The following is a 57,671-nucleotide window of genomic DNA, read 5'->3' as shown; positions in this document are numbered from 1 at the left end:
GCGCGATAATTAAAAGTAGCAATATCATCTAAACTAGTATAATCAATACTAGTAATAAATAATGGGTATTTATCACCCTGACCTATAGTTTCAATAGCTGCGCTATGCCAACCAGCTATATCATGATCTGTAGCTATAGCCCTAGATTTACCTTTAACTGCCTGACGCAAAGCCAAGGCAACCCGAGCTGCAGTCTGGGTAATATCTTCTCCTAAAATTAATATAGCATCATAACTTTCTATCTCTCTTAAAGATGGAGAGTAAACTCCAGCTTCTCGCAAAATTTTTTGCATGAGATGTAAACGGCTTAATTCTCCTTCCTCAATACCGCTATAAAAATTTTCTAAACCAACAAGCTTACTTAATGCGTAATTACTTTCAATACTTGCCCGGGGAGAACCAATACCGATAGTTTTTTTTGCCTGATGCAGTAATTCTACCGTATTCTTGACTGCTTGTTCAGCATTAAGGTATACCCAGTCATTACCAAGACGTTGTTGTGGTTGGCGAGGACGATTCTTTAGGTTAACATAACCATATCCAAATCTTCCTAGGTCACATAGAAAATAATGGTTAATGGTACCATTATAGCGATTATCAATGCGACAAATTTTTCCATAACGCTCTCCAGGACTAATGTTACATCCCAGACTACAATGATGACAAATGCTTGGAGCAAACTGCATATCCCATTTACGGTTGTAATATTTAGACTGAGTTTTATCTGTAAACACCCCAGTAGGGCATACTTCTACTAAATTACCGGAAAATACGCTTTCTAATACTCCGTTTTCTATACGGCCAAAATAAATATTATCGTGCGTACCATATACACCAAAATCAGTCCCATCAGCGTAGTTTTTATAGTAACGTATACATCGATAACAAGTAATACAACGGTTCATTTCGTGAGAAATAAAAGGACCTAATTCTTGATTGTTGTAAGTACGCTTAGTAAAGCGATAACGGCGTAAACTGTGACTTACCATAACTGTCATATCTTGTAAATGACAGTTACCACCTTCATCACATACTGGACAATCATGTGGGTGATTGATCATCAACCACTCCACAATATTTTTACGAAATGTTTTTGCTTCAAAATCATCTATGGAAATAAAGGTTCCATCATGTACTGGTGTCATGCATGACATAACTAAACGACCTCGAGTATCTTTCGAGCTTTGATATTGTTTAATTGCGCATTGACGGCAAGATCCGATACTACCTAAAGTAGGATGCCAACAAAAATAAGGAATATCAAATCCTAAAGACAGGCATGCCTGTAAAAGATTATATACTCCGTTAACTTCATACTTGTTGCCGTCTACATAAATTGTAGCCATTAGAATATTTTTTCCAAATTAAGAAAATATTTAAATTACCAACGTGATTTTAATAAGTTAGGTTGAATTCCCTTAATGTTAGTAACGTTGCTGTTATATCTTATATTAATACCTGCCTCGAACTCTGCACGAAAATATTTAATAGCACTTTGTAATGGTTCAACGGCACCTGGTGCATGTGCACAGAAGGTTTTACCTGACCCTAAACTATAGCATAGGTGTTCAAGCATCTCAATATCACCAGTTTGTCCTTGACCGTATTCAAGTGCGCGTAAAATTTTTACACTCCACGGTAATCCTTCGCGGCATGGTGTGCACCAACCACAAGATTCTCGAGAAAAAAATTCTTCTAAGTTACGTACTAGTGGTACCATGCCAATCTCATGATCAACTGCTATTGCTAGGGCTGTACCTAACCTACTACCAGCCTTACTAAGGCTAATAAAATCCATTGGAAGATCAAGATGATCACGGGTAAGAAAATCCGTCCCAGCTCCACCTGGCTGCCAAGCTTTAAGTATTAGTTTACCTCTCATACCGCCAGCATATTCTTCTAAAATTTCACGCGCGGTAGTTCCAAATGGTAACTCCCATAGACCAGGGTTATTTACACGACCTGAAAAACCCATTAGTTTTGTACCAGTATCTTCACTAATACCAGCAGAAAGATTTTTATACCAATCAACACCATGCTCAATTATTGCTGGAAGATTACATAAAGTTTCTACATTATTAACGCAAGTAGGCTTACCCCATAAACCATAATTAGCAGGGAATGGCGGTTTAGAACGAGGGTTAGCTCTACGACCTTCTAATGAATTTATAAGTGCAGTTTCTTCACCACAAATATAACGACCAGCACCAGTATGTATAAATAATTCAAAATTAAAATCTGATCCTAAAATATTTTTACCTAGTAGATTATCCAATTGAGCTTCTTTAATAGCTTTACGAAGATTAATTGCAGCTTCAATATATTCACCTCGTAGAAAAATATAGCCACGGTAAGATTTTAACGCAAATGCCGCTATTACCATACCTTCTACAAGAAGGTGTGGTAACTGCTCCATAAGTAAACGATCTTTATAAGTACCTGGTTCCATTTCATCAGCATTACAAATCAAATAACGTATATCTATAGATTCATCTTTATGCATTAAACTCCATTTAAGACCTGTAGGGAAACCTGCACCCCCCCTTCCTTTAAGACCCGCATCTTTAACCATATTAACTACTTCATCTTGAACCATACTTTTAAGAGCTTTTTTAGCACCTTGATATCCACTTTTACTGTAATATTCATCTAGCCATATTGGTTGTTTATCATTACGTAATCTCCATGTTAATGGATTTTTTTCTGCTGAACGATTTGGTAGTAGAGCTGAGGGTATCATTATTTATACCGTTCTAAAATATTAATAGTGTTTGTAGGTGTCATGTAAGTATAAGTGTTTTCATCTATCATAATAGTAGGTCCTTTATCGCAGTTTCCTAGACAACACGTTGGCAATAACGTAAAACGACCATCACAAGTAGTTTGACCTGGCTTAATATTCAGTTTACATTCTAGTGTAGATTGAATCTCTTCATAACCATTAATATAACAAACAATACTATCACAATAATAAATAACATGACGGCCAACCGGCTGACGAAAAATTTGGCTATAAAAAGTTGCTACACCTTCTACTTCTGTAGCTGGCATATTTAATATATTAGCAATATCATGAATAGCACGATCAGGAACCCAGCCATATTTTTTCTGTACAATTTTTAATGCTTCAATTGATACAGCGCGCGGATCTTCATAGTGTTTTTTTTCATATTCTATAGCTTCACGCATGCTTTTACTAAGCACATAAACCCCTTATTTAAATAAAAAGTAATCTAAAGTAATTAGCGATCTACATCCGACATAACGAAATCAATACTGCCTAAGTATACAATTAAATCAGATAGTAAACTACCGCGAATTACTGCTGGAATCTGTTGTAAATGTGGATAACTTGGGGTACGGATACGCGTACGATAGCTCATACTACTACTATCACTAATTAAATAATAACTATTAATTCCTTTAGTAGCTTCAATCATCTGGAAGGATTCATTAGCAGGTATTATTGGACCCCATGATACTTGTAAAAAATGTGTTATAAGAGTTTCAATATGTTGTAAAGTACGTTCTTTTGGTGGTGGTGTAGTTAGTGGATGATCTGCTTTAAAGGGACCATCAGGCATATTTTTATAACATTGTTCGAGAATGCGTAGACTTTGACGTAATTCCTCTACTTTTAACATAACACGGTCATAGCAGTCTCCATTATGGCCGACTGGAACCTCAAAATCAAAATTCTCATAACCGGAATATGGACGCCATTTACGCACGTCAAAATCTATACCTGTTGCACGAAGACCAGCACCAGTCACCCCCCAGTCTAATGCTTCTTTTGCATTATATGAAGCAATACCTACTGAACGTCCCTTTAAAATTGAATTTTTTAATGCGGATTGAATATAAGAATTTATTCTCTTAGGCATCCAATCAAGAAAATTACGTAATAATCTTTCCCAGCCATGAGGTAAATCATGAGCAACACCACCAATACGAAACCATGCTGGGTGCATACGAAACCCAGTAATTGCTTCTACTACATTGTATATTCTCTGACGATCAGTAAAAGCTAAAAAAACTGGCGTCATTGCACCTACATCCTGAATGAATGTAGAGATATAAAGTAGATGGCTATTTATACGAAATAACTCGGAAAGCATCACGCGAATAACTTTTACACGGTCAGGAACCTCAATGCCTGCTAATTTTTCTACAGCTAATATATAAGGCATTTCATTTACACAACCGCCCAAGTATTCAATACGATCGGTATACGGAATATAACTATGCCATGATTGACGCTCACCCATCTTCTCTGCACCACGATGGTGGTAACCAATATCAGGCACGCAGTCAATAATCTCTTCACCGTTTAGCTGTAATACAATACGAAATGCACCATGTGCAGATGGGTGATTAGGTCCGAGATTTAAAAACATAAAATCTTCGTTTTTAGTGCTACGCTTCATACCCCAAGATTCAGGGTTAAAGGTCAGTAACTCCATTTCTAATTTTTGTTTTTGTTTAGTCAATTCAAAAGGATCAAGTTCTGTTGCACGCGCAGGATAATCTTTACGTAAAGGGTGGCCTTTCCAAGATTGCGGCATTATAATGCGCGTTAAGTGTGGGTGCCCATCAAAAGTAATACCGAACATTTCCCATGTTTCACGCTCATACCAATTAGCATTAAGGAATATATTAGTTACAGTGGGTATATGCATATCTTCTTCAGATAATGCTACCTTGAGCATAATATCTCTATTTCTTTTTATAGATATAATATGATAGAAAACAGAAAAATCTGCTTCCGGTAATCCCCGACGATAAGTACGCAATCTCTCATCAACACCATGCATATCAAATAGCATTATATATGGATTTGATAGTTTTTTTAAAAAAAAAATCACATCTAGTAATTGTTTACGATCTAACCAAATAACTGGCATACCAGTGCGTGTAGGCTGCAAAGTAAAAGCATTAGGCCAAAACCAATTACTTAATTCATTTATTACTGGATCATCACAATGATCACATGTTTGCCCAATAGATTTATATATATCTCGTATCGTAGCATCTACCATAATTTTATCACCACAGTGTTATTTAACTCGTTATTCATTAGTTATAAACTAAGAAGTTAAATGATGCTCTGCTAACTAAAATATTATTCTTTTTTTTATATAAAATATCTATTATTATAGATTCTATATTACATATCAATTATGTGTCAGATTTCATCTGGTGAACGTAGTTCAGTAACTGATATACGCTTTTCGCGCTTAAGTTTTTTTTCTGCAGGCATATTAGCACGGTATACACCCTGATCACCTACGACCCAAGATAATGGACGCCGCTCTTTATTAATAGATTCTTGCAGCAACATTAGTGCCTGTATATAGGCTTCTGGCCGAGGAGGACATCCAGGGATATAAACATCTACTGGAAGAAATTTATCTACGCCCTGCACAACAGAATATATATCATACATACCCCCAGAGTTTGCACAGGATCCCATAGAAATGACCCATTTTGGTTCTAGCATTTGTTCATATAGCCTCTGAATAACTGGAGCCATTTTTATAAAACAAGTTCCAGCAATTACCATAAAATCAGCCTGGCGTGGAGAAGCACGTAAAACTTCTGCCCCAAAACGCGCAACATCATGTACAGCAGTAAATGCTGTTACCATCTCTACATAACAACAAGATAAACCAAAGTTATAAGGCCAAAGAGAGTTTTTACGTCCCCAATTAATTATATTATGCAAAGTATTCTTAAGTTGTCCTACATAAACATTGCGCTGAATATTATCTCTTAAAGGATCCATAACTTTCTCTTTTTTATTTAATGGATGGTAGTCGTTTTTACCTTCAAGATCTATACGAGTTAGCGTGTAATCCATTTTTATGCCTCAATTTTACTACAATGATAATATATAACTAATAAACTTATAACTAACTAAAAGTAATTATCTATTTTATTGCTACGCTTTTGTATTTTACAAGACACTGGGAATTAATAGGTGTCCAATTAAGAGCCCCAATACGCAAAAGATAAAACAAACTAGATAATAGTATGAAAACAAAAATTGTTGCTTCAATAAAACCACACCACCCACTTTCCTGGATCGAAACAGACCAAGCATATAAATATAAAGCTTCGACGTCAAAAACAACGAAAAACATAGCTACTAGGTAAAATTTAGCAGATAGGCGTAGACGAGCTGAACCTACTGAATCAATACCAGATTCATAAGGAATATTTTTAGAATAAGATTTTTCGCCTAATATATATGTTCCTAAAAGGATTATTCCAGGAAAACCTAGTGCAATTACAATAAATACTATAATTTCCCAATAATTTGTAATTATTTCAGTGTGTTTTAACATATTTTCTTATATTAATTGTTATCAATAATGAGATTTAATGAAATGAGCTAAAATATATTCTTTTTTAAGCAAAAAATAGGACCATAACATAAAAATAGTATAATCATTATTATATTAAAAAATAAACTTACTCGGGATTATTGCTGCGTTATATTTTGGATATTTTATAAACTTCTTGTCTGATACTTAAAATAAAATATTATATACTAAGATAGTTAACAGTATATATGAATCTTTTTTAACAATGTTTAATTTTATAGGTATCATAAATTACTTTTAAAATAATTTAATTATATTTTATTTATTAAACTACAAAAGTGTCTAAATATTTAGACTTTGCTATATATATTAATATATATCTGATTATATTCAATGTATCCTATATCTTTAAAAGATATATTGCAAATATATCTAAGATCATTTAAAGTTATTAACTAATTTTATTGATTTTCTTATCTTGCAAGATACCTTATTTAAAATATTTCTCAGTAGTATGTAGAAAAATTTCTTAGGTACATAATAATTTATGCAGCTTTATAACCTTTATTAATATATATATTCTAGATATAAAATAGGTACATTAATAATTATATATGCCAGATATTGTAATATTTAATTACACGACATAATTAGTAGTTTGATTTTTTAAAAAAAAATCTTATATAGACCTGTAAGTTTATTAAATTTATTAAATAAGCGGAGTAATTAACTTATTACTACAAGTCAATATCTAAAAAATAAAAACTATAACTACATAAGCTAAGTTTTATAGATAAAAACTCACATAAATGCTGTCTGACTTACCTGAATTTTTTTATATCTTATATTATTTTTATAAAAAAATCATTATTAAGCAGTAAAAAAACATTAATTTTTATAAATGATAATTTAATGATTTTATATAAATAATTGGTAGATTCATCTAAAATACTTTACCAGAGAAAGTAGTATCTATTAAAAATTTTATATAATACATTATATGGAAAAAGAGTAATAATTTACTAAAGTAGTATTGTATAATTACTTTGATTACTCTCATTAGGAGATTATAATAGTATTATGTATTATGTATTATGTATTATGTATTATGTATTATGTATTATGTATAATGTATTATATTACTTATAGTAGATTATAACAATCATTATTTAATAAGGAATAATTAGTATTATATAAATTTAAAATTATTATTGCAATATAATATAAAATATTATATAATATGGTTGTTATCTGGCCTTACATCATTATAGATAAAATTAAGATATAATAATTACTACATTTGCTGGTATATGGTTATGCTAATAGCAAATGGGTAAGATTTTACTATAGACATCTTGATAGAATAAAAAAATTCTACATAATTAATCATTATTAATACATGTTACTCCCTCTCAAAAAAATTTAATATCTTATAAAGATTAAAATAACTATTTACTAATGATAGTTAAGTGATTTTTTATAATTAAAATATATAAATATTTTAAAAAAAAATTAGATATTAAACGATTGATTAAATACTAATTAATAAAAATTAGTATTTAGAAAATTTCTATTACAGAGTATAAATTGATAATAGGTAACGATTTAAATATTAATTAATATTTATATAAAAATAAAATAATATTCTGAAAGAGCAAGTTTTAAGATAAAATATCTATGATATATAAAATCAAATAAAATAAAAGTATTTTAAAAAAATCTTTTAGTGATAAATAATCCCGCTATATTTTATGTCATATTAAATTTCTAAAAAAAATAAATAAATATCTATTGATATGGAAGTTATTAACTTAATATAATAAAAATTATTTTATAGAAATACATAAAAAACCTTTTACTCAATTAATAAATAATTCATTACAGAATTTAGATATTATAGTAATAAATAATATTTTTAATAAAAATATCTTTTACTCCTCTTAACACTACTTAATAATTTATTAAATAAAATTTAATAAATTATTATAAGAACTTAGAATAATAATAAAATATAATTATTAATTACATAATTTTTAAAAAGATCTAACTGATTATTATCAGTAATATAACTAGATACAATATGATTAAGTATTATCTAAATTAATTTAATAATTATAATATTTCATAATAAGTTACCCTGCTTTAGAAAGAAAACTGTTCAGCATAAGATAATTATAAAAATTATTTTAAATAATACCAAAATAATAAAAATATTTTAATGCTCTAATGATATAAAATTTTCTTAATTTTTATGGTAATTAATATCTAAAAAATATTAATAGTAAAAATATTTAAATGATATTATAAATCATAATATACAACACAAAATTATCATTAAACTTATATTTATTTTCTATAATTATATTTAGATTGGTTATGCATGATAAATAATAGTATTATACTCATAAGATAATTGCGTATCAAATTATATAATTACTAATAAAATTAAAAGTAGTATAGCAAATACATATAATAAAAAGTGTATACTTATAAATACTCATAGCTCTTTGAATTATGTATAATAAATAAATTAAATAAAACATTATCTTAACAGAATTTACGTATTTACCAAGTAAATTTTTTATGTTTTGATATTATATGCTAATCATTGATTATCTAAAAGTATAAAAATTAATTATATGAATTGTTTATTCTAGTTGTTGATACTAATGATCTTTCTAGTTAATACAAAAATATAATATTTAACTCATTACAATATATAGTAAAGATATTTTATTACTAAAAATAATACAATTTAGTATAAAAGACTTATACTTACTATATCTAATAAACTTTTTAATCCTAAAAATGAGGTTTTAGGGAATATTATATTAGATAAGAGTTATTAATTTAAAAGAAACACTCATCAATAATATATCTATTACTATAGATTAATTTTTTAGATAAATAGAAATATTATTTTATTTACTTTAGCAAAGTATATAACAACTAAAGAGTAAATACATTTAAGTTATATTATTAACTTAAAAATACTTACGAAAAACTCATAAATAATCAGATTAACTAATAATATGTTTACATTTAAAATGCTAACCGGCCAAAGCACCGAGCATCTCTCTAATCTATATGGGGATCATCGTTTGCACAATCAAACCATTGCATCTTTTATAGAATTACAATACGTAGCAAAAAAAGCCGGATTTAATTTACAGCCTGTTAGTACATTTAGACATTTTTCTAGACAACAACGTATTTGGAATGATAAATTCACTGGCTCACGCACTGTTCTAGATATAAATGGCCAACCGCTGGATATTACAACCATGAATAATGAAAAGTTATGTAAGGCTATTTTAGTATGGTCTGCAATGCCCGGAGCTAGTCGTCATCATTGGGGGACTGAGATTGATGTCTATGACCCAGATCTTTTGCCAAAAGGACAAAAACTGCGGCTTGAACTATGGGAATATTTGAAAGGTGGTTATCAGTACCCATTACAACAATGGCTTGCATGTAATATGATTCAGTTCGGATTTTACTGTCCTTTTGGTCATCAGCAGCAAGATATTGCTATAGAACCTTGGCATATAAGCTACAAGCCAATTTCATCATTACTAGAAAATCAACTTACAGAAGAAGCACTCAAGCAGTCTTGGCAAGGGCAGTATATTGCTGGATCACAGTGGTTAATTCATAATATAAAAGAAATTTTTTTTCGTTTTATCATAAAAAATTACAATATTTAATATCTCTTAATATTAATTAATTTGCTGTAAAATACACAATATATAATACTAAATTATAAGGTATTTTAAAATATTGCATATTATGTAATACATGCTAAATCCTAAAATTTATTATTATTAATATCAAGAAAAATAAACCTTAGTATTTAAATAACTCTATATTAATAGTACTTAGTAAAAAGTATAAATTAGGATACATATAAATACAAAATAGATATAATCAAAATATAATCCATTAATTAGGAATCATCACTATTATTTTAATATTAAAGAGAGTAAAATATAAAAAATACAGGCATGATATTATTAACTAACAAAACAGTATATGCATTGTTACAAAGTAATTAATTAGAACATATAATGTTCTCATAAAAAATTAATTACATTATTTACTGGATTAAAAATATTTATACCGATAAGAGTATTTTTTATGTTAATACAATAATTTTATGTTAATAGATAAGATTATCTCTTACTTTATTTTAATATATTCAATATAAATATTTCTTTTAATATAAAAATAATATGGATATATATATCAAATAATTATTTGACTAATAAAAAATTGGTAAAAAATATTTTAATATCACTATATTTTATGCGTTCTATAAATGATTTTCTTGAATGATTTTTTTCTTCTTTTTTTCTTTAAAAGAAAGACGAAATTCTATAAAATATAAGACTAGTAACAATACAATTATCTAAATAATGTACAATTAATCAAATTAACTAAATGATATTCAGAAGCTTTTGAATAAAATATATTACCTAACTTCAATAATGTAATAAAGATATTTTATAGAAAAGACTAATAAATGAAATTTATATATGATTAGAGATTATATAATATATAGAATCATTCATATTTTTTCTTTAATAGAATAAAAGTAGATATCAAATAGTAATTTTAAAAATAAATATATTTTCTTAGAAATATTAAATAAAGATATTAGGTTTATTTATATATTCTTACTAATCTATTAGTATATTAATAATAAATTATAGCAACTTTTATGTATTGAGCTAGTAGAATGATGTTATACTTTATTATTTTGACATAGCGACCAATTTAAATAGAGAGTTAGCTTATAGATAAAGCTGTTGGAGGTTAATATGTACAATGTTTTATCTAGCGAAGAAGCTAATGAATTATATACTATTCAAGATATATTGCGTTGGACAGTAAGCTGTTTTAATGCAGCAAATATTTATTATGGTCATGGTACTGATAATCCTTGGGATGAAGCAATTCTATTAATATTACCAATACTACAATTACCATTAGATATTCCTAAAGATATGTACACTGCTCGTTTAACTACTAGGGAACGTAATTACATTATTAAGTGTGTGAACCGCAGAGTACAAGAAAGTATCCCTGTATCTTATATAACAAATAAAGCATGGTTTTGCGGGTATGAATTTTATGTTGATGAACGCGTTATTATACCTCGCTCCCCTATAGGGGAGCTAATAGATAACCGCTTTAGTGGTATTATTAATTATGACCCAAAATATATTCTAGATATGTGTACTGGCAGTGGTTGCATAGCTATTGCCTGTGCTTATGAATTCCCTAATGCTAAAATAGATGCTGTAGATATTTCAGACCAAATATTATGTGTAACAAAAAAAAATATCAAAAAACATTTATTAGAACAGAATATCACTACGATTAAATCTGACTTGTTTAACGAACTACCACCCTTTAAGTACGATCTAATTATTACTAACCCTCCATACGTAAATCAAGAGGATATGTTTAATTTACCAAAGGAATTCCAATTTGAACCCATATTAGGATTAGTGGCAGGAGAAAATGGATTAAAATTAATTCGCAGAATTCTAGCTTGCGCTTCAGATTATATGTCTGACAATGGAGTATTAATTTGCGAGGTAGGTAATAATATGGTCCATTTGATAGATCAATATCCTAATATTCAGTTTATCTGGTTAGAGTTTAGAAAAGGAGGTGATGGTGTATTCTTTTTGACTAAAAAGCAGATCTACCATACAGCATAGTTCATGATATATTTTTAGTAACAATATACTTACCACATATAGTCATGAGATGTATTGTTAATAGAATAACTCATTCTTAATATTATAAGTATTAAAATATATTTATTATAATATTTATCTAAGCGTCATACATTACCAAGGAGTTTTATATGACAGGCAATAGCATTGGACAATTTTTTCGTGTTACTACATTTGGTGAATCACATGGTATCGCACTAGGATGTATTATTGATGGTGTGCCGCCACATATACAATTAACTGAAGCGGATATACAACGGGATTTAGATAGACGCCGTCCTGGCACCTCTCGATATACTACACAGAGACGTGAGCTTGATAAAGTTGAAATTCTTTCAGGAGTTTTTGAAGGAATAACTACCGGCACTAGCATAGGCTTAATTATTACTAATACTGACCACCGCTCAGAAGATTATAGTACTATCAAAGATATATTCCGTCCTGGCCATGCGGATTATACTTACGAACAAAAATACGGCACTCGCGATTATCGTGGTGGTGGTAGATCTTCCGCTCGTGAAACTGTTATGCGTGTTGCTGCTGGATCTATAGCTAAGAAATACTTAAAAAAACAATATGGGATACATATTAGTGGATATTTAGCCCAAATTGGTGATATTTCATGTAAAATGACAGATTGGGATCAAGTAGAACAAAACCCATTCTTTTGTCCCGACCCAACTCAACTAGAAGCTTTAGATAAATTAATGCGTATACTAAAAAAAGAAGGAGACTCTATAGGTGCTAAAATAACTGTTGTAGCTAAGAAAGTACCGGTAGGATTGGGGGAGCCAGTTTTTGACCGTTTGGATGCTGATTTAGCACATGCCTTAATGAGTATTAACGCTGTTAAAGGAGTTGAAATTGGTGATGGTTTTTCTGTAGTCAATAAACGGGGTAGTGATAATAGAGACGAGATAACCACTAATGGTTTTCAAAGCAATCATGCTGGAGGTATTCTAGGTGGTATTAGTAGCGGTCAAGATATTATTGCTCATATAGCATTAAAACCAACTTCTAGCATTATGGTACCGGGAGTAACTATCAATCGACAAGGTGAAGCTGTTGAAATAATAACTCGTGGACGCCATGACCCTTGTGTAGGTATTCGTGCTGTACCAGTAGCAGAAGCTATGATAGCTATTGTTCTAATGGATCATGTATTACGCCATAGAGCACAGTGTAAAGATATAGTCTCAAAAGTACCTCGTTGGTAAAATATGAATTAGTATTTTAAGATAAAGTATCTTTACTTATCAGAAGATATTTATCACTATTAAAATAGTATTTTATATATTATTTTAATAGTGATAATAAAATACTAAAGGGGTTAGTTATCTCAAATATTATGAAAGTAAAAAATTATAATGTAGTACTCGAAACTTAGTACGAATAGCTGTTAGTACTAATATAGTATATATCAAATATAATATTTTATTGTTATAACACTAATAACTAGGATTATGTATTTAATATACAACTTATAGATTAGTATATTTTACTATTATTAAATAATGGTTATTAAATCGTTTAATAACAAAAAATTATTAATGATATATAAGTTTACTGATAAATAAAAATTTAATTATACTAGTGAATAATTTTTTAATTTTAAACAACAATTTTGTATTACTCATATTGATCCAAGTAAATACTTCAATTATAATCACTTCTTAAATACAAGTAATTCATTATCTTATTAATATTAATTTATAAAATTTTATGCATAATGCAACTATCTAAAACATAGACAACTTAATATCCCAAAGTTTATTAAATCCACTGTAATAATAAAGTATGTATTTTAATAGATCTTAATTATTAATTAACAAATGTTCTATTATTGTTTATTTATAGTTATATATATTGTAGTAATATGATTAATATTTTTGTGTTATAGAAACTAGATAAGTAATTTTAAAGTATTATAATAACAATATTAAGTTAAAGACTATGGAATAAAACTTCTATATAACCTAATAAAACTATTAGAAGTTTAATTAAATTATATTTTACTTGAGTTGTATCTTATCATTAATAATGATAATTAATAATTATTAATTATTAATATTATAATATAATATTTTTATTTATTTATACTTTATATTAAAATAATAACATTTATTGCGTATAATATATTATTAATACAGCTTATCATTGATAGATGAGTAGTATTATCTTTTACTTGCTATAAAATTTTTATAAATTTATAGAGAAGACGAAAGATCACTGAAATTAATTGAAATTAACTGAAAACGCTTATTTAGTTGTAATTATCTAACTATTTATAATGCCTTATACTAATTACTTAATATTATCGAAAGAAGTATTGATATTAGATATTAGATATTAGATATTAGATGTAAGATATAAGATCATTATGTAAATAAATAATGTTACTAGAAATCACATTGATTAGAATATTTATTAAAATAATTGTAATATCTCAATAAAATTATATTATTTATATTTAGACATTAAATTAATTAAATTGTTGTAATTAACTTTCTTTTATATAAAAATATTTTTACTAATTTTAATTTGACAAATACCACAATATAATCGATATATACTTACTACGTATTTATTAAAATATTTAATTTATAGTAAAGTTTGTATATAAGATTATTAGTTAGATTATTATTGAGTAATTAAAAAGTCTTACAATAATTTATATTATATTTAATTTAGTGCATAATAAAATAAAGTATTTGTTTGTTATCTTTATTATTAAGAGTATCACTTACTGGTGAGTATTATATTAGATTTGTTTTAAGCAACATATTATAGTTAAAGAAAACATTTTATATAAACTTAATTCAATATTTAAGAGATTTAAATAATATTTAGCAAATTATTTTGGTATATATTATATTAACACACGGTGTTTTATATATTTAATTCCATAATAAAATAAAAAATTAATAAAAATTAAAATACAAAAATATTGTATCGTAAATAAAATTATACTCTTTTATTAGAAAAATTCTAATCTTATCAAGAAAAATAATATTCTTATATCAATAAAACCTTTGCCTGTAGATAAAAAATATTATAAAAAATTTTTTAAACTACAAAAAGTATTTGCACATAAAATATAAAATATAAAATAATAGTACATATTATTTATTGTTTACAAAATAAACACTATAACAAAAATATGATATTAAAAAATAACTTTAATGTTGTATATCTCTAGACTAAAAATACTATTAAATAGCATTACATTATATATTACTATAAATTACTAGATAACTTATAATAATATATATTCTAAAAAAATTCATTATAAGTTCATAACTACTCACTAAAATTTTATAAATATTCTTTATTAGAATTAATATACAAGGGTAATTTTTTGTAAAATTATCAGTTTTTATCTAATTATATTTTTTACCTTAAAACTACATATTATCTCATAATACAACATCATACTTTACTATGAGACGTAGTATTTACTATCACTATAGAAATTATCTTATTAATGCTATTAAAAGTCATATAATAAATTATTATAATTTCCAATTAAATTGGAAATAAAATAGTAAATTTTAGTAAGACTACTTATACCTAAATTAATATTATTAAAATTCTAAAAATTTTTATTAACTAATGAGTATCTTAATATTCAATATTATAAATAACATCTGCTATATTTATTTTTGTACTTATTAATGTACCAAGTGTATTACAGATCTTCTATTGCCATTTAGTTCTATTTATATTTACAATTAATATTGTCTAGATAATATATTTTGTACATTAGATGATAATATATTAGTAATATAAATGAAAACTTTTAAAAAGTAAATTAAACGAACATGTAAAAGTGCATAACCTAAAGAATGACCATAAAGATAAAAATTAAGTTCTTTTATATAATAATATTTATTTACGGTATTAAATGTTTTTACAGATCACATGCTTAAGTAGTAACATAATAACTACCTTTAAGTAGTAGGTGTAATATTATTTAAAAAAGAGATTAAAAATTTTATATACTAATACTGCAATTATATTGCATATGTATTAAATACTATCTCAATAATTTTATCATTTATTCTAGAATATAATACAAAATAGCAACCTACCTGAATAAAGTAGGTTGCTAATATAATATTACTTACTTTAACAGAAATCATACAACTACTAAAAAAATAGTAGCATAATGAATACGCAAGAAATTATTGTCTTAATAATATTAAGAAACTTAGAATAATATATATTCTTTTGATACATTAATAAATGTAATTAATTACATAGATTTTATACAAAAAGAAGTAAAATTAAAAAAGTATAGAACAAATTTATGTACGGTTATCTATCCATATCTTTTATATTTTATAATAATTTTGCATTGATTTATCATCTAAAATAAATAATATAAAAAATAATAGTTTTGTGATTTTTCAAATATTCATAGATAAATCTATATAATTTAATTAGTAACACTAAAATATACGAAGATACTAATCAACAAATTAATTAGGGAAATATTTAAAAAAATAATATTAAAATTTCATAATTTACTACAATCTATTTGTAGTATCATTTTACTGATAAAAATATTTTAATTATTAAATTAAAACACTAACTACTATGACTTACAAAAACACTTTAAAATTGAAATATTAATTATAAGAATATAACACTTGATCAATAAGTGATTATAAATATCGTAGCATTACTCATCTGTAAATATTTTATTTATCTATTTTATTTAGTTTTATAAAAATGATTATATAATCATAAATATATTCTTTATCTTAATCATATAAAAATCTATATAGGAATATTAAATTTTTTAGATTATAAGATAAATTTTCTTATTGTTATATTATATTTATTACATACTGAGTGTACAATAAAATATTAAAATACAGTAATTATTAGATATGAAAATAAAAAATACAATTTAGTTATGTTGTATAACGTTGAACTTAAAATATTTTTCTAAAAGGGTAAACATTTTAAATGATAGTACTAATAAAAAATAAAATATTAAATAAGTTATAGTTCGCAGAAAATATAAAATAGATAGAATATTAAAATAAAAATTCATCTCTTAAAATATACTTATAAATAAAACTTTAAATACAAACTTATATTATAAAACTTTTTATCTCAACAAGTAAATTTAAACTAGGGTTATTTATCTTTCTAAATATACTAATAATAACAAATTACATAATATAGCGTAAAATATTGTATAAATAGACCTTTAAGTAGATAAGAAAAAATGAAGTATATAATTATCTATATAATAGTTTTTATGAAAATTTTTAAAAAATAAATAAATAGTTTAATATATTAATATTACCCTAAGTTTTACTTAATAAAAATAATAAATAACCATATTAGTCAACATAATAAGTAAAAATATGTTGTTATGTAGTTGAGAAAAGTAAATAATAATGAATTTAATAAATGTTAAACCATTTAATAAAAATGTTTATAAACATATTACTATATAAACCTAGATCATTTATAAAAATACAATAAGAGCTTTTCTATATTTTATATATATTATTAATAAATTAAAATATATTTTTATTATATGAAAATTATATTTTATATCTAATTCTATAAATGATTTTAATATTATTATTTTTTGCTAAAAATAATAATAAGGGTATATCGCTAATTAATGAATTAGTATTTAGTAATAGTTATATAAATAAAGTTATAATTAATAATTAATATATAAAATATAATTTACCCATAAAGACTTATAATTAAGTATTATATTAATATTAATATCAGTGATATTAATATAATATAAGTGATAAATATTTCTGTTTTTATTTAAATTATATATCTCTTTCTATTGTATATTTAAATATCTTTATACTAAAATTGTATATGTTTTTGAATAAGACAGTTAAAGATTTTTAAACAAAAAACATTTATAAATATGATGATATATTAGAATAAGAATGATTTAATAATTTATTCATAAAATGAGTATAGTTTTAAAACTAAATAGTAATAAGGATTATATTCTTAGAATAAGCGGTAATAAATGACTTAAACTCCGTATACAAACACTACATTATATGAGTAAAAAGATAATAGCAGTTTACTGTTAAATTAACTAACTCACTTCTCTTCTCTAAATAGAAAGGTTTTAAATATTGTGATAATTAATCATGATTACCTTTATAACGTTTTATAAAAAATAAGATATAAAAAAATACAATACTAAGAATAAAAATAAAATAAATATAATTATTATAAAAAGATAGAGAGGTTTATTTGGTGCACGAAAAGTTAAAAAAATATTGTTACTATAAATTAGTAAGATTTCTAACTAAGATTTCATTAATAATCTTAATATTATCAATAATTTATGGTTTCTATCTTGATCAAAAAATATGTAAACGCATTAACGGTAAAGTATGGAAATTACCTGCTATAGTTTATGGTCGTATTATAGACCTTGAACCTGACATGTTTTATAGCAAAAAAGAAATAATTAATTTATTAAAAGGAATTCAATACCGCCAAGTTAACTATATTACAGGTCCAGGAGAATTTTCTGTAAATACTAATTATATTTATTTATTGCGACGTCCATTTAATTTTCCTAATGGTAAAGAGAATCAAATAAGTGCACGTTTAATATTTAATCATGATCGCTTAATTCAGATACAGAATATGGATAACCAACGTCAATTTGGATGTTTTCGTTTAGATCCTCGCTTAATCACTATTTTAAGCACATCAAATAGAGGACAACGTATCTTCGTACCACGCAGCGGATTCCCAGATTTATTAGTATATGCGCTAATAATAACCGAGGATCGTCATTTTTATGAACACGAAGGTGTAAGTCTTTATTCTATTGGACGTGCTATTATTGCTAATATTCATGCAGGACATACAGTACAGGGTGGAAGTACCTTAACTCAGCAGTTAGTAAAAAATTTATTTTTAACAAATAAAAGATCATTCTGGCGTAAAATAAATGAGGCTTATATGGCATTAATTTTAGATTATCGCTACAGTAAAGATCGAATATTAGAACTGTATTTAAATGAAGTTTACCTTGGCCAATGCAGTAATAATCAGATACACGGTTTTCCATTAGCGAGCTTATATTATTTTGGACGTCCTATTAATGAATTAAGCCTTGATCAACAAGCATTACTAGTAGGTATAGTAAAAGGTGCTTCACTGTATAATCCATGGCATAATCCTCAATTAACATTAGAACGTCGCAATCTAGTGCTTAAGCTGCTAGAAAACCAGCACTTAATTAATAAAGATATATACATGATGCTAAGCACTCGTAATTTAGGTATACAACCAAAGAATGGAGGTATAATTTCCCCACAACCAGCATTCATGCAAATGGTACACCAGGAACTAGAAAAAAAAATAGGGAACAAAATAAATGATTTATCTGGTACTAAAATATTTACTACATTAGATCCTGTATCACAAAATGCCGCCGAAAAAGCTGTTGAAAATGGTATTTTAGATCTTAAAGAAACGTGTCAAATCAATGATCTTGAAGCAGCAATGGTAATAGTTGATCGTTTCAGCGGTGAGGTAAGAGCAATGGTGGGAGGTGCCAATCCTCAATTTGCTGGTTTTAATCGCGCTATGAATGCTCGTCGCTCCATTGGTTCTCTAGCTAAGCCATCAACTTATCTCACTGCACTCAGTAAGCCAGACAGATATAGCCTGAATGCATGGCTAACAGATCGTCCTCTTTCGATTAAACAAGCAAATGGAAGTATTTGGCAGCCTAAAAATTATGATCGTAGGTATCGAGGACAAGTAATGTTAATTGATGCCTTAGTTAATTCTCTTAACGTACCAACAGTAAATCTAGGTATGTTATTAGGGTTAGATCAAGTTATTGCAACCTTACATAACCTTGGTATTCCTAAAAATATAATTAATCCGGTTCCATCTATATTGCTTGGAGCTATAAACCTTACACCAATTGAAGTTGCACAAGAATATCAAACTATCGCAAGTAGTGGTAACTTAGCACCTCTATCATCAGTACGTTCTGTAATTACTGAAGATGGAACCATATTATATCAAAGCTTACCTCAAGCACAACGCGTGGTACCACCACAGGCTGCTTATCTAACACTTTACGGTATGCAACAAGTGGTAACTAGGGGTACTTCACGCTCTCTAGTTACACAGTTCGGTAACTATCATCTAGCTGCAAAAACAGGTACTACCAACGATTTACGTGATAGTTGGTTTGTTGGTGTGGATGGTAAGGAAGTCACTATTACATGGATAGGACGTGATAATAATGGCCCAACTAATTTAACCGGTGCTAATGGTGCTCTCACCTTATATCGTAAATATTTAGAAAACCAGACCCCACTACCCTTAAATCTTATACCTCCAGAAGGAATTACTAATATGAATATTGATAAATCAGGCAACTTTATTTGTAAAAGTGGGAATTTTCTTACCATTCCTGTATGGACAGAAAATCCAGAAAGATTATGCACACCCAGTAATACAGAGGAACTAATTAAAATGCCACAAGTAGTTATAACAGGAGGTTGGATTAGTGATATTGTAAATACACAGGATAATTAATTACTAAAATTATATTTAATTAATAATACAGTTATTAATAATTTGTTACATTATTAATAAATAATAAGTCTAATAAGACAAAAGTATTTTTTCATTATTAATAAATTAATATCTAAAAATAAAAATATCATCACCTATAATTTAAATCATTCATTAAGTATAAATGAGTATAATATGTATAAATTTTAAAGAGAAGTAAAATTCTATATACTTAAGATAGATTTTAAATCTATATAACAAAATTTTTTTAGTTGAATGAAGTTTATAAACACACTTCTATTAATGATCAGTAATATGTGAATATATTTATGCCGAAAAAATCATGTAAAACATTTTAAGTACTACCTAACATATTTATAATAAATAAAATGTGAAGTCAATAAGGTATTTATTTACTAACATAATTATTTAATAAGTAATATTTAATATTATATTAATAATAAATATAATTTTATTATATAATATATTTTGCTCTAAGTAATAAAATTAAGTCTAATGATTACTTTAACAATTAATATAATATATTCTATAAACCTAAATAATGCATAAATTTTTTATCTAAAACAAGATACAAAAATATAGTATAAAATACTAATAATAAAAAACAAAAAGAACTAATTAATATTTAATTATAATAAAATTCATTATATCATTCGATGAATACAATAAAAGTTCAGCATTTAAAGTGTTATTAATACACTTATAGTATGTAGTATAAGATATATATAGTTAATATATAGTAATATAACACTAAGCTATATTTAGCTTGACTTCAATAAAAGGATAAAATACTATTAATATAAGTAATAAAAAATATTTTTTGTCAATCCTAATATTTTATGTTTATTTTTGCTATTTTTTGTTTATTATGATGAATTTAAAAATAAGATCAGATTAATTTTACTTTAAAATATCATTAATAACCTCTGTCATTATGCTGTAATTACTCCATAGAATTTTAATTCTATTCATATTAATAATATTTTATTAATACAATCTTTGTATTAATAAAATATTTATTGCTCTATAATTAACATTATATAGTTAAATTAATTGGTAGATGAAAAAAATTTAAGAGTAATATTTAGTATTATATTTTAAAGGTATGTTTATATTTACTTATAAAATTTTTTTAATAAAAAATAATTACTAATTATAACCTTATACTACCTAATATTATATGAAATATTTTTAATATACTAAATAAGTAAGATATTAAGATCTAATACTTTTATAGTTCGTAAACTATATTAAATTAAAATTTAAATTTTTAAATTCGGTAAAATATATATCTGATAATAAGTATATACATTATTTCGGTTATTTTATCATCAACTCAGTAAAAACTCTCCTTTATACTAAAATAATAATAATTGGTTTCAATATACATGAAAAAGAAGATTATTCACTCTATAATGAAGAAGAGCATTCATGATTTTTATAGCTTTAGAATAGACGGAAATAATCTTAAGACTTTTAGTATATTAGGGTAATAGCAGAAAAACGTGGATATGATGTGAGTTAAACTTAAATATAGGTTATCTATTCTTGAAAGCTCATATAGAAAAGACTACTTGATATTTATTACATAAATAATACTAATCATGGTAAAAAACACCACTTAGTATTCATAATTAATATAATTATGAATTCTCGCATAACTTTATTGAAGCTGTCTCAATTAAAGAGAGAATATAATAATTTTATATTACACTCACATAAAATATATCTTGTAAACTTAAATCTAAAAAAGAAAACCTTAATATTTTAACACTGGACTACTTATATGTTTATAAACTTAAATATAATTGCTTTTATTTAAATATTTTCATTAAAAATAGTATAAAGACATTAGAGAGATAAAAGACATTTAAATAATTTACATTTTATCATAATAAAAATTAAGTATATAATATTTTTAGTATTTTAACATATGTTGATTATAAATTTTTTTTAAATAATAGATATGCTAAACAGATAGAAGCTTTACGTTTACTTTATCTATATACTAAACATAAACTATCAAAAGAAATTATTTAATTTACACAACTAATTATACCCTAGATTGATTGAATCAATATTATAGGAGATCTATACAATAGAGGTGATATTGAAGTGAGTGTACATATAAAATTAGAGTGGTCGTCAAGGTGGTCAAGGACGTTTTATAATTTATAATGGTTACGACCTAAAAATAAAACTAGTAAATTTTATTGGAACAAATAACTATAGAAATAATATAACATATAACTAATGATAGAACATCATTATAGTATATAACTCTACATTAGTATTTTACTTTAATATAAAATATTATTTACTCTATAGTAAAATAATAATTGTTTTTTAATAGATTAGTATTTTAGTTAATTATTAGATATCTATCGGGATAGATTGTAATTAATTGATATTATACCCACCTAATAATATCGATATAAGATATCATCAAATAAAAACTACGCTTATAGTTAAGTAAAATTGCAACTATATTTTCGAAATATTTTAAATTACTAATTCATATTAATACATTTATAAAAAAATAACAAGATGAATACTTATTTATTTAAAATATAAAAATATTACTTTTAAAAGTAAAAGTAGATAATCTAAAAATAAAAGAGTATTACTCTAAATAAATGTGCTTATACTAAGATTTTATTTTCACCTTAATAACAGTGATATATATAAAACATATTTGATGTTAAAGATTACACTGTAAATTATATTTTTTATAAAATAATATCCGTATTCTTATAGAATAAGTATTCTATAATAAATATTATTTAATTATTTCTATACAGAGTATTAATTAATCTTTGTATAGAATACAATGCCATTGATTCTTTCTGACCAATAAACTCATTAATTTAATTATATTACAACCATATACCTACTTATAAGAAGTTATATAGGTAAAGATACCCATGTAGTTTTAATATACAAATACATTATTTATGAAATAAAACTCTTAGTACGTTTTATAATACATGCAGTAATATACTGCCTATAATGTAACTGCTTATAAAGAATAATTAAGCTTAGTTATCTATGCATATCTTGATTTAATAAAAATACAAAACAAATAATATAACATATAAAGTTATACATTTTAAGCGCTTAATTATAAAGTTAATAGAAAAATTAACTTAAAATCTAAAGATATATTATTATATTATTAATATTTTACATAAAGATTACTATTTGAATTATATTAGTCTAATTAATGTTTATTGTATAATCCTGATAATAAAATTTTAGGATATGCTTGAAATAATAGTATAAAATTAACCACTAAGATATCTACATAACCTGATAGTATAGATACAGATATAAGTAGCAAAACATATTTATAAATAACGTAATAAATAAGTAAAATATTTAATTAAATTATTAATAATTAAGTAGACTATTATAACACAGTAAAATATATAAATGTAATTACTTGGCTACAATTTTTTAAAAAATTTCAAGGTTGTATCTGGTTTATATAAAAAATAGATATAAAATAATTTATCATCACTATATTTATTAATATATTAAATATACTAGAATATATAGGACACGATCTTTTAACAATAAAATGGGTTCTCTAATAAAAATTACTTTTAGTTAGATTCAGACTACTACTGTGATACCTTGTATGATGGAGGTAATATAAATTACTTACTTAAACTATCCACTATACTTAATACAAATTAGATCATTAATAACAATCTACATTTTATAAATAGTAAAAAAATCTAAATAAAAGTACTAAAACATGAGTAATAAATAAGATTATAAATAATACCCATTAGTATATGATATATAATATCATAGCATAAATAATATTTTTATATAATAAATTAAAATCAAATAAGTATTTAATATTTATTATTTTCTATATAGTGCACTGAATAAATAATTTTTTAACATATCTAAGGTAGTATCTAGATATTATAATCTAACCCCTAATATAGTATTATAGAGTAATTTTTTAACCGTCTACATTATTTTAATAATAAATTTTATTACTGTATATTAGCATCGCTTATATAGTATATTATTTTTACTAATTATATTAATTATAATAATATAATTAGTCTTATTTTGATGTTAATGGATACTTAATGATAGAGTAAATTGTCACAATAAATTATAACTTATTATTATTCATAAATAAAATTGAAGGGATATCTCTACTTAGAGATTTAGGTTTTTTAAAAATCTCACATGATCCTTAATAATATATTTTATATATCCATTAACTATATTAATATATGATTATTATCATAAATTATATAAAATATATAATTTATTTAGCCAAAAATTATTAAAAAATTAATATTATGTATTACATTTTAATATTAATTATATTTTGTAATATATTTATAATATCTAGATAAAAGATAATGTATTATGATTTTTAAAAAAAATTATAAGAAATATATAATAATACAAAGTCTATGTATCAGTTATTAAGATAGCAGTCAGCAAAAGATTCTAGAGATAGAATATTTATTCAGGTAAAAATAATTATGGATAAATCTCTTGTAATAGTTGAATCCCCAGCAAAAGCAAAAACTATAAGTAAATATTTAGGTAAAAACTATATAGTAAAATCTAGCATAGGTCATATCAGAGATTTACCAACTAGTGGTTTGCTCAATCATAAAAGCACATCAACTGTTAAAGGTAAGGCAAAACTTAAGATTAAAAAGCATGAAAAGGAAACACTTATTAATCGTATAGGTATTGATCCCTATCACGGATGGAAAGCACACTACGAGATTCTTCCAGGTAAGGAAAAGATTGTTGATGAATTAAAAATATTAGCAAAAAAAGTTAACCATATTTATCTTGCAACCGACTTAGACCGGGAAGGTGAAGCGATAGCTTGGCACTTACGTGAAGTAATTGGAGGTGAACATAAACTTTACAGCCGTGTCTTATTTAATGAGATTACACAAAAATCTATCCAGCAAGCATTTAATAATCCTGGAGAAATAAATATTGATCGAGTATATGCACAGCAAGCTCGTCGTTTTATGGATCGTATAGTAGGATATATGATATCTCCGCTATTATGGAAAAAAATTGCTCGTGGTTTATCCGCAGGACGTGTGCAATCCGTGGCAGTTCGTTTAGTGGTAGATCGAGAATTTGCAATAAAAAAATTTGTTCCTGAAGAATATTGGGAATTACGTGCAAATTTACATATTAAAAATACACTCGCTTTACAAATGCAGGTAACTCATGTAAAAAATAAAATATTTAAACCGATAAATAACGAGCAGATCCAGATCTCTTTAAAGGAATTAGAAAAAGAAAGTTATATTGTATCTGATTATGTATATAAAAAAACTAGTAGTAAACCTTATGCGCCATTTATTACTTCTACTTTACAGCAAACAGCGCATACACGTTTAGGATTTAGTGTTAAAAAAACTATGATGTTGGCTCAACGTCTTTATGAAACTGGATATATTACTTATATGCGCACTGATTCAACAAATCTTAGTCAAGATGCTATGAATATGGTTCGAGATTATATAATTACAAATTTCGGTGCGCAATACATACCTAAAGAACCTTATATTTATGCAAGCCAAAATAACGCACAGGAAGCACACGAAGCTATTCGCCCGACTAATATGAATATCCTATCTTTTGAACAATTAAAAAATATAGGACCTGATGCGCAGAAACTTTACTATCTTATTTGGGATCAGTTCATATCTTGTCAAATGACTCCGGCAGAATATGATTCTACCACAATTTTAGTTCAAGCCGGTCATTATATGCTCAAGGCTAAATATCGTACCTTACGTTTTGATGGTTGGACTAAAATACTACCTCAGATCCTTAAAAATAATGAAAAAAATATTATACCGTTTATTAAAATAGGTAGTAATTTACTACTACAAAACTTATTATCACGTCAATGTTTTACTAAACCATTAATACGTTTTAATGAAGCGTCTTTAGTAAAAGAGCTAGAAAAGCGTGGTATTGGGCGTCCATCTACATATTCAACAATTATTTCGACAATTCAAGATCGTGGTTATGTGCGTATTTATCAACGTCGTTTTTATGCAGAAAAAATGGGAGAAATTGTAACTTATAGTTTACTAAATCATTTCCAAGAGCTAATTAATTATGATTTTACCGCCCACATGGAAGATGATTTAGATCAAGTAGCAAATGCTAAAAAAAATTGGCAAAATGTACTAGACAACTTTTTTCATAATTTTAGTAATCAGATGTTAATAGCGGAGAAAGATCCAAAAGATGGAGGTATGCATCTGAATAAAATGGTTATTACAAATATTTCCTGTACTGTTTGTAAGCGTCAGATGGGTATTCGTACTGCAAGTACCGGTGTATTCTTAGGATGCTCCGGTTATACAATAACACCCATCAAAAAAAGATGTAAAAATACAATTAATCTATTACCTGAATCTGAAATACTAGAAGGAGAAGATGTAGAAACAAACGCCCTACGCGCTAAAAAACGCTGCGTAATTTGCGGTACTGCGATGGATAGTTATTTTATGAATAATAGTAGTAAGTTACTTATTTGTGGTAATAATCCAACTTGCAATGGTTATAAAATTCAAGAGGGTAAATTTTTCATAAAAAACTATAATGATCTAATTCTTAAATGTAAAAAATGTCATTCTGAAATGCAAGTAAAGATAGGACGTTTTGGTAAGTATATAGCATGTACCAATACAGAATGTAATAATACTAGTAAAATATTAAGTAATGGTGAATTAGCTCCTCAATTAGAGGATCCCATTCCATTACCAGAATTGCAATGTATAGAATCAGATGCATACTTTGTTTTACGTGACGGATCTGCAGGCATTTTCTTAGCAGCAAATACTTTCCCTAAATCACGAGAAACACGCGCTCCATTAGTGGAAGAGCTAGCTCGTTTCAGGGGAAGATTACCTGCAAGATTTGTATATATGGCTGATGCTCCACAAAAAGATCCTAAAGGTAATAAAACAATAGTACGATTTAATCGTAAAACAAAAAAACAATATATATCTTCAGAGTATAAAGGAAAAGCAACAGGCTGGGCCGCATTTTTTTCTAATGGTAAATGGATAGACACCCTGTCGACTTAATTATATTATTCTCATATAATTATATTAAGAAGTAATATCATTATGTTAAAAAGTAATATAATTATATTTATGTATATGTTTGTCTTACGGCTCCAATAAAAAAATAGTATAAAATTCTTGTTATTTATTAATATATTAATTCGTATAGTAAAAATACTATTAGTATAGTATTAAAGGTGTTTTTTAGCATAAATTCATTAAATATCTTCTTTTCAAGATAATACATATAACCTTTTGATAAAATTATTTCCGCTTATATACAGATAATTTTTTTACTAATACTATGGTTTTAATAATCTTACTATTTCTATATTGTTAAATAAATTAAGGATATAAAATCCTAGTATGATTTGTATCAGATGAAATCTGATACATGTTAGATGTTTATTGTAAATATATAGCTACTTAATAAGACCTATACAGGTCTATCTAACAATTAAAATTAAAAAGATTATTAATATAATTTTAAAAAATTAGCTCTATAATACCTTTATAGTGAATAACATCAATTTTTACTATGTATTTTCAATTAAAAAATAATAAATAAATGTAACTAAAACTACCATTTAATTATAATAATTATTACGAAATTTAATATATTCTATAATTATAAGTAACTTAACTAGTATGTATTAATACTTATATAATATTAAGTATTATGTATTTATATAATTTATTAAGGCATTATTCTAGATATTTAATCTAATACGTAATATTAAATAGTTATTATATATACCATATAAGTTATTCTAGCAATAGATTTATCATAAGACCTGGATTACATAGTATATATTTTATCATAAATAAAATTTATACTATGTAATAAATAATTATATCTATATGTAAAATAGTACTAATTATGAATTATTTTATCAGAAGATTGATTAAAAACTGAAATTATATTAATAATAATATGTTTTTATAGAAAGTAGTATTGTTAACTAAATTTATTTTAAATAGAACCTACTTATAAATATTATTTTATATAAATATCTAATATTTTATGTTTTTTTATGATTAAAAATAAATAATTTCTATTATTAGAATATACTCTTTGTAAAAGAAAATAAAATATTTATATAATTATAGATAAAATAATCAGGATTAATAATATATTAAATAAAATTATTCTATATGTTGTATACATAGTTAAAAGGTTATTTAGTAAAACTAATAAATAAACCAGCTAATTCTAAAAAAATATTAAAATCTATAATTAAAAAATAAAAAAGTAAAACAATAAGATCATTTTTGAGAAAATCAATAGTAAATAACATAACAACGATTAATTAGCTATGTGATATAATAATAGGTGTTAAGAAAATTATTAGCAAATATAATATTAGAAATTAGTAATAACTTAAAAACTAAAATAATATATTTTAGTTTTTAAGTTAGCAAGTTGTTATATAAGGCTGTCAGCCATTGTAATTAATTTTATATATTTATACTGATTAAAAATATACATAATAGTAGCATATACTGAATATATGCTTAGAAATAGTATATTTTATTTATTTTAAAGCATTATGCAATAGTTTAAAAAACTAGTAATATCTAAGTATATTGGAATATAGTTTATTTATTTAAAACTGAATTATTTAGCAGTTAAAAATACTATAGAAACGTGTATTAATAAATAAAATTTGATAAATAATTATCATTATTGGATGAATATATTTTATCTAAAATAATATATTTTTTTATTATTACATCTTTAAAAGATAATAAAATAAAATATTATATTTTTTCTTCAATAAATTAAGTATTTATCTTAAAAATATAGTTATATCGCTAACTAATTACCTATTATGAGATATTTATAACTAATATAACTAAAATATATTCTAAGTTTATAAAATTCATATGGGTTATAAAATTTTTTTATATATAATATATATATTAAACACTACTTATTTATTAATATATAGTTACAAAGGATATATATAAACCGCAGAATAAAATCTATAAAATTAATTGATAATTAATAGTAATAAATAAATTTAATTATTAGTACTTACTTGAAATAATCTATTATAGATATTATAATATCTACCTATTAATATAATATCTCTTATTAAAATATAAATTAATATTATCTCTAGTGATGAGTACCCACTATTAATTTTATATTATTTAAAGTGGGCATAAAATATTTATAGTAATACATTAGTAACTAATAATAACAAAGCAGTTATTAGCATTAAAAGTACCATGAGATATATCATAATACAAAGTATTAAGAAAAAATATTCATATTTTAGATGTAAAAAATATTTTTAAAAATATATAAAACATATAATATAAATTATGATTATTATAATCTTTATATATTATCTAAATTAATTAAACTAACTAAATTATTTTCATTAAAATTGAATTGTAATTTTAAGAAAATTAACATTAGAATATTTTAATTTAATATATCTTAAATTTTAAAATATATTTCATTATCTCTATTTTTATAAAAAGAGATTTAATGAGCTATATTAATATAAAATGTTACATAACAGGTATTTAAAGAGATACTTATATAAACATAATGTAATGTTAATTTTTAATGATTAAAGTTACATACAATTATATTTTAATGTATAACAATAGATTTAAAATACTCAATTAATAAAAGAACATATTGAATACCTTTCGCTTTTATATTTCTAAATATACTAAATTATTGAATAATAAAAAATATATTTATAATTATATAGATATGAATATTAATTATATTATATTTTTATGTAATCTACATTACTAAATATAGTAAATATCAAATAATGTGATATTAAAATGTTAATATTTAGGATGCTATCCTTAAATAAATAGTAATTATTCAATATATAGCATAATTATACCTTATTTTACTATAATAAATAGTTAGTATGTGCTTTTAACAATATAAAAGATAAAATAGTATCATTTATTGAATAATCAAACTATTATAATATCCCAATTAATTTTTTATAAGCTAGGAATTTTACAGTAAAAAAACTAAATATTACTTTAGTGAATTTAATTATATAAAAAAATAGAGACAATATGTGTTTTTGCTTCTTTACTTTAATAAAATTATTTAATTAAACAATATAAATACTTTCTTGCTTATGCTCAACTGTAAAATAAAAGAAAAAGTATACTATATTATAGTAATGTAATTGTAATGACCGGATGCGCAATACCCAATGATAATATATAGTATTATTCTATATCCAATAATATTATATAATATATATCTAATATTAGGAACTAATCTGAACTAAACTATGAAGTTAGACTTGAGTAAATACTATACGATATAATAAGTTAATATAAGAAGTAATAAAAATCGATAATATAAGATTATTTATTTATAATAAAATATGTACTAAGGTCTAATACCACTAAGAAAAACATCCATAGTAATGTATTATGAAAAGAGAAGATATACTTAAATACTATATTGAAGTCAGATCTATTACCTTACTAGAACAAGTTTCTTGACATTCCTCTTAGAATAATTACATAACATGATTAAAAACATCTAAAAGAACTTATATATATCGTAAAAAAGATACTGTACAATACTTTTTGTTATATTATACAAAGACATTAACCAAGTAGTATTACTATAACATAGTAATGATGAATATTTTAAATTACTAAAAAATTCTGTATGCTTCATGTATAAATAATATATTATAGCACATATTTTAACTTAATAAAAATAGAGCTCTATCCATACTAACTATTCTATACCCCTAAATCAATAAAATGTTTTTTGATACAAAAAGTAATACACAAATTAATATATGGCTACATATATTAATATATCAATATGATAAAATAATACAATATATAATAATGATTAATAAGTTACACTACATCTATAATTTGTATAAAGCTTTATTTCCCTTTTAGGTTCTAAAATACTAATAATTTAAGAGACACATAATATGCAAAATAGACAAAATCGTAAACTATCATCCTTAAGTATTCTTTCTATTGCTGGAGTAGAGCCATACAAAGAACAGTTAGAAGAAGAATACATGAATGAAAAACAGATATTTCATTTTAAACGAATTCTTAAAGCATGGTATAATCAGCTTCATCAAGAAGTTGACCGCAATATATCCAATATACAAGACGAATCTTCTAATTTTCCAGATCCAGTTGACCGCGCAGCACAGGAAGAAGAATTCAGTTTAAAACTACGTAATCGTGATCGTGAGTATAAATTAATAAAAAAAATAGAACAAACTCTAAAAAAAATTGAAGCAAAAAATTTTGGCTTCTGTAAATGCTGTGGTATTGAGATTGGCATTCGTCGTTTAGAAGCAAGACCAACAGCTGATCTTTGCATAGATTGCAAAACTTTAGCTGAAATACGTGAAAAACAAATGAATGGTTAATATTATATTAATGACCTTCAATAAATTATATAATTATTGAGGGTCTTGATATTACTGTAGTTTACAAATTAAAAAAAATCAATTATATTATTTTATATAATAAAGATATATGAAATAAATTTTATAAAAAATCTAGATAAAATATAAAGATATTACTTGTTAAGTTTTTTAATCTCTTATAAAAAGTAAACTATAGCCAGTTTGGCTAAAGGTTATTTTTTATAGTTTATTATATAATATTATCTATATTGTAATATAGATAATCTCTGAAAATTATCGAAAATATTTAATAACAGACGTCAGATTTAATAAATTAAAATAAATAAGTAATAAAAATGGATTACAATATACTTCTATTTAGTATAGAACAACTTGTAATACTATTAATAATAACAAACTGCTGTAAAGATTTTATCTTTATGGAACTAACTCTTAGCTAGTTATATCAAGAAGAGCATAAACCCCTACTATTTAGTATTATAAAAAATATTACAAAACTACTATCTTATTAAATTGTTAGGATGATCTTACTATAATTCTATTTAATAATAGTATATTAAAATCTTGTTTTATATAAAGCTCTACGATATATATCCATTAATAATTACTAATACATCAAAATTACCTCATTTTAATATATTATATAAATATACAAATAAATTTTATATGTACACTTAATTTATTAAAACCATTCTAAATAGCCCACTTCATCATAATAATTTAGTTATTTTATACGTATTATATAAAACTATTAAATTAAGAACTATAAAATATGGGAAGATAAATAGTACTTAATAATTGATTGTATCATGGATATAACATAATAATCCATATGCTTATTATAATACTATTATATAAACTTTTATTATAAATTTCTCAACTAAAAAAATAGAAAACGTATAAGGTAGGAATTAAATTAAATGACAATCATCCCGCGCGATGAACATAAAATTTCGCGTCAAAAAATTAGTAAGAACGCCTTAAAAGTTTTATACCGTCTTGATAAATCAGGATATGAAGCGTACCTAGTTGGAGGTGGAGTCCGAGATTTGCTACTCGGTAAACAACCTAAAGATTTTGATATTACTACTAGCGCAACACCAGAACAAATCCTCCAGTTATTCCGTAATTGTCGTTTAGTTGGCCGACGTTTTCGTTTAGCTCATATAATATTTGGCCCAGAGATTATTGAAGTATCTACCTTTCGTGGTCATCACGAACATATCAGCAATAGAGAAAATATCTCTTATCAAACACAACACGGTATGTTATTGCGAGATAATGTTTACGGAAATATAGAAGAAGATGCACAGCGTCGAGATTTCACTATTAATAGTTTATATTATGGAATTGCAGATTTTATGATTCGTGATTATACCGGAGGTATGCGTGATTTACAAGAAAGAAGAATTTGCTTAATAGGAGACCCAGAAACTCGTTACCGGGAAGATCCAGTGCGTATGCTGCGTGCTGTACGATTTGCAGCTAGATTTGACATGAATATTTGTTTACAAACCGCTAAACCTATTCCATATTTAGCTAAACTTCTTTATGAGATTCCATCATCCCGTCTATTTGAAGAGTCTCTTAAATTACTGCAATCTGGTTATGGATTTGCTACTTATAAGCTACTATGTCAATATAAATTATTCCAATTATTATTCCCGATTATTGCACGTCACTTTACTCTTAACAAAGACAGTCCATTAGAACGTATTATCATTAAAGTATTAAAAAATACTGATTATCGTTTACAAAAAGGTATGCGAGTTAATTCTGCGTTTTTATTTGCAGTTATGTTGTGGTATCCTTTAATGCAATTAATAGGGGAAATTAACAACAAAAATAATTTTACTAATTATGAGTCTTCCGTTATAGCTATGCATAATATTTTAAATGAACAATGTCGCACACTTGTAATTCCAAAACGCATTACTACTTTAGTATATGATATTTGGTCAATGCAAAGACACTTCTTTTACTACCGAGGACAACGTGCTTATAAACTTATAAATCAACCTAAATTTCGAGCTGCTTTTGATTTACTAGCTCTTCGAGCTGAAATTGAAAATAATCATGATTTAAAGAGCTTAACTGAATGGTGGGATAGATTTCAAAAAGCATCGTTATTACGTTAATATAACATGGAAAAATAAATTCGTTTATATAGAGAATATAATCTCATTAAGAATGATATAAAATTAATAAGATGTTTTTTATATATTTTATATTTAAGCAAAATAACTATCAATTAAATTTTAGGATTATAATTATTAATTAAAATTATATTTTAGTATCAGAAATATTTTTAAAAGAACATTACTATTAGTTATCATTTTATTATAAGTAATCAAAGCATATACACAATCTTTATATTAATAGGAAAAATATTTTAATATATTGTATTAAATATAGATAATTTCTTCTATATTGAAGTAGAAATATACTTCATACATAGATAATATTTTATATATATTTACTATAACTTTGAATATAAAATATCTCCTTCTCAGAGAGAAAGAAAAATAAAGAGGGGGATATTTTATCTTTTAACATAAATTATATTGAGATTTATTTTAATATAAATAAATTTTTGTTTAAAAAAAAATTAAGATATAAAATCTTATAATTTTTACTTAGAATAACTAAATTAAAGTTATTTAATTGAAATGACTATAAATAATATATTTATATAATGAAAGATAATATTCTAATCCTTAGATTAGTAGATACTGCTTTCTAGAATCTTCTTGAATATATTTAACTATTTCTTAATTATAATTTTAATATATAAATATAGTACTTAGTACTACCAAGTTATTTATTAAAAATATAACTTTTTCTAAGTTTGGTTATTCTTTGAAATGATACAACCACCTAAAATACTTATTGATTTAGAATAATATTCTAATGAGAATACGAGAATATTATAAAAATACTTTTATTATTATTGTTATAAACTAAAATACTTATTAGCTATACATAATTTTATTAACTAAATAATTACAGTATTTATATTAATAAATAACCCTAATTTTATATTATTGCCTTATCAGCCATAAATATTAAATTAGTACATTTTATTTGGGGATAAGATTAATCTTATTAGGATTATACTATCTTTATGATTAAATTAATTTTATATACTAAGTGATTAATTCTTTATAGTAAAATAATCTTTATATTATATCCAGAATATAGATTATAATTTATTTTAAGGATATTATAAATAGCTTAACATTAATATTAATAGGGTATATCCTTACCTTTATTTTATTTATCTAACAAAGCATATTTATAATAATATTATATTTTATAATAATCCTATTAAATAGTATTTCAGGTATAAATATCATTAATCTAATAATTATTATTAGATGATATCTATATTATAAATTTAGGTTTTATATTAATATAAATATTATATTATTTTGTCTTATATATTGTTATTTAAAATAATTACTAATTAAATATTCATATATTATATAATATTTAAATCAATATATCATAATCTTCAAATAAATCACTTCTATAATTTTATAGATTATATTAATAATATATTAAAATAATCTATTTACTCTTATTAAGAGTATCATACAAGTACAATATAGATCTGATAATTATCTTGTATATTATTTTAAAGTAAAATATTTATATAAATTTTATATTTAAATAATATAATACTTTTTATTAATAGATAATATTTATATTTATTGAATAATGTTTATTATCATGAATAAATAAGCGTACAGATAAAATAGTACTCTTATCTAAAATATATTATATAACTCATTATTATTTTTTATATATAATACGTAAAGTTAATTAACATTTAGTATGTTTTTTCCATGTGACTTCATTACGCAAATAAGTAGGCTGAATATTTTCTACCGCAGTAACTTTTCCTAAGGCAAAATCTATTAACGCTAACGGTAACATATCTTCAGCGTGTGGTAAAGAAATTAACCCATCAATTAATTTGATTGATACGATTTTAGCCATATTTGGGTATGTTACCCAACCAGTACCTACTGTAGCCCATCTACCAGTTAGATTCATAATATTCTTTTGTACACCCATAGGTGTTAGTACAGTTTCAGTAGAACTACCTAACCATTGACCGTTTTTCTGAAGCTGGTATTGTCCCCAATACACTTCTCCCATACGAGCATCAATAGCAGCTAAAACTTGAGTTTCACCTGTTAAACGAAAAGCTCCTTGAGCCATAGTAACAAGTGTTGAAATGCCAATCATCGGCAAATTTGCACCCATAGCTAACCCCTGTGCAATACCCATACCAAGACGCACTCCAGTAAAACTACCTGGACCACAACTAAAAGTTAAAGCATTTAATTGATTTAATGAAACTCGTGATTTAGCTAATATTTGTTGTACCATTGGTAATATAAACTGTGTATGACTACGTCGACATATTGTAAAGAGCGTATGCGTCTTACCATCTTTGTATATTGCAACAGAACAAGCTTCTGTTGAAGTATCGATTGCTAAAATTAGTATAGACATACAAACCTTAATTAGTATTATAAATAATATATTGAAGTATTTATATTCCTAATATAATATAAAATGCATGCTTGATAGCTATTGTATGTAATTAAGATATTTTATTTACCATTATATCATAAATATTTTAAAAAAATAATATCTATATATATTAGTGACAATATATTATTAAAAATTTTTTAGTTCTATAAAGTTAGAACAATAAAAATCACTAGATATACCTTTATGATAGAGATATAATGAGCATTATTTTATTTAATTTATATTACTATTTTATATATAATTAATGTATGACATGATTTATTAATAGTGCATAAAAGATATATTTACATTAAAACTATACTATAAGTGATTATATACAAGATATATGATACAAGATCATATTATTGTTATTTAACATATATATGTTAAGTTATTTTCTCAATGATGAATCTTCTCATATAACTTTACTCTAGTTTAAGTATTCATCTTACAATATTATCTACAAAATAAAAGTTATAGGTGACAGGTATTACCATACTTTTATAGGTATGTAGAAATTTTCTGACTATACTATAGATTCTGCATGTAAAGTATTTTTTGGTTTATCTAGAAGTAATATGTTTATTTTTAATAAAATAACCCTGCAAATAGCAATATGGATTGCTCATTTCATCAAATATATAATATCTTGCGACATATTTCAGTTATTTCTTTATATTATGTATTATAAAAATAAATAATATTTTTTACTTCACTTGTCTCTTTAAGCTATTTTATTAAAGTTAGTATATGAAGAAATATATAAAATTATATAATTATTGAAGGTAAATTAGGGGCATATTTAACTAAAGATACGTTTTGTAATCTATTTTTTGTTATTAATACTAAATATTATACATAATAAGGTAGATTTCCTACATTATTTAAACCTAAAATGCCCATGTATTATCTTAGGAAAAACTCAATTAAATATACTTTAAAATATAATACTTAAACATAGCTATATTATTAATATAAATATGGTATAAATATATTGAATTATAGTCATCTAACTCCCTTTATATAAATAAAAGCTGCCTATTCTAATTATAGAATAGTATAAAAATAAAAGTATGAGTATGAGTATGAGTATTACTCATACGACATTATATTTTATTATATAAATAAAATACTTAATCAAGTATGTAAGTCATTTAACTTAAAATATTATCTCTAATATATTCATATTATATTATATTATATTATATATTTTGATATAAATTTATATTACAAAATAAATTTCTTCTTATAATGATAGTATTTTTTTTAAAAGATTACTTTATATTCTATTTTTGAATATAAAATATTTTATAGACTATAAAACTAATTAATAATTCATTTAAAATTATTGAATGTTTTATTCTGTAATAATATATGTAATATTATTACAGAATATTATCAGCTCTTACTTAACCAGTTAAAATATGTATTCCTAATTAAATTTATAGATAAATTGATAAATTTATTATTTTCTCAATAAAAATATAAATTTCATTTTTAACTTAATTGAAATAATAAGTCAAGTATATATAAAAAAGCTAAGGAAATCTATATTAAAAAATAAAAATAAAATTAATAATAATATATAATACAAAATATTATATAAAGAATTTTACTAATTAATAATATTTAATTAGTTAAAGATTAATTGTTAAATAGAAAAAAATTCTATATACAAAAGTTAATCTAACAAAATATTTATAATCATATGTTAGACTAATATTATTTATTATTAATATAGTTATTAATTTATCACTCTTAATACATAAGATAATGATATATTATAATTTTAATATAATTAAAATATAATATATCATAATTATATATAACGATATTAAAATAATTCTTTTAATGTAAACACACAGAGAAATATTAAGTAATTATACTTATTCCATAAAATTATTAATATTATAAATTTTTAAGCTTGTGTGGTAAAATAAGAAATAATAATTATTAATTATTATGATAGTCATAATAAGCTAAAGCTAAACTTACTTAGATAGTATAATAACATATAAATTAATTTGTTTGCTTTTTATTTTTATAAAAATTTTAATAAATAAAGTAGTAATATAATTACATATATAAAGTTCATGTAACTTCTCAATACCTATATAGTACTATGATTTATAATATAAAGTACCTACCCCTCCTGTTTATATATCTTAAAAAATCTACATTAAAAAACAATAAGAATATTATTGCTGTATATTTACTACATACTAATCTTAGTAGCAGTGATTAAATAGTGATATTATTTTTACTTAATTTTTAGTAATTATAGAAATTTCAAATATTATTAAGAATGTAATTCTTAGTAATATTTGAAATATATCAACACTTATAGTAATAACGTAATTAGTTTAAGTTTGATAAAGATCAATACCCCTAGAATTGTCTTAAGTTTATATTTGATTTTATACTAGTAATATCAAATGTCACTATGATTATATGTTCTACTAAAGTAGTAAGGAGACCTTATTAGAATTATGCAATACTTCCTTTATATAAAAATTTTTATAACATAAGATCAATAATAGGATATATATCCTTACTAGATAATAATTAATAATATAAAGTTTATATTTTTATACACTAAATATCATATCTATAAATCTTTATTATAATAATAATTCATTATCTATGTCGGCAAAATATTAGATTTACCCTAAATATATTTAAAATTACATAAACTTAACTACCATACTATAAATAAAAATATAATGTTATAAAACTCCTAATACAGGAATATTAAAAACACAATATTTCCGTAAAATTATAATTAATTTTAATAAGTCCTATATAATTATTTATAATTATATAGACATAATCCTTGTATTTTTTTCTCTAAAAAAAACTCATTATAAATCTTAATAGAAATATAACAAAATGAAAATATATAATAAGAACTGTAACATAGCTTAATAGATAATTCATGATGACTATAAAATATTTTAAAAAATATTTCAAAGAATTATTACATACGATCTACTGTTTGAATACCTAGTATATCTAAACCTGTTTTTAATGTTTTTGCCGTCAGAGATACTAATTTTAAACGACTTATGCGCTGTTTATTATTTTTAGCTGTTAAAATGGGACAAACTTCATAAAATTTAGAAAATATACTAGCTAAATTGTATAAATAATTACACATTATATGTGCTATACCATAGCAAGCTACTTCGATAATAGTTTCTTCAAATTGAATTAAGCGAGTAGCTAAGATTTTTTCACAATTTTCAGTAAGAATTATATCACCTACTAAATATTTTTCATCGATATCTCTACGTTTTAATATTGAAGAAATACGAGCATAAGCGTACTGTATATATGGCGCAGTATTACCTTCAAATGATAACATACTATCCCAGTCAAAAATATAATCAGTTGTACGATTCTTAGATAAATCAGCATATTTTACAGCACCAATACCAATCACTTCAACTACTTTTAGTAACTCTTCACTACTAAAATTTAGGTTCTTCTCCATAAGTAATTGACCTGCACGCTTAATTGCCTCATTTAGCAAATCTGATAGCTTTATATTACTACCGGAACGAGTCTTAAAGGGTTTGCCATTTTTATCTAACATCATACCAAACATATGATGCTCAAGACTTACTGAATCAGGTACATAACCAGCTTTACGTACTATTGCCCAAGCCTGTTGTAAGTGTTGATTCTGACGAGAGTCAATATAATATAGTACTCTATCAGCCCCTAAAGTCTCATAACGATATTTTGCACAGGCAATATCATTGGTAGTATATAGATAACCACCATCCTTTTTTTGGATTATTATGCCCATAGGTTTCCCTGCTTTATTCTTATACTCTTCTAGAAATACCACAATAGCACCTTCACTTTCTACAGCTAACCCTTTAGCTTTTAAATCAGCAACAATATCTGGTAACATATTATTATAAAGGCTTTCACCCATTATGTCTTTTTTTGTTAAAGTAACATTTAAACGTCGATAGTTTTCCTGATTTTGTGACATAGTTATATCAACTAATTTGCGCCAAATTTTTTTATAATATTTAACTCCACTTTGCAGTTTAACTACGTAAGAACGCGCTTGCTCGGCAAAATAAGCATCTTGATCATAACATTGTTTAGCTTTACGGTATAAGTCTTCTAAATCAGAGATTTGCATTGTATCTATTTTTTTATTTTGATGTTTTTTTAGATAGGCAATAATCATACCAAACTGAGTACCCCAATCTCCTATATGGTTAGCTCGAATTACTTTATGACCCAGAAACTGTAATGTACGTACAGAAGCGTCACCTATAATAGTAGAACGCAGATGACCAACATGCATCTCTTTGGCTACGTTGGGTGCAGAGTAATCAACTACTACAGTTTGTGGTTTTACGGCGGTAATACCTAGGTGATCATCTACTAGAGAAATTTCAATTTGTTTTGCTAACCATATAGGATCGAGAAAAATATTAATAAAACCCGGACCTGCTATTTCAACTTTACTAGCAATACCAATTAAATTAAGATGCTGTAAAACTTTTTTAGCAAGTTTTTGTGGTGCAATACCTAATTTCTTTGCAGCCACCATAACACCATTTACCTGATAGTCACCAAATTGTACTTTTGAAGCCTGACAAACAAGAGCTTTACTATCAAATGCAGCTCCTGCATCCCTTAAAGATTGAGTCACTTTAACTGAAAGTAGTTCTTTAATATTCAAATTTTAACCTTAAATTTTTAATTTAAACGTATGTAATAATAATATTTATATGTCAATTAATTTATTAAAATATATCTCTAATAAACAGGAAATCGTTGTATCATAATTAATAATATAGATATAAAATAATATAATACTAATATTAAATATACAAAATACATATAATAAAAAAATACTCCATATATAGAATTAACTAAAATATATAATTATTAAGATATTTAATAAACTCGATAATAAAGTAATATAATATAAAAAATAAACAAATGATCATTTAAAATGAAGAACAGTTATTTTAATAACTGTAGTTAAGTTTATATATTTTAAATTAATAAATATAGCTTAGCTGATATCATCATGATAATCATGCAGGGTATAAAATATACCTTATAGATATCATTTTCATATAGAAATAGTATTATATATTTTGATTGCCTTTAAATGATATTGGTATATAAATAAATTAATAAAAATATACTTTTATAAATATCTAAAAATATAAATTTGAAAATTTTTTTAAAATATATTTTTATAAAAACATATTATCTAACTTTGTTAAGTATTTTAATAAAGTTACTAAATAGATTATTTATTCAATTTTTATTATTACAAATCAAGCGAATACTCTATAATAGCAATTATATAAAATAAAATATTATGTAATTAAATCATTTAGCCTTCACATTAAATTATCTTTATAATCAAGATGATATCCTGGGTATTATTAATACTCTTATAGTTCTCTAATATTGGAGTAGTGATGAATCAGAGCAAACTTTATATCAATAAAGAACTGAGTTGGTTATCATTTAACGAAAGAGTATTACAAGAAGCGGCAGATAAGAATAATCCCCTTATAGAAAGGATACGCTTCTTAGGAATTTACTCTAGAAACTTAGATGAATTCTATAAGGTTAGATTTGCAGATCTAAAACGTCGTATTATTATAAATGAAGAACAAAATTTAAATAATAATTCAAACGAATTGCTTAAAAAAATTCAAAATAAGATTCTTAAAAAGAATAAAGATTTTGACTATTTATATAACGAACTTCTATTAGAAATGGCACGTAATAAAATTTTCCTTATTAACGAACGTCAGCTTTCTAAAAACCAACAAGTATGGTTACGCCAATATTTTAAAAATTATTTACGTCAGTATATTACCCCTATTATGATAAATAATGAAACAAACTTGGTATCTTTTATAAAAGATGACCATACGTACCTTACCGTAGAAATCATCAGTAGTAATCACATAAAATATGCACTGCTTGAAATACCATCTAATAGAGTAAAACACTTTATTAGTATTCCCCCGAAAACACCTTATCAACACAAGCCAATAATTCTAGTTGATAATATTTTACGCTACTGTCTTAATGATATTTTTAAAGGATTTTTTGATTATGATAAGTTAAATGCCTACTCTATGAAAATGACTCGTGACGCAGAATATGATTTAATTATGGAAATGGAATCTAGTTTAATGGAACTTATGTCATCAAGTCTAAAACAGCGACTTACAGCAGAACCAGTACGCTTTGTTTATCAGCGTGATATGCCTGATAAATTAATAGAATTGTTATGTCAAAAATTAGGTATTTCTTCTTACGACTCTATTATTGCCGGTAGTCGTTATCATAATTTTAAAGATTTTATAAAATTTCCAAATGTTGGCAAAGCACATTTAGTCAACAAACCGTTACCACGTCTAAGACATATATGTTTTGATCAATTCCGTAACGGATTTGACGCTATCCGCGACCATGATATATTGCTGTACTATCCATACCATACTTTTGAACACGTCTTAGAACTTTTAAGGCAGGCTTCCTTTGATCCTAGTGTACTAGCTATAAAAATTAATATTTATCGTGTTGCTAAAGATTCTAGAATTATTGAATCTATCATACATGCTGCGCATAATGGTAAAAAAGTAACAGTAGTGGTAGAATTACAAGCGCGTTTTGATGAAGAAGCTAATATCTATTGGGCAAAGCGTTTAACTGAGGCTGGTGTACACGTAATTTTTTCTGCGCCAGGATTAAAAATTCACGCAAAACTATTCCTGGTTTCACGAAGAGAAGAAACGCATATAGTTCATTATGTTCATATAGGTACTGGTAACTTCAATGAAAAAACCGCACGTCTATATACGGATTATTCTCTACTAACCGCTGATACGCGTATTGCTAATGAAGTCCAACGCGTATTTAATTTTATTGAAAATCCATATCGCTCTGTAAGTTTTAAGCACTTAATGGTATCACCACAAAATTCACGCCGTATGCTTTATCAACTGATAGATAAGGAAATTACTAGTGCACAATCCGATATTAAAGCCGGAATTACTCTTAAAATAAATAACTTAGTCGATAAAGGACTTATTAATCGATTATATACTGCTTCTTCTGCTGGAGTAAAAATTCGCTTACTAATCCGTGGTATGTGTTCGCTTGTACCAGATATTTTAGGAATCAGTGAAAATATCCAAGTTATAAGTATTGTTGATCGATTTTTGGAGCACGCACGAGTCTATGTATTTAAAAATAATGGCAATCCGTTAGTATATCTATCTTCTGCTGACTGGATGACACGAAATATAGATTATCGTATTGAAGTAGGAGTTTCACTTTTAGATCCAAAATTACGCCAACGCGTATTAAAACTTCTTGATCTTCAATTTAATGATACTGTAAAAGCACGTTTTCTTGATAAAGATCTAAGTAATCGATATGTGCAACGTGGAAATCGACGTAAATTGCATTCTCAATTAGCTATTTATCATTACCTTAAATCTCTAGAACAACCACATAATTAATAATTAACCTATTTATTTATAAGACAATCTATTATGATTCTTACTCATTATAAGTATAAGCCACAAGAAATTGCTGCTATAGATTTAGGATCTAATAGTTTTCATATGGTTATTGCTCGTATTGTGCATGGAGCAATTCAAATTTTAGCATGCTTAAAAAAACGCATATATCTAGCTGATAGTCTTGATAATAATAATATGCTAAACGAAGAATCTATAGGACGTGGTATTGCCTGTCTTGCGTTATTTGCTGAACGTTTAAAAGGTTTTCCTAAAGAAAACGTTTCTATCATTGGTACTCATTCTCTACGCCAAGCAGCAAATATAAAAGATTTTCTTAAACGTGCAGCTAATGTTATACCTTATCAAATTGAAGTTATTTCAGGGCACGAAGAAGCATGCTTGATTTTTATGGGCGTAGCACATACACAACCAGAACAAGGTAATATATTGGTAGTTGATATCGGAGGAGGTTCAACAGAGATAATTATTGGTAAGGATTTTTCCCCACTACTAATAGAAAGCTGCCAAATGGGATGTATAAACTTTGCTCGTCAATTCTTCCCTGATGGGGAAATCAATAAAAATAATTTAGGACGTGCGCGTTATGCGGCAGCACAAGAATTAAATAACATAGCATGGAAATATAAAATCCAAGGTTGGGATACTGTACTAGGAGCATCTGGTTCTATTAAAGCTATTCAAGAAGTACTAATCGCGTTAGGTGAAAAAGATGGGTTAATTACATCAAAACGTTTAGCATTATTAAGTAATAAAATACTTAAGTATAAACATTTTAGTAAACTAACTTTACCTGGCTTAACAGAAGAACGTCAAATGGTATTTGTGCCAGGTCTTTCTATTCTATATGGAATTTTTGATGCATTAGCTATTAAAAAATTGCGTTTTTCAGGTAGTGCATTACGAGAGGGTGTACTATATGAAAGGAAAGGACGTTTTAGTCATCAAGATATTCGTAGTCGTACAGCAGAGAGCTTAGCAAAACATTATCATATAGACCAAGAGCAAGCAAAACGTGTTTTTTGTACAGTCAAAAAACTATATGCACAATGGATTATACAAAATAATACACTTATACATCCACAGTTAGAATCTATACTAAAATGGGCTGCGATGCTACATGAAGTAGGTCTAGGTATTAACCATGCAGGTATGCATCGTCATTCCGCTTATATTCTTCAAAATACTAGTTTACCTGGATTTCATCAAGAACAGCAGTTAGTGCTTGCAACAATAATACGTTTTCATCGTAAAAGTATAAAACTAGATGAATTACCACATCTTACTATGTTTAAAAAGAAACAATACATTCCACTTATCCAAATTTTGCGAATTGCTGTATTGCTTAATAAGCAACGTCAGTCTAGTAAACTACCTGAATCACTAAAATTATTAACTTATAATTTCCAATGGATCTTGTATTTTCCAAAAGGATATCTAAAACAAAATAATATTTTACAAGTTGACATAGAAAAAGAAAAGTTATACTGGCAGTATACAGAAGGATATCGATTGTTAGTAGAAGAAGAAAATTTCTAAAGAAACATACTGAGATTTAACTTAATAATACATCCTAAATAACTTTTTTTGTTAAAAGAATAGATAATTCATTGATTATTTATCATATTATTAAATAATACCATCTTGCTATTAAATATAGTAAGATTAAAGATATAAAATAGTTAAAGATTGTATGAATGAATTTTATATTATTCTATAAATAGTAATAATTACTTTAATTAACTTAAATTATAGATTATATAATTAAGAAAATACAACCATATAAAATAATAAATATTTAATTATTATAAATCTTTCATATTAAATAATAAGGGTACATACTATAAATTTTAGAATTAATTATTGCTTGAATCTATAATATAGATAAAACATTATTGAATACGTAGCTACTAAATAATAAATTTTTCATCAAAAAAACATAAAAATATTTAATTTAAAGTAATCTTATGCATAAAATAATACTAATTATCTTCCGATAAACATTTCTTATGCAAAAAAACAAGAAATTATTAATAGAAACGAATGTATGTTTTTCTATAAATAAAATAAAATAATATTTTTATGATTCTTTATAATTTGACTAAACTATTTATCATAATCTTGATATGTATAACTTAAGGATTAGTTAAATAAATCTAATTTTAAAAAATTTTTTGCGCTAATTAAGTTCTTTTAAAGTTATTTATTTATAAAATATAAAATATAATAATTTAAAGTTACCCTATCTGCGTTATTTAGTACATTACTATAAGTCAGAAATACTTGGATTTTTAATCACAAAACATTAAAAGTTTATAAATAAAATAAATACCTTGAAAATATTGGTCTTTATTTTTAATATAATAATATATATTTATCCAAATAATATTTTTGATATACAAATAACTAATTATATATAGATTATTAAAAATATGTAGTGTACTTTTGTTAAAATTACAAAACAATGATATTGTAATCTGATAAAACTAATAGTTCAATCATAAATTTACTATACATTAATAATATGTAGTAAGGTGTATGTCAATTAACATTATTAAATAAACTATAGTAGTGATATAATAATTTTATTATAAATAAAATAATCTTTTAAATATTAAATCTTAGATTATGTGATATCATAAAACTTACTGTGTTTACTATGATATAATCATATCAACTAATATTATTGGGTCTTAGAATATTTAAGACATACATGATACATATATATCATAATATTTATTATGTAAAATACGGTATTATAGACATAATATAGACAAATACATAAGTTTCTTATTTTTCACTATACAGATATAATTTTATATATTACTGAAATTTTCACTAATTAAAAAATAAATCAGTATAAATTTGATTAACTGTATATCTACCAAAAATAATAAATATACTTTATGTAAATAGTTTAATAATATAAAAATATTATATACTGGTAAATAGAACACAGCAAAGATAATAACTGACTACTAAATCATAAATATTGCATCAATAGATAAAGATAGTTTTTTCTTTAAAAGAATACACTATGTGTGTACCAAGATATATCATCTTGCCATAAAAATTTTAAAACATATAAATTATGTATAATTTATATCAAATAAATATAATAATAATATAATTATATAGTATAAATTACATAATAACATTTTATTATATAATAAGAAGGTAAAATCTTCAATAATAAATTAGAGATACCCAATCTTTTAATAAAAATATAGGTTATACTATAATGTTAATATCTATATTAAGGATATAAGATCCTTGTAATAACATTATTTAAAATGTTATTACAGTGTTATACTGATATATATAAAATATACATTTTATTATATAATAAATAGTAATATTTAGAATATAAAATTCAATTTTCTTAAATAACTTTAAATAACATTTAACCTAATCATAATATATAATTATATACAATATAATAAAATTATAATATTATATTAAAATATGTATATCATACTTATATATCTATAAAGTATTTTCACCTCATTAATATACTACAATATATAAAGTTTATACTATATTTTAATACATTTAAGCTAAGTATTTCTTCTTTAAATAATATTGTAATATACTTTTAAAGCCTAAATTTATCAAAGTACAACTTAAAACTATTTTAAGAGAAAGATGTACAAAATGTACTAAGATACCACTAATATAATTTATTATTTAGATATAAAACTATTCAATATCAATATATTAACTAAAATTAATTTACTTATATCAAATAAGAATTATACAAACTATATCTACCTAATAGGTTAATTATTAAAATTAAATATTAATAATCTATAATAAATTCTAAAAGAATAAACTTTATTAACTCAAGATACTATATTGTATTTCCTACAAGAAATAGGAAGAGATATTTTCTAAATAATAGAATAATATTCTCATGCCATAGTATTTATAACTTCTACAGGAACTTTACAATTATGATAAACCGCTTGTACATCATCAGAATCTTCTAAAAGATTTATAAGGTTCATTAACTTAAATGCATTATCTGAATCTATTTTTATTTTTATAAAAGGAATCATAGAAATTTCAGATAATTCGGCAATTAAATTGCTGTTCTTATATAATGTATTTTGTATTATATTTAATATTTTCCATGGGGTAATAACATCTATAGCACCACCATCATAGGTAATTACATCATCCGCACCTGCTTCCAACGCAGTATAAATTAAAGTATCTTCATCTAGTACTTTTGAATAAGAAATAACACCTTTCTTAACAAATAAATAAGACACTGAACCACTAGTAACTAGATGACCTCCTGTTTTAGTAAAAGCGTGGCGCACTTCAGCTGCAGTACGATTACGATTGTCACTTAAGCATTTCACTATGATAGCTGAACCACCAGGACCATATCCTTCATAAAGTGTTGTATCCATATTAATATTATTATCACTACTAATCCCGCGGGCTATTGCACGATTTACAGTATCTCGGGACATATTATTAAATAAAGCCTTATCTATAACTGTACGTAGGCGAGGATTAGCATTAATATCACTACCACCTAATTTAGCGGCAGTTACTAATTCGCGAATAATTTTAGTAAAATTTTTACCACGCTTAAAATCTTGAGCAGCTTTACGATGTTTTGTATTTGCCCATTTACTATGACCTGCCATATGTATCTTCACTTAAACTGTAGAGTATTTTAAGAGATAAAATATATATTTTTATTGGTAATTTACAGTAAACAACTGATCTTATAAAGATATTACGATGTAACACAAGATTCTATTAAATTATTCTTACAGAATTTTACCTATGTCCTGATAATTTTTCAAAAAAATAATATAAATAGGTAGAACTGAATACTCTAGTTAACTAATTATATAAAAGAATTATATCTTTATATAAAATCACTAACCATAGTTTTATAAAAAAGTATTATATAATTTTAATATACAGCAATTTAACTATTATTTACTATACTAAATATAGATTCAAATCTATTGATAATTATATGAGATATTAAACATAATTGATCAAGATCATACTAAAAGATCTACTAAAATATTAAAGTACTTTTATTTATCTACTATTATATAATTTCTTAAGAATCTAATAACGATTAGAGTTGGTATATTATTACTTTTTAGTAACCAAGGAAATAGAAAGTTCTTGTAGTACCTTGTGATTTATAATACTTGGAGCATCTGATAAAAGATCAGACGCAGCAGTTGTTTTAGGAAAAGCGATAACATCACGAATGTTACTAGTGCCAGTTAATAACATAACTAAACGATCTAAACCAAATGCAAAACCCGCATGTGGCGGTGTACCATATTTTAAAGCGTCTAAAAGAAAACCAAACTTATCTAGTTGTGCTTGTTTAGAAATATTAAGAATATCAAACACAGCTTCTTGCATTGCACTATTATTAATGCGAACAGAACCACTGCCCACTTCATAACCATTTACAACCATATCATATGCATCAGCAATAGCACATAATGGATACGCTTGCAACTCAGTTATAGACATATTTAGTGGTGCAGTAAAAGGGTGATGCATTGAATCTAAATTACCTTTATCGTTACTTTTAAATACTGGAAAATTTATAATCCATAACGGAGCTAAGCTCTCTTCATTGATTAATTTTAATTCGTAGCCTAATTTTATACGCAGTGCACCAAAAGCATTAGTAATAATTTTTTTAATATCTGCGCCAAAGAAAAGTATATCTTTATTTTGTGAATTAGTACGTTTAAGTATTAACTCTAAAACGTGATTATTTAAAAATTTAGTAAATGAACCTTGAATACCTTTAATACCTGCATCAAGATCATTAATTTTTATCCATGCCAATCCTTTAGCACCATATATACCCACAAAAGCAATATATGAATCAATAGTCTTACGTGTTAAATAAGCTCCACCAGGAATACGCAATGCAATTACATAACTTTTTAAGTTATTTACTAATCCTGATAAAAATGATAAATCAATATTTTTTACTAGATCAGTAATATCTATAAGCTTAAGAGGATTACGTAAATCTGGCTTATCAGATCCATAATGAAGTATAGCGTCAGAAAAAGTCATTACTGGAAAAGTACCTAACTCAATATCTTTTATACCTCTCCATAAAAAACGAATTAACTCTTCCATTATTTGACGTACTTGTTTTGAACTCATAAAAGAAGTTTCTACATCAATTTGTGTAAATTCAGGTTGACGATCAGAACGTAAGTCTTCATCACGGAAGCACTTTACAATCTGATAATAACGATCAAAACCTGATATCATTAATAGCTGTTTAAACACTTGTGGAGACTGAGGTAATGCGTAAAACTTACCTTTATGTACACGACTGGGTATTAAATAATCACGCGCACCTTCAGGTGTAGCTTTGGTCAACATAGGAGTCTCAATATCAAGAAAATTATTTTCATCCATAAAGCGACGCACAAGAGTGGTAATTTGTGCACGCGTTTTAATATATCTAGCCATCTCGGGACGACGTAGATCAAGATAACGATATTTTAAACGTTTCTCTTCACTATTTTTCTGAGTAAAATCAATTGGTAATGGTTTAGAGCTATTTATAATAGTTAATTTACTACATATTGCTTCTATTTCACCTGTAGACATATTATAATTTTTTTGTCTCTCTGGACGTGCATGAATGATGCAATTAACTTGCACACAGAATTCATTACGAAGTTTTGCTGCTTTCTGAAAAATTTCTTGATACTCTGGAGCGAATAACACCTGTATAATACCTTCGCAATCACGTAAATCAATAAAAATTAAACCACCTAGATCACGTCGACTATTTACCCAACCGCAAAGCATTACTTCCTGTCCTTGATGAGATAAATTTAACTGCCCACAATAATGAGTGCGCATAACTATATATCCTTTAGCTTTTATTATTACATCTAACTAATGCCACGAATAAAATTTAAGCTAAGTAAACATGTGCTGTAAAACTTTCATTAAAATTTCTAAATTTCTTAGAAAATATAATATTTTAATTAAGTATGCTAACTTAGCATATCAATGGACTAATATATAGCCTGTTATATAAAATATACATGGAAATGATAATGTATTCTAAAAGACTAAAATATTGATCCTTATAAACAAGATATCTTCTTATTGTATCTTATTTATTCTCATGCTCTTTATAAAAGTATTTCTTAATAGAAATATAATAAAATTAGTTTAAAGTGAAATTATTATGAGTCATTATTTATATAAAATAGAATATTTATTCTATATAAAATTTTTACCCTTAATTTACATTTATTATGTAATATAAAGTTAAATAATACTAGAGAGATTATAAATAAAATATTCTTTAGAATTTCTTATAAAATAGAGTTTTACTATTAATATAGTGATTTAAATGCAGAATATTAGATTCTTATTTATTATTATAGATCTTTTTTCTTTACTATAATGAATATAGATTAAGAACAAAAAATAAAATAATATGCAAATAAAATTTTAATAGTATAGTATTTATGATTTTTATCATAAACACTATATTCAATATACTATTAACATATCTTAATAAGACTTTATAATAATTACTTCAAAAGTACTATCTTAAATTATATTTTTAAGGTAAAAAGTTATTTTTATATAAGAAGCATTAATTTATATCTAATAAATGAATGACTACTAAATGCACTTATTTTGAACTTATTAATTAATAAATTTATAATTTCTTAACAGAATGATACTAATTTGGGTTAAATAAATCATACCTTTATATATGAGATGTTACTAATAACATATCTAAAGATATACTTAAGGATATTATTATTTATACTAGTCAAAAAACCTCTTCTTTCTCTCTTTAATGGTTGGCATAATGATATTTATATCATTATAAGATATAAGTAGTATATATTATTTTAATCAATATAGTTGATAAGGTATTATTAGTTATATAACTTAACTTTTAATTAAGTTATATAACTTAGAGAATTTTTTTATAAAAAAATCAATAATTCTTCTTTAGTATATAAATATTTTTATATTTATGTTTATTTTCTATAATTATTAAATTAAATATCATTTAAATACATTTTTTATTTTTATAATCTAATCAATTCATTAGATATATCACTATAGTATACTAAAATAAATTTAGATGTATGATTACATCATAATAAAATTATAATCTCTCTTATATAATATACTGAATATTAAGAAGTAAAACTTTTATCTTAATATTGTTAATATCTTGTTATAAAGATATTATGTAAATTAGATTAAATTATTAGTAATATTATTAGAGGATATCTAATTTATATTAACATATACTTATATAAAAGAAGTTATTCTTATAATTCTTACTAACATAAATGTTAATTAGAAAGATAAAATTAAAATTTTAAAAATACCTTACACTATATAGCTTTACTTTATATTATTTTATTTTTATAAATATACAATATATTATTATATAACAATAAATATTATATCGTTCATTAATCTTATTATATCTTCTTGTAAATACCTAGTATATGTATTACTAGTATTCTTATTTAGTAATGGAAAATAAAAATATCTTCAATACTTATTATAAGATATTTTATGTTACATATATAATATAATTAAACTCAATTAATTCAGATATAAATAAATCTTATTTTTTTATCAAATAAAGATAATGTTCTTCATATAATTTCACATACTATATAATTTAGTCTAAATATTTATTAACAATGCAAACCTAGAAAGTTTATTCCAAGTAAAATGAATATTATTTTTAATAGACATTATTATCGCGCAGAGTAAGAATATATTATTAACTATTATGATATAGTCCAGGAAGAATTTTAAAGAAGAAATAATTTTAAATAAATATAAAACTTTTACTAAAATTATATTAATATTCTTACAATAACTACATTTATATTTATAAAGTAAATTATTTTTATGCCAGTTACTTAATATGATATCGCTAAGTGTATATTATATATATTTAAAATATTAGTATAATTAATAAAACCTAGTAAGTAATAAACTTATACTATTTATATAAAAATAAATAAAAATACTTTTTATTAACTATTAAATTATACTTAACCTACATATGATTGCTAATACAAAACCTAATCTGATTTTCTTTTATATTCATAAAAACATAGAGAATCTTTAAGAGATATTTAAAATTATTAAAAAAATTTTTATAAATTTAATAAATAAGGTAGTTAAAGATGTAAATAAATTACTTCTACCTTAATAATATATATATCCTAGTATATTTATATATTATTATTTTTAATAAATTAGTATTTAAATATTTATACCTATAAACTCTTTTCCCTTAATAATATCCACAGTATTTAGGTAAAATATTTTTTAAAAAACTTTTGAAAACTATACTTCATAAAGTTAGAGTCAAGGTATCTTGATGTTACATTTACTACTTATGAAAAGTAAGAATCCTGATAATACAATATTAATACTGCATAATATATTTAATAAAAGCAGACAAGTAAACTGGATTTTTATACTTAATAGGATGAAAAACTATGAAATATCCATTAGAATCTACTTATAAAATAAAATATTTATAATATATAAATATTGATTTTATCCTTTTATTTATAACAAAATAAAAGAAAAATTTTCCTATAAGTCTTATGTAACTCATAGAAAGATCTAAAAATAAAAAGTTGTCCATCAATATCTTTGTACCAGTAGTATTATATTATTAGAATGAATTATATAAATACAAAATATATAGAATCAATATCTTAGGAATAGTAAGAGTTGGGTAAAAATATTTAATATTAATAAAAATTAGAATAAATTTTATAATTTTTTCTAAAAAAAGTTCTTCCAGTTAAGTTACATTAATTTTATCTTATATTTTATTATTTTATCTATAGTGTTTTCTTTAAACAAAAAAAACTAAAAACAAAAGTAAATATAATCTAGTTATTCACCAATCTTCAGATTATAAAACCCCATCTACTGGTTTTTTCTTCTAGTTATAATTCTAAATACCTTACTGGTTAAGATTATTATATTAAGCTAAAATTTATATACTTTTATCTAAAAATCTATTAATGAGTGATGAATTGGTATAATTCAATGGAATTGACTAGTAATTTTATACTGACTATTACTTACTACCTCTATTTTTTATTGTTATTATTAGAAGTAATGAATAAAACATTGACTAGATTATTAATCTAATCATCTGTTAGCAAACAGTAATAACATTATTAGATAATACATTATATATAACGCAATTAGATATTTGTTAAATATTATACTATTTAAGGTATTCCCCAAGTAATACTACAATTCCTATACTAGCTAGAATAAAGTATATGATTAACTGAAATCATGATAATTATCTATTATACTTAATATTATATTTAGTATTAAATTTTAATGATAATTAATATTAATAGTATTCCTCAAGTATTTCGTGGATAGTTATTTAACTTAATATATTAATAAGAATTTTTTATACACTAAAATACTAGAAAAATATCATAAATAATTTAGCTAAAACACTATAATTAATGCGGTATATCTTTTAGTATTAATTTTTTTACTAACTCAAACTAATCAAATTAATGTTCCTTAAATACCCTCTATTTCAAGATAGAATATCTTCCTATAATTTATTTCCAGAATATTTTATAAGTATGTTACTTCAGTAACAAGTAATACTACATACTATTTTCCATCTTTATTAAAAAAATTAATACTTTAATAACTAAACTAAAAAGAAATAATCACTACCTTATGATGATCAGTGTTTTCTTCTTTAATTGTATGTTTTAAAAAGATTTAATAAAACAATAATTATAATAGTAGGTTATTAACCTGCTTTATACCTGTGAACATTCATAGAAGATATATTGCAATTAATATAGTTAATAAAATATTATTTTGGTAATATTTAGAGATGAAAATAGATCTATTATGTTAGATTAAAAATCTAAATAAAATATATTAATAATGTAAATTAATACTAATTTTCAAGATAAACTAAGTACGTATACACCAGAAGTAACAAATTTTCTACAAGAAAGTACTATCTATTAATAACTATTATAGTATTATTTATGATACTTAATAAAGTCATAATATTTATTAATATAAAATATCTAAATATTTGTAATATTCTTTATAAAAGAGTATTATATAGATCATTAATAACTAACTTTAAAAATTAATTACATTATTCTTTTAGTGATATTTACCTAGAAAATAATACCCTAAAAAACTAAATAATAACACTTTTAGATAAAGCATCTAACTTTATAAAGTTATGTATATAACTTAGATTAATAAGGAGAAGAATTAAATAACCTTCTAAAAATGAAATAATTGAAGATAAACAATAAGAATGTGATGTATTATACATAAAATAGAATATCAGGAATTAATTAACTCTATATATTAATAATTAATATAATAATTAATAAAAAATTATTTAAAAAATAATTATATATTAATTATTATTACTTAATATATATCTAAAATATTAATATTTAAAAAATATTAATATTTTATTACAATATAATACAATTTTATTATTATTAAGTAATACTTGATAATCCAAGTATATTAAGACTTTATGATCAAGTAATAAAATATACATATATTTAACACAATAACTTAAAAATTTCTTATATTTTAACCATTGCGACCAAGAATAAGTGATTTTAAAAGTGATTTATTTAATCTAATATTTAAAATAGAGAATAATTCTGTAAATATTTTACTAGACACTATTCAAAGTATATTTCATCTATAATATACTAAATGATAATGAATAATGATAAATTAAATAATAATATATAAGTATTATTATACTGTATAAAAGTAATTAATACAAGTACTCTTTAGTAGTAATATAATTATCTTATAGTTGATATATATAAATAAACAAAATAATAATTCGTTTAAGACTAACCTTTATATTAAGTAAATAATTCTGTAGTTAAAATAATTACTTATTCTATTAAATAAGTAAAACTTATATAATTAAGCTAAAATACATGTAATAAATAATATTAATTAAAATAATGAAGAGATATTAAAAATAAATAAAATAAATTATCTAATTTAATTAGATAAAATATATATGTTCAGTAACATTCATGAAGAAGTATTATATATATTACATCAACTATTTTGTTATATAAAATAGTAATAACAAAGAATATATTAAGATATAATAATTTTATAATTTGTTTTTTCTGACACTACTTTATATATTTGTATTTTATTAATACAAATAGTTGAACTATATTTGTATTTAAAAAAAAATTACTTTAATAAAATTAATAGTTTATTTTTTCTAAAAAAATTACTAAAATATATTCACCTAAATAAAGAATTTTTTTCTAAGGATATTTTAACTATTATTTAATATAATAAAGTAAAATGTTTAAGAGGATCTATTTTAAGTATTATACATAAATGTACTATTATGTATGGTAGATAGATTAAGAGTAAATATTTTAATTTATATAACTATGTTATGTTATGGGTTAAAAACCCTTAATTTAATTGGCGTTAATTAAAGTTATACTTCTATATTCCTAATAATTATAAACATATATACTTTATTATTAAGTAAAAAAAATTATTGTAATTATATTTAAACTATATTACTAACTTAAATCATATAATGATTAATATCATATGTATGAAATACATATTTACTATAACTTAAATGTTTTTTATTATTAAAAGTTAAAGATAAGATGAAATCTTATAATATTTTATTAATAAATTTTATTTTTAAGATTAATTCATGATTGTTCAGTATGTAATTGCCTAATTATAATCTTATACCGTAAGAATGTAAGCATTAACTTTAAGTATATAATTATAATTTTATTATCGTTATAGTCATATAAAATATTTTATTATAACTAACATGAGTTGTTAGTATTTGTCTAATAAAATTAGAAAAATATGTTATTTTAAATTAATAATTTTATTTTAACATAATTAGTTTAAGATTACAATGAAATATATTTATATTATAAGAGTTATTCTTTTTCCTCAAGAACCTTAATTATCTTATATAAGATACTATATAAATATTTATAATATAGATGTATTATAAAAATAATAAACCATTATATATTGTAACTCTTATTAAACTTATTAAAGTCTTTAGATAATTTTATATTAAAAATAAATAATATAGATATTCTAGCGCAAAATTATATAATAATACTTAATTAGAAGTACAATAAAGATAATAAATATAAAAAGAAAAACTAAAATATAAAAATAAATTATTAGTTTTTAGTGGATATTCTTTAAAAATGAAAAAATGCTAGTAGCAATATAACTATAGTAATGCTAGTAGATAGAGATATCATCTAACTTAGCGCTAGAAGTAAAATAAATAATTAATTCTTTTTATATATAATAA

At 23.8% G+C, this 57,671-nt stretch carries 18 protein-coding genes and 1 pseudogene (1 of these 19 cut by a window edge); 9 read left to right on the top strand and 10 right to left on the bottom strand.

The window, feature by feature from the left end:
- The 6 genes from nuoG to ndhC form a co-directional block, all read right to left on the bottom strand.
- Window positions 1-1,346: the 5' end (the start) of an NADH-quinone oxidoreductase subunit NuoG gene (nuoG, locus tag K0T98_RS01085; RefSeq protein WP_225639571.1), read on the bottom strand. The gene continues 1,390 nt to the left of window position 1, outside the view; only the first 1,346 of its 2,736 coding nucleotides appear in the window; its start codon is at window positions 1,344-1,346; its stop codon lies off the left edge, out of view.
- A 35-nt stretch (window positions 1,347-1,381) separates the two neighbouring features.
- Window positions 1,382-2,740 carry an NADH-quinone oxidoreductase subunit NuoF gene (nuoF, locus tag K0T98_RS01080; protein ID WP_225639570.1) on the bottom strand — a complete coding sequence of 453 codons (1,359 nt, stop codon included), beginning with the start codon at window positions 2,738-2,740 and terminating at the stop codon, window positions 1,382-1,384.
- Window positions 2,740-3,189: an NADH-quinone oxidoreductase subunit NuoE gene (gene nuoE, locus K0T98_RS01075; protein WP_225639657.1), complete on the bottom strand. Its 450-nt coding sequence runs from the start codon at window positions 3,187-3,189 to the stop codon at window positions 2,740-2,742. The genes nuoF and nuoE overlap by 1 nt, the downstream gene beginning before the upstream one ends.
- A gap of 53 nt (window positions 3,190-3,242) precedes the next feature.
- Window positions 3,243-5,039, bottom strand: a complete 1,797-nt coding sequence (nuoC, locus tag K0T98_RS01070; protein ID WP_225639569.1) for an NADH-quinone oxidoreductase subunit C/D — start codon at window positions 5,037-5,039, stop codon at window positions 3,243-3,245.
- Window positions 5,040-5,185: 146 nt separating this feature from the next.
- A complete protein-coding gene (locus K0T98_RS01065; RefSeq protein WP_225639568.1) occupies window positions 5,186-5,860 on the bottom strand; it encodes a NuoB/complex I 20 kDa subunit family protein in 675 nt (224 codons plus the stop codon).
- Window positions 5,861-5,930: 70 nt separating this feature from the next.
- Entirely contained in the window at window positions 5,931-6,347 is a 417-nt protein-coding gene (ndhC, locus tag K0T98_RS01060; RefSeq protein WP_225639567.1) for an NADH-quinone oxidoreductase subunit A, read from the bottom strand.
- A gap of 3,011 nt (window positions 6,348-9,358) precedes the next feature.
- On the opposite strand from ndhC, the gene K0T98_RS01055 reads away from it, so the two are divergent.
- The 7 genes and pseudogenes from K0T98_RS01055 (at window position 9,359) to pcnB (ending at window position 34,291) form a co-directional block, all read left to right on the top strand.
- Window positions 9,359-10,033: a M15 family metallopeptidase gene (locus K0T98_RS01055; protein WP_225639566.1), complete on the top strand. Its 675-nt coding sequence runs from the start codon at window positions 9,359-9,361 to the stop codon at window positions 10,031-10,033.
- Window positions 10,034-11,146: 1,113 nt separating this feature from the next.
- Window positions 11,147-12,055 carry a 50S ribosomal protein L3 N(5)-glutamine methyltransferase gene (prmB, locus tag K0T98_RS01050; protein ID WP_225639565.1) on the top strand — a complete coding sequence of 303 codons (909 nt, stop codon included), beginning with the start codon at window positions 11,147-11,149 and terminating at the stop codon, window positions 12,053-12,055.
- Between the two features lie 149 nt (window positions 12,056-12,204).
- Window positions 12,205-13,290 (top strand): chorismate synthase, encoded by a 1,086-nt coding sequence (gene aroC, locus K0T98_RS01045; RefSeq protein ID WP_225639564.1) that lies wholly within the window; start codon window positions 12,205-12,207, stop codon window positions 13,288-13,290.
- 5,125 nt (window positions 13,291-18,415) lie between these two features.
- Window positions 18,416-20,650 (top strand): annotated as a pseudogene (gene mrcB / locus K0T98_RS01040) (bifunctional glycosyl transferase/transpeptidase); the annotation flags it as partial.
- Window positions 20,651-25,167: 4,517 nt separating this feature from the next.
- Window positions 25,168-27,765: a type I DNA topoisomerase gene (gene topA / locus K0T98_RS01035; RefSeq protein WP_225639562.1), complete on the top strand. Its 2,598-nt coding sequence runs from the start codon at window positions 25,168-25,170 to the stop codon at window positions 27,763-27,765.
- A 3,932-nt stretch (window positions 27,766-31,697) separates the two neighbouring features.
- Window positions 31,698-32,153 (top strand): RNA polymerase-binding protein DksA, encoded by a 456-nt coding sequence (dksA, locus tag K0T98_RS01030; RefSeq protein WP_225639561.1) that lies wholly within the window; start codon window positions 31,698-31,700, stop codon window positions 32,151-32,153.
- A gap of 920 nt (window positions 32,154-33,073) precedes the next feature.
- A complete protein-coding gene (gene pcnB / locus K0T98_RS01025; protein WP_225639560.1) occupies window positions 33,074-34,291 on the top strand; it encodes a polynucleotide adenylyltransferase PcnB in 1,218 nt (405 codons plus the stop codon).
- A 1,687-nt stretch (window positions 34,292-35,978) separates the two neighbouring features.
- Here the strand turns inward: pcnB and tsaB are convergent.
- Together tsaB and argS are read right to left on the bottom strand one after the other, a co-directional pair.
- The gene (gene tsaB / locus K0T98_RS01020; protein WP_225639559.1) at window positions 35,979-36,677 is read right to left on the bottom strand and encodes a tRNA (adenosine(37)-N6)-threonylcarbamoyltransferase complex dimerization subunit type 1 TsaB; all 699 of its coding nucleotides are present in this window, start codon (window positions 36,675-36,677) and stop codon (window positions 35,979-35,981) included.
- Between the two features lie 2,998 nt (window positions 36,678-39,675).
- On the bottom strand, window positions 39,676-41,406 hold the full coding sequence (argS, locus tag K0T98_RS01015) for an arginine--tRNA ligase (RefSeq protein WP_225639558.1): 1,731 nt from the start codon (window positions 41,404-41,406) through the stop codon (window positions 39,676-39,678).
- Between the two features lie 757 nt (window positions 41,407-42,163).
- Here argS and ppk1 point away from each other — a divergent pair.
- On the top strand, window positions 42,164-44,227 hold the full coding sequence (gene ppk1 / locus K0T98_RS01010; protein ID WP_225639557.1) for a polyphosphate kinase 1: 2,064 nt from the start codon (window positions 42,164-42,166) through the stop codon (window positions 44,225-44,227).
- 33 nt (window positions 44,228-44,260) lie between these two features.
- On the top strand, window positions 44,261-45,787 hold the full coding sequence (ppx, locus tag K0T98_RS01005; RefSeq protein ID WP_225639556.1) for an exopolyphosphatase: 1,527 nt from the start codon (window positions 44,261-44,263) through the stop codon (window positions 45,785-45,787).
- 2,372 nt (window positions 45,788-48,159) lie between these two features.
- Here the strand turns inward: ppx and K0T98_RS01000 are convergent.
- Both K0T98_RS01000 and aspS read right to left on the bottom strand, forming a co-directional pair.
- Complete coding sequence (locus tag K0T98_RS01000; protein WP_225639555.1) at window positions 48,160-48,909, bottom strand: YebC/PmpR family DNA-binding transcriptional regulator; 750 nt, start codon at window positions 48,907-48,909, stop codon at window positions 48,160-48,162.
- 466 nt (window positions 48,910-49,375) lie between these two features.
- Window positions 49,376-51,139, bottom strand: a complete 1,764-nt coding sequence (gene aspS, locus K0T98_RS00995) for an aspartate--tRNA ligase (RefSeq protein WP_225639554.1) — start codon at window positions 51,137-51,139, stop codon at window positions 49,376-49,378.
- Between the last annotated feature and the right edge of the window lie 6,532 nt (window positions 51,140-57,671).

Origin of the sequence: Candidatus Profftia sp. (ex Adelges kitamiensis) (genome assembly GCF_020342455.1) — a bacterium.
In the GTDB taxonomy this organism is placed as follows: Bacteria; Pseudomonadota; Gammaproteobacteria; order Enterobacterales; family Enterobacteriaceae; genus Profftia.
This window is presented reverse-complemented; position numbering and strand designations above follow the sequence as displayed.

Excerpts from the sequence above, each read along its gene's own strand:
- nuoF (WP_225639570.1), bottom strand. The coding sequence starts at position 2,740 with ATGATACCCTCAGCTCTACTACCAAATCGTTCAGCAGAAAAAAATCCA.
- nuoE (WP_225639657.1), bottom strand. The coding sequence starts at position 3,189 with ATGCGTGAAGCTATAGAATATGAAAAAAAACACTATGAAGATCCGCGC.
- nuoC (WP_225639569.1), bottom strand. The coding sequence starts at position 5,039 with ATGGTAGATGCTACGATACGAGATATATATAAATCTATTGGGCAAACA.
- K0T98_RS01065 (WP_225639568.1), bottom strand. The coding sequence starts at position 5,860 with ATGGATTACACGCTAACTCGTATAGATCTTGAAGGTAAAAACGACTAC.
- ndhC (WP_225639567.1), bottom strand. The coding sequence starts at position 6,347 with ATGTTAAAACACACTGAAATAATTACAAATTATTGGGAAATTATAGTA.
- K0T98_RS01055 (WP_225639566.1), top strand. The coding sequence starts at position 9,359 with ATGTTTACATTTAAAATGCTAACCGGCCAAAGCACCGAGCATCTCTCT.
- prmB (WP_225639565.1), top strand. The coding sequence starts at position 11,147 with ATGTACAATGTTTTATCTAGCGAAGAAGCTAATGAATTATATACTATT.
- aroC (WP_225639564.1), top strand. The coding sequence starts at position 12,205 with ATGACAGGCAATAGCATTGGACAATTTTTTCGTGTTACTACATTTGGT.
- topA (WP_225639562.1), top strand. The coding sequence starts at position 25,168 with ATGGATAAATCTCTTGTAATAGTTGAATCCCCAGCAAAAGCAAAAACT.
- dksA (WP_225639561.1), top strand. The coding sequence starts at position 31,698 with ATGCAAAATAGACAAAATCGTAAACTATCATCCTTAAGTATTCTTTCT.
- pcnB (WP_225639560.1), top strand. The coding sequence starts at position 33,074 with ATGACAATCATCCCGCGCGATGAACATAAAATTTCGCGTCAAAAAATT.
- tsaB (WP_225639559.1), bottom strand. The coding sequence starts at position 36,677 with ATGTCTATACTAATTTTAGCAATCGATACTTCAACAGAAGCTTGTTCT.
- ppk1 (WP_225639557.1), top strand. The coding sequence starts at position 42,164 with ATGAATCAGAGCAAACTTTATATCAATAAAGAACTGAGTTGGTTATCA.
- ppx (WP_225639556.1), top strand. The coding sequence starts at position 44,261 with ATGATTCTTACTCATTATAAGTATAAGCCACAAGAAATTGCTGCTATA.
- K0T98_RS01000 (WP_225639555.1), bottom strand. The coding sequence starts at position 48,909 with ATGGCAGGTCATAGTAAATGGGCAAATACAAAACATCGTAAAGCTGCT.
- aspS (WP_225639554.1), bottom strand. The coding sequence starts at position 51,139 with ATGCGCACTCATTATTGTGGGCAGTTAAATTTATCTCATCAAGGACAG.